At 70.2% G+C, this 57186-nt stretch carries 50 protein-coding genes and 2 pseudogenes; 25 read left to right on the top strand and 27 right to left on the bottom strand.

Features of this window, described 5'->3' with window-relative positions:
* A pseudogene (locus O3Q52_RS03170) lies at positions 1-305 on the bottom strand (amidohydrolase); the annotation flags it as partial.
* Between the two features lie 238 nt (positions 306-543).
* Between O3Q52_RS03170 and O3Q52_RS03165 the strand changes: the two are divergent.
* The gene (locus O3Q52_RS03165) at positions 544-1548 is read left to right on the top strand and encodes a LacI family DNA-binding transcriptional regulator (protein WP_269647219.1); all 1005 of its coding nucleotides are present in this window, start codon (positions 544-546) and stop codon (positions 1546-1548) included.
* 120 nt (positions 1549-1668) lie between these two features.
* Here the strand turns inward: O3Q52_RS03165 and O3Q52_RS03160 are convergent, their stop codons facing one another.
* Positions 1669-2229 (bottom strand): TetR/AcrR family transcriptional regulator, encoded by a 561-nt coding sequence (locus O3Q52_RS03160; RefSeq protein ID WP_269647218.1) that lies wholly within the window; start codon positions 2227-2229, stop codon positions 1669-1671.
* Positions 2230-2324: 95 nt separating this feature from the next.
* On the opposite strand from O3Q52_RS03160, the gene O3Q52_RS03155 reads away from it, so the two are divergent.
* Together O3Q52_RS03155 and O3Q52_RS03150 are read left to right on the top strand one after the other, a co-directional pair.
* Positions 2325-3065: an SDR family oxidoreductase gene (locus O3Q52_RS03155; RefSeq protein ID WP_269647217.1), complete on the top strand. Its 741-nt coding sequence runs from the start codon at positions 2325-2327 to the stop codon at positions 3063-3065.
* A 285-nt stretch (positions 3066-3350) separates the two neighbouring features.
* On the top strand, positions 3351-4598 hold the full coding sequence (locus O3Q52_RS03150; protein WP_269647216.1) for a MalY/PatB family protein: 1248 nt from the start codon (positions 3351-3353) through the stop codon (positions 4596-4598).
* A 54-nt stretch (positions 4599-4652) separates the two neighbouring features.
* Here O3Q52_RS03150 and O3Q52_RS03145 read toward each other — a convergent pair whose 3' ends face one another.
* Together O3Q52_RS03145 and O3Q52_RS03140 are read right to left on the bottom strand one after the other, a co-directional pair.
* The gene (locus O3Q52_RS03145; RefSeq protein ID WP_269647215.1) at positions 4653-6053 is read right to left on the bottom strand and encodes a cytochrome P450; all 1401 of its coding nucleotides are present in this window, start codon (positions 6051-6053) and stop codon (positions 4653-4655) included.
* 151 nt (positions 6054-6204) lie between these two features.
* Positions 6205-7311: an NAD(P)/FAD-dependent oxidoreductase gene (locus tag O3Q52_RS03140; protein ID WP_269647214.1), complete on the bottom strand. Its 1107-nt coding sequence runs from the start codon at positions 7309-7311 to the stop codon at positions 6205-6207.
* Between the two features lie 314 nt (positions 7312-7625).
* On the opposite strand from O3Q52_RS03140, the gene O3Q52_RS03135 reads away from it, so the two are divergent.
* Positions 7626-8441: an SAM-dependent methyltransferase gene (locus tag O3Q52_RS03135; protein ID WP_269647213.1), complete on the top strand. Its 816-nt coding sequence runs from the start codon at positions 7626-7628 to the stop codon at positions 8439-8441.
* A gap of 105 nt (positions 8442-8546) precedes the next feature.
* On the opposite strand, the gene O3Q52_RS03130 is transcribed toward O3Q52_RS03135, so the two are convergent.
* The 3 genes from O3Q52_RS03130 to O3Q52_RS03120 all read right to left on the bottom strand — a co-directional run bounded on the left by O3Q52_RS03130 (position 8547) and on the right by O3Q52_RS03120 (position 10935).
* Positions 8547-9452 carry a helix-turn-helix transcriptional regulator gene (locus tag O3Q52_RS03130; protein WP_269647212.1) on the bottom strand — a complete coding sequence of 302 codons (906 nt, stop codon included), beginning with the start codon at positions 9450-9452 and terminating at the stop codon, positions 8547-8549.
* 23 nt (positions 9453-9475) lie between these two features.
* Positions 9476-10324, bottom strand: a complete 849-nt coding sequence (locus O3Q52_RS03125) for a hypothetical protein (protein ID WP_332112846.1) — start codon at positions 10322-10324, stop codon at positions 9476-9478.
* A 185-nt stretch (positions 10325-10509) separates the two neighbouring features.
* On the bottom strand, positions 10510-10935 hold the full coding sequence (locus O3Q52_RS03120) for a hypothetical protein (protein ID WP_269647211.1): 426 nt from the start codon (positions 10933-10935) through the stop codon (positions 10510-10512).
* Between the two features lie 90 nt (positions 10936-11025).
* Here O3Q52_RS03120 and O3Q52_RS03115 point away from each other — a divergent pair, with 90 nt between their 5' ends.
* Together O3Q52_RS03115 and O3Q52_RS03110 are read left to right on the top strand one after the other, a co-directional pair.
* Positions 11026-11526: a hypothetical protein gene (locus tag O3Q52_RS03115; protein ID WP_269647210.1), complete on the top strand. Its 501-nt coding sequence runs from the start codon at positions 11026-11028 to the stop codon at positions 11524-11526.
* On the top strand, positions 11507-12604 hold the full coding sequence (locus tag O3Q52_RS03110; RefSeq protein ID WP_269647209.1) for a M1 family metallopeptidase: 1098 nt from the start codon (positions 11507-11509) through the stop codon (positions 12602-12604). The genes O3Q52_RS03115 and O3Q52_RS03110 overlap by 20 nt, the downstream gene beginning before the upstream one ends.
* Before the next feature lie 40 nt (positions 12605-12644).
* Here O3Q52_RS03110 and O3Q52_RS03105 read toward each other — a convergent pair whose 3' ends face one another.
* Positions 12645-14378, bottom strand: coding sequence for a serine/threonine-protein kinase (locus tag O3Q52_RS03105; protein ID WP_269647208.1), 1734 nt, complete (start codon positions 14376-14378; stop codon positions 12645-12647).
* 180 nt (positions 14379-14558) lie between these two features.
* Here O3Q52_RS03105 and O3Q52_RS03100 point away from each other — a divergent pair, with 180 nt between their 5' ends.
* The gene (locus tag O3Q52_RS03100) at positions 14559-14696 is read left to right on the top strand and encodes a hypothetical protein (RefSeq protein ID WP_169801986.1); all 138 of its coding nucleotides are present in this window, start codon (positions 14559-14561) and stop codon (positions 14694-14696) included.
* Between the two features lie 105 nt (positions 14697-14801).
* On the opposite strand, the gene O3Q52_RS03095 is transcribed toward O3Q52_RS03100, so the two are convergent.
* Entirely contained in the window at positions 14802-15383 is a 582-nt protein-coding gene (locus O3Q52_RS03095; RefSeq protein ID WP_269647207.1) for a snapalysin family zinc-dependent metalloprotease, read from the bottom strand.
* Between the two features lie 265 nt (positions 15384-15648).
* Here O3Q52_RS03095 and mgrA point away from each other — a divergent pair, with 265 nt between their 5' ends.
* Entirely contained in the window at positions 15649-16689 is a 1041-nt protein-coding gene (gene mgrA, locus O3Q52_RS03090) for an L-glyceraldehyde 3-phosphate reductase (RefSeq protein WP_269647206.1), read from the top strand.
* A 170-nt stretch (positions 16690-16859) separates the two neighbouring features.
* Here the strand turns inward: mgrA and ykgO are convergent, their stop codons facing one another.
* The 8 genes and pseudogenes from ykgO to O3Q52_RS03050 all read right to left on the bottom strand — a co-directional run bounded on the left by ykgO (position 16860) and on the right by O3Q52_RS03050 (position 22184).
* Positions 16860-16982, bottom strand: a complete 123-nt coding sequence (gene ykgO, locus O3Q52_RS03085; protein ID WP_055617363.1) for a type B 50S ribosomal protein L36 — start codon at positions 16980-16982, stop codon at positions 16860-16862.
* 60 nt (positions 16983-17042) lie between these two features.
* Positions 17043-17303, bottom strand: a complete 261-nt coding sequence (locus O3Q52_RS03080) for a type B 50S ribosomal protein L31 (RefSeq protein ID WP_269647205.1) — start codon at positions 17301-17303, stop codon at positions 17043-17045.
* Between the two features lie 141 nt (positions 17304-17444).
* Positions 17445-17873 (bottom strand): VOC family protein, encoded by a 429-nt coding sequence (locus O3Q52_RS03075; protein WP_269647204.1) that lies wholly within the window; start codon positions 17871-17873, stop codon positions 17445-17447.
* 124 nt (positions 17874-17997) lie between these two features.
* Positions 17998-18501: pseudogene (locus O3Q52_RS03070) on the bottom strand (M4 family peptidase); the annotation flags it as partial.
* Positions 18502-18534: 33 nt separating this feature from the next.
* A complete protein-coding gene (locus O3Q52_RS03065; protein WP_269647203.1) occupies positions 18535-19317 on the bottom strand; it encodes a hypothetical protein in 783 nt (260 codons plus the stop codon).
* A 245-nt stretch (positions 19318-19562) separates the two neighbouring features.
* The gene (locus O3Q52_RS03060; protein ID WP_269647202.1) at positions 19563-20321 is read right to left on the bottom strand and encodes an SDR family NAD(P)-dependent oxidoreductase; all 759 of its coding nucleotides are present in this window, start codon (positions 20319-20321) and stop codon (positions 19563-19565) included.
* A gap of 166 nt (positions 20322-20487) precedes the next feature.
* Positions 20488-21393 (bottom strand): AraC family transcriptional regulator, encoded by a 906-nt coding sequence (locus tag O3Q52_RS03055; protein WP_269647201.1) that lies wholly within the window; start codon positions 21391-21393, stop codon positions 20488-20490.
* Between the two features lie 134 nt (positions 21394-21527).
* The gene (locus tag O3Q52_RS03050) at positions 21528-22184 is read right to left on the bottom strand and encodes a maleylpyruvate isomerase N-terminal domain-containing protein (protein WP_269647200.1); all 657 of its coding nucleotides are present in this window, start codon (positions 22182-22184) and stop codon (positions 21528-21530) included.
* Between the two features lie 120 nt (positions 22185-22304).
* Here O3Q52_RS03050 and O3Q52_RS03045 point away from each other — a divergent pair, with 120 nt between their 5' ends.
* Together O3Q52_RS03045 and O3Q52_RS03040 are read left to right on the top strand one after the other, a co-directional pair.
* The gene (locus O3Q52_RS03045; RefSeq protein WP_269647199.1) at positions 22305-22847 is read left to right on the top strand and encodes an AAA family ATPase; all 543 of its coding nucleotides are present in this window, start codon (positions 22305-22307) and stop codon (positions 22845-22847) included.
* Between the two features lie 419 nt (positions 22848-23266).
* Positions 23267-23842, top strand: a complete 576-nt coding sequence (locus tag O3Q52_RS03040; RefSeq protein ID WP_269647198.1) for a hypothetical protein — start codon at positions 23267-23269, stop codon at positions 23840-23842.
* 71 nt (positions 23843-23913) lie between these two features.
* On the opposite strand, the gene O3Q52_RS03035 is transcribed toward O3Q52_RS03040, so the two are convergent.
* Positions 23914-25476, bottom strand: coding sequence for a long-chain fatty acid--CoA ligase (locus tag O3Q52_RS03035; protein ID WP_269647197.1), 1563 nt, complete (start codon positions 25474-25476; stop codon positions 23914-23916).
* A gap of 177 nt (positions 25477-25653) precedes the next feature.
* On the opposite strand from O3Q52_RS03035, the gene hemA reads away from it, so the two are divergent.
* A complete protein-coding gene (hemA, locus tag O3Q52_RS03030) occupies positions 25654-26874 on the top strand; it encodes a 5-aminolevulinate synthase (protein WP_269647196.1) in 1221 nt (406 codons plus the stop codon).
* An 84-nt stretch (positions 26875-26958) separates the two neighbouring features.
* Here the strand turns inward: hemA and O3Q52_RS03025 are convergent, their stop codons facing one another.
* Positions 26959-28683 (bottom strand): ABC transporter ATP-binding protein, encoded by a 1725-nt coding sequence (locus O3Q52_RS03025; RefSeq protein WP_269647195.1) that lies wholly within the window; start codon positions 28681-28683, stop codon positions 26959-26961.
* Between the two features lie 12 nt (positions 28684-28695).
* The gene (locus O3Q52_RS03020; RefSeq protein ID WP_269647194.1) at positions 28696-30423 is read right to left on the bottom strand and encodes an ABC transporter ATP-binding protein; all 1728 of its coding nucleotides are present in this window, start codon (positions 30421-30423) and stop codon (positions 28696-28698) included.
* 409 nt (positions 30424-30832) lie between these two features.
* Here O3Q52_RS03020 and O3Q52_RS03015 point away from each other — a divergent pair, with 409 nt between their 5' ends.
* From O3Q52_RS03015 to O3Q52_RS02985, 7 genes are read left to right on the top strand one after another with little or no spacing between them, the layout of a single operon-like run.
* A complete protein-coding gene (locus O3Q52_RS03015) occupies positions 30833-31855 on the top strand; it encodes an NAD(P)-dependent oxidoreductase (RefSeq protein WP_269647193.1) in 1023 nt (340 codons plus the stop codon).
* A 17-nt stretch (positions 31856-31872) separates the two neighbouring features.
* Positions 31873-33813 carry an asparagine synthase (glutamine-hydrolyzing) gene (gene asnB / locus O3Q52_RS03010; protein ID WP_269647192.1) on the top strand — a complete coding sequence of 647 codons (1941 nt, stop codon included), beginning with the start codon at positions 31873-31875 and terminating at the stop codon, positions 33811-33813.
* Entirely contained in the window at positions 33803-35014 is a 1212-nt protein-coding gene (locus O3Q52_RS03005) for a Moenomycin biosynthesis protein MoeGT1 (RefSeq protein WP_269647191.1), read from the top strand. The genes asnB and O3Q52_RS03005 overlap by 11 nt, the downstream gene beginning before the upstream one ends.
* Positions 35011-36519, top strand: a complete 1509-nt coding sequence (locus O3Q52_RS03000; protein ID WP_269647190.1) for an asparagine synthetase B family protein — start codon at positions 35011-35013, stop codon at positions 36517-36519. Before O3Q52_RS03005 ends, O3Q52_RS03000 begins: the two co-directional genes overlap by 4 nt.
* Before the next feature lie 47 nt (positions 36520-36566).
* Complete coding sequence (locus O3Q52_RS02995; RefSeq protein WP_269647189.1) at positions 36567-38084, top strand: radical SAM protein; 1518 nt, start codon at positions 36567-36569, stop codon at positions 38082-38084.
* Positions 38074-39339, top strand: coding sequence for a hypothetical protein (locus O3Q52_RS02990; protein ID WP_269647188.1), 1266 nt, complete (start codon positions 38074-38076; stop codon positions 39337-39339). The genes O3Q52_RS02995 and O3Q52_RS02990 overlap by 11 nt, the downstream gene beginning before the upstream one ends.
* Positions 39339-40931, top strand: a complete 1593-nt coding sequence (locus O3Q52_RS02985) for a carbamoyltransferase C-terminal domain-containing protein (protein WP_269647187.1) — start codon at positions 39339-39341, stop codon at positions 40929-40931. The genes O3Q52_RS02990 and O3Q52_RS02985 overlap by 1 nt, the downstream gene beginning before the upstream one ends.
* 15 nt (positions 40932-40946) lie before the next feature.
* Here the strand turns inward: O3Q52_RS02985 and O3Q52_RS02980 are convergent, their stop codons facing one another.
* The 5 genes from O3Q52_RS02980 to O3Q52_RS02960 all read right to left on the bottom strand — a co-directional run bounded on the left by O3Q52_RS02980 (position 40947) and on the right by O3Q52_RS02960 (position 45207).
* Positions 40947-41765, bottom strand: a complete 819-nt coding sequence (locus O3Q52_RS02980; protein ID WP_269647186.1) for a class 1 isoprenoid biosynthesis enzyme — start codon at positions 41763-41765, stop codon at positions 40947-40949.
* Positions 41762-42577: a geranylgeranylglyceryl/heptaprenylglyceryl phosphate synthase gene (locus tag O3Q52_RS02975; RefSeq protein WP_269647185.1), complete on the bottom strand. Its 816-nt coding sequence runs from the start codon at positions 42575-42577 to the stop codon at positions 41762-41764. Before O3Q52_RS02975 ends, O3Q52_RS02980 begins: the two co-directional genes overlap by 4 nt.
* A gap of 43 nt (positions 42578-42620) precedes the next feature.
* Positions 42621-43502 carry a hypothetical protein gene (locus tag O3Q52_RS02970; protein WP_269647184.1) on the bottom strand — a complete coding sequence of 294 codons (882 nt, stop codon included), beginning with the start codon at positions 43500-43502 and terminating at the stop codon, positions 42621-42623.
* A gap of 353 nt (positions 43503-43855) precedes the next feature.
* Positions 43856-44536, bottom strand: a complete 681-nt coding sequence (locus tag O3Q52_RS02965) for a hypothetical protein (RefSeq protein WP_269647183.1) — start codon at positions 44534-44536, stop codon at positions 43856-43858.
* Positions 44533-45207: an ABC transporter ATP-binding protein gene (locus O3Q52_RS02960; protein ID WP_269647182.1), complete on the bottom strand. Its 675-nt coding sequence runs from the start codon at positions 45205-45207 to the stop codon at positions 44533-44535. Before O3Q52_RS02960 ends, O3Q52_RS02965 begins: the two co-directional genes overlap by 4 nt.
* A 461-nt stretch (positions 45208-45668) precedes the next feature.
* On the opposite strand from O3Q52_RS02960, the gene O3Q52_RS02955 reads away from it, so the two are divergent.
* From O3Q52_RS02955 to O3Q52_RS02930, 6 genes are all read left to right on the top strand, one after another.
* Positions 45669-46823: a glycosyltransferase family 2 protein gene (locus O3Q52_RS02955; protein ID WP_269647181.1), complete on the top strand. Its 1155-nt coding sequence runs from the start codon at positions 45669-45671 to the stop codon at positions 46821-46823.
* An 83-nt stretch (positions 46824-46906) separates the two neighbouring features.
* Entirely contained in the window at positions 46907-47725 is an 819-nt protein-coding gene (locus O3Q52_RS02950; RefSeq protein ID WP_269647180.1) for a glycosyltransferase family 2 protein, read from the top strand.
* Between the two features lie 12 nt (positions 47726-47737).
* Positions 47738-49198, top strand: a complete 1461-nt coding sequence (locus O3Q52_RS02945) for a glycosyltransferase family 2 protein (RefSeq protein ID WP_269647179.1) — start codon at positions 47738-47740, stop codon at positions 49196-49198.
* A gap of 153 nt (positions 49199-49351) precedes the next feature.
* Entirely contained in the window at positions 49352-50806 is a 1455-nt protein-coding gene (argG, locus tag O3Q52_RS02940) for an argininosuccinate synthase (RefSeq protein WP_269647178.1), read from the top strand.
* Between the two features lie 332 nt (positions 50807-51138).
* Positions 51139-51762 (top strand): BlaI/MecI/CopY family transcriptional regulator, encoded by a 624-nt coding sequence (locus O3Q52_RS02935; RefSeq protein WP_269647177.1) that lies wholly within the window; start codon positions 51139-51141, stop codon positions 51760-51762.
* 498 nt (positions 51763-52260) lie between these two features.
* Positions 52261-53202, top strand: coding sequence for a TauD/TfdA family dioxygenase (locus O3Q52_RS02930; protein WP_269647176.1), 942 nt, complete (start codon positions 52261-52263; stop codon positions 53200-53202).
* Between the two features lie 97 nt (positions 53203-53299).
* On the opposite strand, the gene O3Q52_RS02925 is transcribed toward O3Q52_RS02930, so the two are convergent.
* Together O3Q52_RS02925 and O3Q52_RS02920 are read right to left on the bottom strand one after the other, a co-directional pair.
* The gene (locus O3Q52_RS02925; protein WP_269647175.1) at positions 53300-55363 is read right to left on the bottom strand and encodes an NAD(+) synthase; all 2064 of its coding nucleotides are present in this window, start codon (positions 55361-55363) and stop codon (positions 53300-53302) included.
* A 78-nt stretch (positions 55364-55441) separates the two neighbouring features.
* Positions 55442-55879, bottom strand: coding sequence for an Lrp/AsnC family transcriptional regulator (locus O3Q52_RS02920; protein WP_269647220.1), 438 nt, complete (start codon positions 55877-55879; stop codon positions 55442-55444).
* 97 nt (positions 55880-55976) lie between these two features.
* On the opposite strand from O3Q52_RS02920, the gene O3Q52_RS02915 reads away from it, so the two are divergent.
* A complete protein-coding gene (locus O3Q52_RS02915) occupies positions 55977-56894 on the top strand; it encodes an SMP-30/gluconolactonase/LRE family protein (RefSeq protein ID WP_269647174.1) in 918 nt (305 codons plus the stop codon).
* Positions 56895-57186: the final 292 nt, after the last annotated feature.

Raw genomic sequence — 57186 nt, 5'->3', positions numbered from 1 at the left:
ACGCCGAAGGGGGCGGGGAGTACGAGGGCGCCGACGTGGAACGCCGACAGTAGTGGGGTGGCCTCGGCGGGCGGCAGGTACTCGATGCCGAGGGGGCTGGAGAGGGACACCAGGGCGAGGCCGAGCCCGTCGGCGGCGGCAAGACGCGTACGGGCCGCGATGTCGTGGTCGGCCGGGTCGACCTCGTAGGGCGGTTCGCCGTCCGCGTGCAGGGTCCAGCCGTCGAGGTACGGCGGTGTGGTGCGGGAGCGCAGCAACTCGATGAAGTCGGGTGGCCAGATGTGCTGGTGGACGTCGGTGGGCACGCGGCGGTCCTCGGGCTGGCAAGGATAAGAGGAAAGGACAAATCAGGCGGTCAACCGAGGTTAAGCGTTTCACTTACGCGGTTAACTTAAGCGATTAACAAGCGGGCCTGTCAAGCATGCGTTGGCGGCGGCGACCGGGCCCGTGCTCAAGAGCGGCACCCGAGTACGGACGGGACCACGGCGGTGCCCGGCGGGCCGGGTGCCCACAATGCGGACGCGTCCCGGTAGGCTTCCCGGCATGGCCAGGCCCAGCAAGCGCACCACCCTTCGGGAGGTGGCCGAGGCCACGGGCCTCTCCACCGCCGCCGTCTCGTACGCCCTGCGCGGCAAACACGTCTCCAAGGAGACCGAGGAGCGGGTGCGCCAGGCCGCGGCCGAACTCGGCTACGAGGCCGATCCCATCGCCCGTGCACTGGTCAGCGGCCGCACCAGCATGGTCGGCGTCCTCGCGGGCGACCTCCAGGACCTGTGGCAGCAGCAGTTGATGGCGGCCATCGGCCGGGAACTGCTGGCCGGCGACCGCTACGCGCTGATCCTCGACGCGGGTGGCGACCCCGACCGTGAACTGGCCCTCGCCAAGCAGCTTCGCGACCAGCGGGTCGACGCGCTGCTGGTGTCTCCCGTGAACCCGTCCGCGAAGGGCTGGGCCGCGATCGCCGACTCGCTGCCGGTGGTCGCCGTCGGCGATTCGCTGAGCCGGGCCCGCACGGCAGGCCAGGTCATCTTCGACAACCGCGCCGGCATCGACGCCGTACTGGAGTATCTGCACGGCCTGGGCCACCGCCACGTGACCGTTCTGACCCCTACCCGCCCGAGCACCCCGGACCGGCCCGCCGACGTGTATGTCCGCGAGGCGGCCGACCGCCTCGGCCTACAGGCCGAACTGGTCCCCTGCCCGCAGGAGTTGGGCGAGGCGACGGCGGTGGCGCGCGGCGTTCTGGACGGGGCCCGCCCCGCGACAGCCGTGTTCTGCTTCTCGGACTCACTGGCGTACGGGGTGTACGCGGCCGCGGCCGACGCCTCACTTGAGGTGGGCCGGGACGTCTCCGTGGTCGGCTTCGACAACCATCCGGTGTCTCGGGTGCTCACCCCGCCGCTGACCACCGTGGACTGGGGGCTGACCCAGATCGCGGCGGAGGCGGCACGGCTGACGGTCGCGGCGATCGAGGGCAAGCGCGTATGGAAGAAGCGGGTGCTGTGCGCACCGCAGATGAGCGAACGCGGGTCCGCCGTGCGGGTGTGAGACCCCGGCGAGCGCCTGGCCGAGTACGTCGCCGACCGGCCTCGGCGGGAACCGGAACCCGCCTCTCCCGATCCACGGCGCTCACCCCTCCCACTCCCCGCCCTCACCCCTCCCCCGCCCTCACCGGCCCGCGTCCCGCCAGCGGAGGCCGTCGAGGATGACGTTCATCAGCGGCCGCGCCTTCGACTCCCATTCGGCCCGGTTCAGGCGGCCGAGGTAGGCGATGAGCAGGAGGACTCCGGGCGCGTCCACGTCCGTGCGGATGGAACCGGCCGCTTTCCCGGCGTCCAGCAGGTGGCCGAGGGCGCCTTCGATGGGGTTCTGACTGTGGGCGACGAGGTCCTGCCACGCGGCCGGCTCCAGCGCCGCCAGGACGCCGTGCTTGATCTCGGCGTAGTCGATCACTCGGTCGAGCCAGCGACGCAGGGCTTCCACGGGCTCGTGGTCCACCAGCAGGGCGGAGGAGGCGGTCACGAGTTCTTCGACGTCGCGCCGGTAGACCTCGGCGAGGAGCGCCTCGCGGTTGGGAAAGTTCCGGTAGAGCGTCCCCTGTCCCACGCCGGCGCGCTTGGCGATCTCGTTGAGGTGGACGTGGCTCGACTCGGCAAGGGCCGCACGGGCGGCCTCCACGATGCGGGTCCGGTTCCGCTCCGCGTCCGGACGGCGTGCGGGCGTACTCATGGGCCTCTCCTGATGTTCCGCCTCCGACAAGTGGACACGTGTCCGGTAGGCTGAAACACACAGCGGACACGTGTCCACTTTACTTGGAGGCAGTAGTGCTATCTCTTGACGGCAAGATCGTCGCCATCACCGGGGCGAGTGGCGGTATCGGCGAAGCCACGGCCCGGCTGCTCGCGCGGCGCGGCGCCGCGGTCGTCCTCTCGGCACGGCGCAGCGAGCGCATCGACGCCATAGCGCAGGACATCCGGGAGCAGGGCGGCCGCGCCACCGCGTGCGTCGTCGACGTCACCAAGGCCGAGGACCTGCGGCGCCTGGTCTCCACCGCCATCGACGAGTACGGCCGTATCGACGTACTGGTGAACAACGCGGGCATCGCCCCGATCAGCCCGCTGGCCGACCTCGACACCGAAGGCTGGTCGGCCATGATCGATGTCAACCTTCGCGGCACGCTCAACGGCATCGCCGCCGCGCTGCCCGCCTTCCGCGAGCAGGGGTCCGGCCACCTGGTGAGCATCGTCTCCGTGGCCGGACTGACCGTGTCCCCCTCGATGGCTGTCTACGCCGCGACCAAGAACGCGGTGCGCACCGTCCACGAGGGGCTGCGCAAGGAGTCCACCGACGGGGTGGTGCGCACGACGGCCATCTCGCCGGGATACATCCGCACCGATCTCGCCGACTCCATGGCGGACCCGCACGTCCGCGACCAGACACGCAAGAACATGGACGCGATGGGCATCCCTCCGGCGGCAGTCGCCCGCGCGGTGGCCTTCGCCATCGAGCAGCCCGCCGACGTCGAGATCGGCGAGATCAACGTTCGACCCACCGTCCAGGCGTGACACGCGACCGGCAGCCATACGAGTGTGCCGACGGTCGCGGCGGGTCTTCGTCACGCCGCCTTCGCTACCCGGCGGCCCCGGGCAGCGTGTGCTTGGCCAGGCGGCCTTCCTGCATGACCAGCACCACGTTCGCCGCTGACGGCCATGCGTGGGGCGGGGTCCCAAAACAGTCGAGCTGGCCGCATCATCGTTCTGTCCGTCCACAGACCGCCAGCCGATCGAAGCCGCCGTACTCGCGGCCGCCACCACCTACAGGCCCGCATCGCCCGGACGTTGGAGGACAGCGTGACCGAGACCACGAAGCAGGCAGTGTCCGAGGACGCCGAGAGCAGAAGGACCGATCCCCTTGTGCAGGTGTCCCTGCAGCAGTTGCGAAGGCGTACCAGCATGAAGTGGCGCGCCCATCCCGAGGACGTACTGCCCCTGTGGGTGGCGGAGATGGATGTCCCGCTGGCTCGCTGCGTCGCCGACGCGCTGCACAGGGCCATCGGCCTCGGCGACACCGGGTACGCCCACGGAACCGCCTACGCCGAGGCCCTGGCCGCCTTCGCCACCGACCGCTGGCAGTGGGACGGCCTTCTCGTCGGGAACACGGCCATCGTGCCCGACGTCATGATGGGCATCGTCGAGGTCCTCCGCCTGATCACCGACCCCGGCGACGCCGTCGTCGTGTGCTCGCCCGTCTACCCGCCGTTCTACGCCTTCGTGGGCCATGACGCCCGCGAGGTGATCGAGTCTCCCCTGGGCCCCGACCTGCGTATCGACCTCGATGCCCTGGAGGACGCCTTGGTACGGGCGCGGCGGCACGGCCGATGTCCGGCATTTCTGCTGTGCAACCCGCACAACCCGAGCGGTGTCGTGCACACCCGCCAGGAACTGGAAGCCATCGCGGCACTCGCCCGTCGGCACGGCGTCCGCGTCGTCTCCGACGAGATCCACGCCCCGCTCGTACTGCCGGGCGCCACGTTCACGCCGTTCCTCAGCGTGCCCGGCTCCGAGAACGGCTTCGCCCTGATGTCCGCCTCCAAGGCGTGGAACCTCGCGGGACTCAAAGCCGCCCTGGCCATCGCGGGCGAGGAGGCTGCCACCGACCTCCGCCGGATGCCCGAGGAGGTCGGTCACGGGCCCAGCCACCTGGGGATCCTCGCCCACACGGCCGCGCTCCAGGAGGGCGGGGACTGGCTCGATGAACTGCTGGGCGGGCTCGACGCGAACCGGACCCTGCTGGGGCAGCTCATCGAGGAACACCTCCCCGGCATCCGGTACCTGCCGCCCCAGGGCACCTACTTGGCGTGGCTGGACTGCACGCGGCTGGGACTGCACGACGAACACCAGGCCAACGGCCCGGGCGTCGTGGCCGACCTCGCCGGTCCGGCGCAGATGTTCCTCGACGAAGCCCGCGTCGCCCTCAGCTCCGGCCACGTCTTCGGCACCGGCGGCGCGGGGTGCGTACGCCTCAACTTCGCCACCTCACCGGCCGTCCTGCGCCAGGCGCTCGACAGAATGGGGCGCGCGGTGCGGAAGTTGAGGTGAGGCCGGCACGCGGGTGCCGGCCTCACCTCGGGTCCCGCACCGCGCGTGGCAGCGTCAGCGGCCGGCTCGGATCAGGCTCGTCAGATAGCGCCACAGTGACGAGCGCTGTCGGGCGGACGGGTCCGGCAGCGCCGTCTCGGCCGGTTCCGCCGCCGGGTCGTGCGCCGGCGGCTGATCGGGCACCGAGGCGAGTTCGTACCGCACGGGCAGCGAGCGCAGGCCCCGCATGAAGGGCGAGGAGCGCCACGGGAGTTGGTCGACGGGGAGCGCGAGGTCGAGACGCGAGAACCGCTCGAACAGGCGGCTCACGCCCACCGCCGCGACCGTGGACGCGAGTTCGCGAGCCGGGCACTGACGGCGGCCCGCACCCCAGGACAGGTGCGCCCGGGTGCTGACGGTGGTGCTCTTCGCCGCGCTGTCGGCGAAGAGCGGGTCGGCGTGCGCCGCCGCCGAGGAGACCCAGACCGGGTCGCCCGCGCGGATCGTGTACTTCCCGAGCGTGGCGTCCTTGGTGGCGAAGCGCGGCACGAAGTTCACCAGCGGCGGCTTGCGCATGACCACCCGGTTCATGGTCTCCCTGACCATCCCGGCGGACAGGCTGGCACGCGCGCCGCCGTCGCCCGAGAGGACCTCGACCACCGTGTTGGAGATGAGGATGCCGACGTGGTCGGACGTCATGCCCAGCAGCATGAACAGCTCACGGGCCAGCTCGTCGAGCGAGAGGTCCGGGTGTGCGGCCAGCAGGTGCGAGGGGAAGTCGTCCCCCGGTGTCTTGAGCTTCATCGCCGCCAGTTCGGCCAGCGTCGCCAACAGGCGCTCCAGGGCGGGCTCCGCGTCCGGCCCCGCGTCCAGGACCCGCCACATGTCCATCAGCGCGTCGTCGCCCTGTGAACCGGGGAAGCCGAGCAGGTGACTTGCCACCATCAGCGGCAGGGGCCGGGAGAACTGGGCGGACAGGTCAGCGAGGCCCGTTCCGCCTGCCTGGCCCACCAGGGTGATCAGTTCGTCGGCGTAGGCGGTGACGGCCGTCTTGAGTTTCTTCGCCTGGGGATGGCGCGGGTCCTGGAACGGTCTGAGAGCCGTGTCCCACGCCGTACGCAACTGCGGGTATCCGGGACCGCCCTGGATCAGAACATGGTTGACCTCAAGGGACGGCCCGAGTGGCCAGTCGGCGGGGACGCGGCCCTCCGAGCGGGCCCGCCAGTTCTCCAGGCCCTTCGGCCAACCGTCGTCGTCCTGGAGTACCTCGAGTGACTCCCGGTAGCCGAGGACCAACCAGGCGGGTACGCCCAGGAGATCGACCGGCGCGACCGGGCCGTGACGCTGCCTCAGCCGCTCGTACACCAGCGAGGGGCGTGTCTCGTAGTCCCGGGTGAGCAGCGGTTCGGGAGTCATCGCCTCCAACGGTGTGTCGTCCAGATCCACGGATCCGCCGTCGCCCAACTGGGATTCCATCGTCTTGCCGCCCCTTCCGCACTCCCCGTACCGGCTCGCCTTCAGTCGGTAGTTGGAAACGTGGGGACCTTACCCCAGGGGGCATACCTGGGCGAACGACGGGTGCCTCCGTGGCGTCGTCGTTCGTGTGCGGGAAGCCGCGCGTCGTGTGTCAGGCCGCGGTGTACCCCAGTTGGCGCCTCATGTAGGGGGTCATCAGGGTCTTTGCCTTGGCCAGGGTGGTGGTTCGGCCGCCGAGCACCGCGGTCTCACCGCCCAGTACGGGCAGCATGGTCACTCCGTCCGCCTGGCCGAACGGCACGATGAGCGGGGTGCGGTGGATGGGCCGGTACGAGCGGGACTGTGTGCGGTGTTTGCCCGAACTGCCCAGGTAGGCGCGGATGTTGTGGGCGGCGAGGTCCGCCTGGGCGAGCGCGGCGGGGGTGATCTTGAGCTCGCTCGCGTCGTTCACGTCGCCGACCGCGAATACATCCAATCGGCCCTCGGCACGGAGCATTCGGTCGACCTTCACATGCCCGCTCGCGTTCAGCCAGTCGCCGTGTCCACCCAGGCGCAGCCAGAGCGTGTTGGGGGTGGTGCCCGTCGCCCAGAAGGAGCGGTCGGCCTCCACCACGTTCCCGCGCGCGTCGCGGTACGTGCCGAAGTCGTGGCCCGGGGACATGAACGAGTCGAGCCGCACCTCCACGTCGTGGGACTCCAGCCAGGCGCGGGCCTTGCGCCCGGCCCGCTCACTGCCCGTGGAGTGGAGCAGGGCAGGGCCGGAGTGGGCGAGCGTGACCCGGGCGTCCGGCCGGGCCAGACGGATCTCGGCGGCCAGCTCGACACCGGAAGGGCCACCGCCGACAACCAGTACATGATCCGCGGTGGCGACGCTCTGCTGGTGTCCGGCGAACGACTTGGCAGCCTCCTCGGCGGTGGTGCCGGAGAAACGGGCCGGTTCCGGATAGTCGGCGCCGGTGGCGATCACCACCACGTCGTACGGGAGGCGCTCGCCCGTGGCCAGCACCACCTCCCGCTCGGCGGTGTCGACACGGACCGCCTTGCCCACGGCCACCCGGCCGTTGCCGAGCAGCCGGTCGTACGGGATGAACGGAGCCATCGTCCATTCCGGACGCACTCCGGCACGCAGGGAGGCGATGCGATGGAAGAAGACCTCTTTGCGATCGACCAGCGTGACCCGCGCCGTCCCGTCCAGCCGTTTCGCCAGCCGGACGCCCGCGTAGCCGCCGCCTATCACCACTACGTCGCCGTCACGCACGCCGAATCTCCTGCACCTCTGGGGGGGGCGAGGGCCGCGGCGGGTGGGGCGCCGACATCGACCACTCGACTGCCGGAGAGCGTAACGCTTGAAACCTAAAGGGCTCATGAACTTCTGTGTGCGTTCTGTGAAGTGACGGCGCCGAAGTCGACTTTCGGTCCGCCCGGAGAACACAAACAAGTCATTGGCCGGCGAACCACGGACAGGTTGGGCCGGCGGATTTACATGATCCAAACCCGGGCAATAACGTGGCTCTCCATGACTGGTGCTCGACAGTTCCGCGGTTCTCACACTACGTACACACAGGAGTGTCCATGACTGATGCACGAGAGAACTCCGACCAGGAGGCACTCTCCAAGATCGACACCACCGTGCCTCAATCGGCCCGGATCTGGAACTACTGGCTGGGCGGCAAGGACAACTACGAAGTCGACCGCATAGCCGGTGACGCGTTCCGTGACATTTTCCCGGGGATCGAGACCGGAGCGCGCGCCGCCCGCTACTTCCTCGCCCGCGCCGTCCGTCATCTCGCCGCCGAGGAGGGAATCCGGCAGTTCCTGGACATCGGCACCGGGCTGCCGAACGTGGACAACACCCATGAGATCGCCCAGCGGGTGGCCCCGGAATGCCGGATCGTCTACGTGGACAACGACCCCTTGGTGCTCGCACATGCCCGCGCGCTGCTGGTCAGCAGCTCGGTGGGGGTCACCAACTACGTCGACGCCGATCTGCGCGACCCGACCACGATCCTGCGGGAAGCGGCGAAGACGCTGGACTTCGACCAGCCTGTCGCCCTCATGCTCATGGGCATCCTCGGCCACATCGAGGACCACGACGAAGCACGTTCGATCGTGCGGCAGTTGGTGGACGGTCTGCCGGCCGGCAGCTTCCTCGTGCAGTACGACAGCACCGACACCAGCGATGCCTATGTCGATGCCATCCGGCAGTACAACGAGGGCGGCTCGATCCCGTACATCCTTCGCAGCCCCGAGCAGATCGAGCGCTACTTCGACGGTCTGGAACTGCTCGAACCCGGCGTGGCCTCGTGCTCCCGCTGGCGTCCCGACACCGAGGCCTGGGGCCTCCCGGCGGAAGTGCACCAGTACGGAGGCGTCGCCCTCAAGCGCTGAAGTCCGCCTACGGGCAGCCCACTTGGCGTACGCCGCCGCGACGACCGCCGGGCGCGACGACCGGTGCTCACTCCGTCGACCACCGCGAGTCCTGATCCGTTCGGGTCAGGTCTCCTGGAGGATGCGATGGAGGATCGTGCACGTCGCGTCCGGCGAATCGGCCTGGACGACCACGCGGTTCATGACACCCCAGTAGTACTCGATCTCGCTCGGCTTGTCGGGATAGACGGCACTGGCGAGCTGTTCCAGGTACACCATGTCGGGCAGCAGACCGCCGGGCAGCCGCACGATGGTGACCGGACCACCGGCCGCGGCGTGACCACCGGCGAGGAACGGCACGATCTGTACGGTGATCTGCGGGAGTCGGCAGATCTCGATGAGGTGCTGGAGCTGGGCGCGCATCGTTCCGGTGCCGCCCACCGGGCGACGCAGTGCCGCCTCGTCGATCACGGCCCAGAACTGAGCCGCTCGCTGCCGGTGCAGGATCTGCCGGCGTCGCATGCGCAGGGCGACCCTCCGGTCGATCTCCTCCGCGGAAGCCTCCGGGCAGGTGAGCCGGACGGCGGCGCGAGCGTAGTCAGGAATCTGCAGCAGGTCCGGAACGACCTGGGGCTGGAAGCAGCGGATGAGGCTCGCCGCCTGTTCGGCCCCGAGGTAGGCCTGCATCCAGGCGGGCACCACGTCGTTGTACGGCTGCCACCAGCCGGGGGTGTTGGCCTGTCTGGCCAGAGCCATCAAGGTGGCGCGCTCGGCCTCGTCCGTGACCCCGTAGAGCGTGAGCAGGTCGGACACGTCACGCATCTTGAACCCGTGGCGGCCCCACTCCATTCTGCTGATCTTGGACTGGGAGGCGCGGATGGCCTCGCCCGCCTCCTCACGGGAGAAGTGCAGCTCCTCCCGCAGTCGACGCAGTCGTGCCCCCAGCACCAGACGTGGCACCGTCGGCCCCGCGGTCCGGGCGTCCAGCTCGGAGCCCGCCTCAGGTGTGCCTACGGTCTCTGTGGCGCCCATGGATGTTCTCCCTGGCGTTGAACTCAACTACCCGCGCATACAAGCGCGTTGGCCGTCATTCTAGATGACTGGGTCCATGGGCCCTGCCGTCGGCGCCTCCAGGGGCGTACGGCAGGTGGCCGTGGATCACACGGATCCACGGCCACCTGCGGGTGCCGGACGTTCGATGTCAGGCGGTCTTCTTCTGTCGCCGCTCCAGCGCGGTGGCGGCTCTGCGCCGCTTGGTGTCGGCCACGTCCACCTGGGTGCCCGGGCCGGCTCCGGGCTCGTCGGCCCAGGTCCGCTTTGGCCACGAGTTCCGTCAGCCGCTTGTCACCGGGCGGTACGTCGATGGAGAACAGCGCCTCGTACGGGCGGTCGTCGTCCCCGCCCCACCGCACGACACCGTCGCACTCGGCGAGGATGTCGCGGATCACCATGAGTTGGAGCGGGAAGAACCCTCCCTCGGCTTCTGGCGGGTTGTAGGAGCCGGGCCTGATCGCGACGGCGGTGCCGGACGCCTGGTTGCCCTCCGCCCGCTTCGGCTTCACCCGGGCCGGTGCGCGCCAGCCGGCCAGGTCTCCCTTGCGGAGTTCGTCGATCTCGTAGTGGAAGCGCCGGACGACGTGCACGAGGACCGTCTCCACGTCTCCGATGCGTACGTCCACGTCGAGGCCGGTGCCCGGTACGGGGCGGGTCCACACCGTGGAGACGTCGTTGGCCTTCTCCTCCAGCTCCCAGCCGTTGGGCGATGTCGGCCGCTCGGGCGCGTCGTCGGGCCCGGGTCTCCCGGCGGCCACCGCCGCGGCGGGCAGGGCCAGCACGGAGCCACCGCCCACCAGGGTGACGGTGCCGAGGACCGCGGTGTGCCTGACGACGTCGCGTCGCGTCATGCCTGTCATGCCGGTTGTCACGCTGTTCGTACCCTTCACCTCAGCCATTACGGGAGAGCCGGTAGTACTTTTCCAACACCCGGTACAGGACGACGAGTTCACGGCCGTACTGCAGGGCGGGAAGGTTCGGTTCCCCGTCATTCGTCGCGGGGGGACCGTTGTAACGGCTGAGGATTCTCTCGGAGTCACCCTCGCTCGTGTTCAGCCCCGGCCTCGGCAGGTTGATCTGGTGGGCGTTGAAGATCGTCAGGTAGGCAGCCGACTTGATGTTGTAGATCGGGTCCCTCGTTCAGCTGGGTCCACACCGACGGCTTGTCCCTGGGGGCGTCCAGGATCGAACCGTTGATGATGCCCTGCTCGACGCAGTGGTTCCTCGCGTCGATGGCCACCCAGGCGAAGATCTGGGCCCAGCCGGTGCTGCAGTCGTCGTCCACGCCGGTCTTGACCGCCGTGTCGGCGACGACGTCCAGTGGGTTGAACTTGCGCAGTTCCCACAGCACCGGAGCCTGGATCAGGGCCTTGCGCACCCTGAGTTGCCGGGCCAGCGAGGTGAACAGCCAGTCCACGGAGAGGACCAGGTCGAACGCGTTGGTGTTGGAGATGCCTCCCACCGGGTCGAGGCCGGCTCGACCGCGCCCGCCACGGTCTTCCCCACCGACTCCTCGGACCCCGAGTCCTCGGAGCCCGGGTTCCTGGCGTTCATGGAACTCCTCCTCTCCATCACCGAACCCTGCCTGATGTACGAGCCGACCGAGGAGCCTCCCACGGAACCGCCGGAGGAACCGGATCCCACGGAGCCGCCCCTCACGCCCCTCACTCCCCTGCCCGAACCGTTACCGCCGGAGGCAACGCCGCCCCCGGTGGAGCCCAGAGACCCTGCTGACGCCAGGAAAGAGGTGGAGTTGAGCCCCGTCGAGAAATGCGATGCCCGTATCCACTCCCGCCGCATCGCGAAAGCCCTCAAGGACACGCCCGACCCGACACCGGAACAGGTCAAGGACGTCCTGCGCGGCCTCGGTTACGTCGACCTGCGGATCCACGGCCCACAACGCTCCGGCGAGAGCGTGGAGTTCACCCTCGACCTGCGGCTGCTGGGCGGTGAGCTGTGCCTCTCCGGCAAGGTCACCGGCACGAAAACCGTCACCGATCCGTACGGCGGTTCGCCCGAGGTCGGCTGCCCGGATGTCCGACGCCTGCGCTGAACGGCGGTTGCCGGCCACGGAACTCCATGCCCGGCAACCGACGCCCGGGATCTGCACGGCGTTGCGCATCAGCCTGCCGAAGCCGCTCGCGCGCGGTGAGCGGACGGCCGTCGCCTTCGACGTGTCCATCACCGTGCCCGAGCGCAACGCCCGCTTCGGCCGTGAGGGCGCGTTCCGCTTCCTGGGCAACGCCCTGCCCGTGCTCGCCGTGCACGACGCCAAGGGCCGGCACCTCGATCCGTACGTGGCGACCGGTGAGAGCTTCTACGCCCTGGCGAGCGACTTCCGGGCACGCATCGACCACCCCGAAGCCCTCAAGGTCCCGGCGACCGGCCGCACTTGGACCAGCCCCGGCAAGCGCGGACGTACGGTCACGCACAGCGTCGCGCACCGGGCCCGGGACTTCGCGTGGGCGGCGGGCCCGTTCCGCACGGCGACCGAGACCTCTCCCGGGGGCGTGCGCGTGAAGTCGTACTGGGCGCCGAACACACCCGCCGCGGGTGTACGCCTCAACCGCAAGGACGGCGTCGCCGCCATCGACCGGTTCGGCAAGGAGTTCGGCCGCTATCCGTACGGCGAGATCGACCTCGTGATGACCAAGGAGTTCGGCGGCGGCATGGAGTACCCCGGCCTGGTCCTCCTCGGCACCACCGAAGAGGGCAGCGCCGTTGTCCACGAGGTGGCCCACCAGTGGTGGTACGGCATCGTGGGCAACGACGAGTACGGCGCGCCCTGGCTCGACGAGAGCTTCGCCCAGTACGCCAACGCCCGCTTCTACGGCTGGGACACCAGCGACTGCTGGTCCGACGACTGGCCGAGCGAGAGCACCGCGCTCACCAACTCGATGGCCTACTGGGCCAAGCACCGCGACGAGTACCACCTGATCTACACGGCCGGCCCCTGCGCCCTGGCGCGCCTGGAGGACACGCTCGGAGCCGAGCCCATGGCACGCCTCCTCAAGCGGTACGCCCGCGACCACTGGTACGGCCTCTCCACCACCGCCGACTTCAAGAAGGCCGCGCAGTCCGTGACGGACAAGGATCTGGGCCCCTTCTGGGAGAGGTACCGCATTCGCTGAGATCGCGCGGAAGCGTAGGGACGAGGTGATGGCCCCGGGATCAGCTGTCGGCGGCCATCACTTTGGTCACCTTGCCCTGGGTGTCGGCCTCCAGATAGCCGCCCTCGCCGTACTCGTTGCTGAGGTACACAGCCATGGCGGCGGGGGTGTCGCGCAGCTCATTCGGCTGTCTCACCAGCAGGTAGCGGCTCGTGGGGCTGTCTACGTTCAACTTCTTCCGAGCCTCGGCAAGCAAGGCGGGAACAGCGTTCCAGTCGAATTCGTCCAGGCTGTACGGCTGGTTTCCGCCGGACAGCGAGCCCTTGATGATTCCCTTCTCCAGGCCCCGGTCGACACGGTAGGTGTACATCTCGTACTGGGTCCGGCTTCCCTTGACCATCACGTAGGCAGAGATGTGCTCTGGGTACACCGAGAAATCGCCGAACTGATCGCTGCCCGTCTCCTTCTTGAACGCCTTGATCGCGGTGCGGATGCCGTCGGGCGTCAGCAGATCGGTGGTGCTGACCTTTTTCGTCTGCCCGGGCGTGGGCGTCGAGGCATCCACGGACGATTCGGTCGTCGACGTACTGCTGCTCGACGGTGTCGCTCTCGCGCCGCTCCCCGCACCCCCGGAGGACGAGGAGTCGGACTTCTCCCCGTCCGGCACCAGGGCCCACACGAGGACGCCGACGAGCGCTGTCGCCGCGGCGGACAGGACGACCCTGGACCAGCGCCTGTGCCGAGACGGCCGGCCCGGCGTCGGCGCACCGGCAGGTGCCACTGGGTACGACGTGGGAGGGCCAGGCGGCCCGGGAACCGCGTCCTGAGGTGTCGGGTACCCGGTCGGTGGGCCGAACTCGCCCGACCCGGAAGGAAACGGCGGGGCGGGTGAGGCAGCCGACGGAGGCGTCAGCCGGTAGGAAGTGGTGCCCTCGGCCACGGCGGCGGCCACTCCGTCCTCGACCACTGAAGCCAGCATCCGGTCGAGGGTCTCGGCATCGGGCCGCGCGGCGAGGTCCCGCACCAGCACACGCATCAGTACGCCCGCCATAGGCCGGGCCTTCACCGGTGGCGGGACCTCCTCGTAGAGGACGGCCGCGAGGGTGGCCAGCGTCGTGCCCCGGCGCAGGGGGTGTCGGCCCTCGACGGCGGCGTACAACATCATCGCCAAAGACCAGAGGTCCGAAGCCGCTCCGCCGTCGTTGCCCGAGACTCTCTCCGGCGCCATGTAGTCGGCCGTGCCGATGATCGACCCGGTGGCGGTCAGAGCCGTCGATTCGCGGATCGCCGCGATCCCGAAGTCCGTGAGCACGGGGCGGCCGTCGGGACGCAGCAGCACATTGGCGGGCTTGACGTCCCGGTGCTGGATGCCCGCGTCGTGCGCGGCGCGCAGTGCGGCCAGCACCTCGCGTCCGAGCCGGGCCGTCCCGGTCGTGTCCATCGGTCCACGGCCCAGGCGGTCGGCCAGCGATCCGCCGCCGACCAGTTCCATGACGATCCACGGGTAGGTGCCCTCGCCGCCGTCGACGATGTGATGGATCGTCACGACGTTCGGGTGGTCGATCCTGGCCAGCGCCCTGGCCTCGCGGAGCACCCGCTCCCGCAGCATCCGCGCGCCGTCCGGGTCGTACTCGGCCAGCCCCGCGTCCGGCGGCCGTACCTCCTTGACGGCCACGTTCCGGTGCAGCACGAGGTCCGTGGCCCGCCAGACCGTTCCCATCCCACCGCCGCCGAGCCGCGACTCAAGCTGGAACCGCCCGTCGATGACGCGTCTGTCGCTGTCCCCCTCGCTCATGCGCGGGAGCTTAGAGGACACGTCCGACAGTGCTTTCCCCGGGCGGGGCAGTAGACGGCACGGGTCAGGTGCTGATCCCGTGAGCGGGGCCCGTCAGGCGCTTACTTCCCGGTGACGGGGTATACAGGGCGTGCAGGCATCAGTGTCACCGGCCTCGCCCTAGGAGGAGTTGTGCCCGGGATGATCGAAAAGATCAAACGGTTCGCCAGGAGCCCTCAGGGGCGGCGGACCATCGAACAGGTACGCCGCGCCTCCGCCGATCCGCGGCGACGGGCCCAGGCCAAGGGGTTCCTGAGCAAGCTGCGTCGGCGGGGCTGACGCCGGAGAGGTTTCAGAGGTCGCTCGGACGGTCGCCGTGTGCGGGTGTGGGCGGACGCCGCGATGTCCCGGCGTCCGCCCAACACCCGCGCCCGGCGCCGTGCGTCAGTCCACGATCACGACACCGCTCCGCGCCGCTCCGCCCGTCCGGGCCAGCGCGCTGCTGAAGTTGTCCTCGACCTCCGCCTTCTCCACCGTGTCCGGGTAGGGGTTCGTGCAGGCGGTTCCGGCGGTGGAGCCGGACATCAGGCTTGAGCACGGGCCGGGCTTGCGGTCCGGCAGGCCGAGGATGTGGCCCAGTTCGTGGGCCGAGATGCGGATCGTGTTGTAGCCCTGGTCGACGGCCTGGCGTCCGATGTAGACGGTTCCGTTGCCCAGTGTGGTGGGCAGAGCCCGGGGCCAGCCGTTGTCCGCGAGGACCCGGATGTTGGCGCGTTGCCCGGTCGCGACCGGGCGCAGTTCGACGGCGTCGACACTCTCGTTCCAGATCGCCGCACCGCGGTCGACGGCGGACCTGAACTCCGCGGAACCGCTCGCGTCGTAGGTGACGACACGGGCGGCGACGGCGCTGTCCGCGACCTCGGAGGGAGCGGTCGTGGACGGGGTGGCCACGGCCTGGCCGCCCATCAGCGAAAAGGTCACCGTCAGGACGGCAGCGAGTCCGATCGTCGGCTTACGGACGTGCATGGTCGACCTCCTTGTGGGGGAAAGGTAGTCGTGCTCATGACATTCCATGGCTCCCTGCCCAGCGAGGCCGGACGCCAATCCGTCAATCCGGCCCCGAGGCAACACCCTTACCGATTCAGAAGCGGCACCGCTGAATCCCATGGCAGGGAGCTGTTGGACTTCGGGATCAGGCAGGGGCAGTGTGGGCAGGCGGATCCCCGCGACCCCGATGGGTCCGATGTGCCTGATGGGTCCGTCCCGTACCGCACCACCCGGAGACCACTCGATGAGCCACGTCATGAATCCTGACCGCTACGACGGCACCATGCGCTACCGGCGCACCGGGCGTTCGGGGCTCGACCTGCCCGTCCTGTCCCTGGGCTACTGGCACAACTTCGGGGACGACCGGTCCTTCGAGAGCCAGCGTGCGATCGCTCTGCGCGCCTTCGACCTCGGCATCACCCATCACGACCTCGCGAACAACTACGGTCCGCCGTACGGCGCCGCGGAGACCAACTTCGGGCGGCTGATGAAGCAGGACCTCGCGCCGTACCGGGATGAGCTGGTGATCTCCACCAAGGCCGGCTGGGACATGTGGCCCGGCCCCTACGGCCAGGGCGGCGGCTCCCGCAAGTACATGCTGGCCTCGCTCGACCAGTCGCTGCGTCGCACGGGGCTGGAGTACGTGGACATCTTCTACTCCCACCGGCTCGACGCCGACACTCCCCTCGAGGAGACGATGGGGGCGCTCGACACCGCCGTCCGCCAGGGCAAGGCCCTGTACGTCGGCATCTCCTCCTACGACGCCGAGCGCAGCCGCGAGGCGGCCGCCATCCTCCGGGACCTGGGCACGCCCCTCCTCATTCACCAGCCGTCGTACAGCATGCTCAACCGCTGGGTCGAGACCGACGGCCTGCTCGACACCGCGGAGCAGGAGGGCTTCGGGGTCATCGGCTTCACGGCGCTCGCCCAGGGGCTGCTGACCGGGCGCTACCTCGACGGGGTCCCGCAGGACTCGCGGGCGGCGCAAGGGACCTCGTTCGACACCACGTGGCTGTCGGACGACATGCTGCGCAGGCTGCGCGCCCTCAACGACATCGCGGCCCGGCGCGGTCAGAGCCTGGCCCAGATGGCACTCGCCTGGGCCCTGCGGGACGAACGTGTCACCTCGCTCGTCATCGGTGCGTCGCGCCCCGAGCAACTGGAGCAGAACGTCGCCGCGCTGGAGAACCCCGACTTCAGCAGCGAGGAGCTGGCCGAGATCGACAAGTACGCCAGCGACGGCGGCGTCGACCTGTGGCGGGACGCCCGCCTGGGCAACCTGTGACGACCGGTACTCCCGCACCCCGTTCACCTGCACCGGCCTCTTGCCGGACGGCTTCGGCCGGCGCCTTTGGCGGGTGAGGACCACAGCAGGCCGGGCCCGGCTTCCTCTCAGGAAGCCGGGCCCGGCGGCCCACACGCTGGACGCGCTCTACGCGCGAGACGCGCTGTATGTCAGCCCTGGCGGGCCTTGAAGCGCGGGTTCTTCTTGTTGATCACGAACACCGTGCCCCGTCGGCGCACGACCTGCGCCCCGGGCATGGACTTCAGTGAGCGCAACGACTTGCGCACCTTCATGGCTCTGCTCTCCTCCTGCTCGGACGCCGGCGCCCCTCCTGCCCGGATGTCGGCCACGCGTCACCGGGTCAGTGACGCCGCCCGTCCGTAGCGCCGCTCGAACCGCTCCACGCGGCCCGCGCTGTCCATGACCCGCGCGTTCCCCGTGTAGAACGGGTGGCTGGCCGACGACACCTCCACGTCGATCACCGGGTACGTGTTGCCGTCCTCCCATTCGATCGTCCTCGTCGAGTCCGCGGTCGAACGGGTGAGGAACGCGACGTCCGCGGCACGGTCTCGGTAGACGACCGGGCGGGAAACGGGGCGAATGCCGACCCTCATGGGCTTTCCTTCCTCACAGCCGTCCACAGAAAGGCGACGGCACCCTCCGCCTCCTCGATTTGACGGAGGCATGTCATTCTGTGCTGTACAACAGAGAACCCTGCAGCCGTATTCCCGGCAGAGACGGGCCCCGTACGCCCCCTACGCGTCGCGCCCGGCCTCGGCCTGGCCGCCGAGTTCCGTGAAGAGCGTCAGCTGAAGATCGCCCGGTGCCTCGAGCCGGGAGTTCAGCGAGTTCCAGGGAGTACGTGTCGGCTCGGCGATCACCTGGGCCCCGGCGGCGGCCAGCTTCGACGTGGTGGCCACGGAGTCGTCGACCTCGAAGGCGACCCGAAGGTGCCCGGCCACGCGCCGGCCGACCTCGACCTCGTCGATGAAGGCGGCGTGGTTGGGATCGGCGATCTCCAAGGTGGCGCGGCCGGCATCGAGGATGGTGACCCGTCCGTCGGCGGAGGCGAACGCGCCTTGCTCGGCCAGACCGAGGACATCGCGGTAGAAGTGCAGCGCCGCGTCGTAGTCGGCCGCCGTGACCACCAGGCGGAGTCCGCGGACAGCGGGTTCGTCGGACATGTCGGCTCCCTGAAGATCTCGGCTACTGAGACGTCAACCCGGTGATCGACCGGACGATTCCCTGTCCGTACGGGTCCGGCGCGGGGGCGGCCATGGCCGAGCGGGCGGTGGCCTGCCAGGTGAGTCACCCTGCAGGCCACCGCCCGCTGTCAGTCGCGCCGTGCGTCATCTCGTGGCCGACGACGTCCACGCTCGCGGAGAGCGGGCGGTACTCGGCGTCGCCGGTTCCGTACACCGTCTTCTGTCCGTCCCAGAAGGCGTTGACGTACGGCTGCCCGTAATCGGTGATGCCCACCAGGGAGTTGATGGTCATGCCACGGCCGTCGAGGCTGTTCCGGCCGTGCTTGTTCTTGAAGTGGTCGTAGACCTGCCGGGCCGCCCAGTGCGCGTCGACGGCTCCCGATTCGGTGGCCTCGGTGCCGAACGCGGGGGTCGGCGAGCCGAACTCCTGGATGCCGTCGGGCCATTGCCCGCTCCCGTCACTGGTCCACTTGCCGCGCGCGTCCCAGGTGGACAGGACGTTGTCGGTGAAGTCGTCGCCGGGTATTCGGGTGCGGTCGCGCAGCACGTACTCGCCGCGCGCCTCGTCGAGTTCCACGTCGAGGGCGACGGTCGTGCCGTCGAGGCGGACGCCGGATCCCTTCTCCGCGGGGCGCGCCCGCTACGGCGCGGTGCCCGCCGCCGGCTTCCCGGCGGCCGGGCCGGGGGTGCCGAACGTCTTGATACCGCTGTACTGGAGGACCGGGTATCCGGCGCGGGCGTCGATGTAGACCTCGCGCTGTACGGGTTCACCGCTCGCCGGGTCGGTGCCGCGCACGGTGACCCGATGAGTGAGGACGCCTGCTCCGGTGGGCAGCACGACGAGCCCGCGGGCGGTACCGGTGAGCGGGGACTCGTCCTCGTCCCCCTCACTCGGCAGCTTCGCGGCGAAGTGCTGTTCGTGGAGCTCGGCGAGGACGGCTTCGACGGCACGCTCGACGGCGAGTTCCTCGCCGACCTCGGGCGTCGTGCCGGTGCGCAGTTCGGTGAAGTACATGCCCGAAGTGCCGGTGACGACCCGCTCCCCGTCCTTCTTCTCCATGCGGACGACGTACTGACCGCCCGGGACGGGCACGCCCCGGTGCTTCTGCTGGAGCCGAACCGTCTCCTGGCCGTTGGCTGTTGTAGTCCCGGCGGGTACGAGATCGCGCTGCGCGTCCGGGATGCGGTACCGGCTCTGCTTGTCGTCCAGATAGGTGCGGGCCGCGCCCGCCGCGCTGCCGGTCGACGGTGCCTGCTCCCGGATGTCCCGTACGAGCGCCGGTGTCCGCGTCTCCTGGCCCGGTATCACCTCCCCCGGGCTCGGCGGCCGCGGTGCCCCCGCTGTCGCCGCGTCGGCAGGAACCGCCGAGACGACGAGCGCGGCGACACCGAACAGCGCCGCCGCACCCGACAACCCGCGCAACCGCGCTCTGGAACCGCCTATGCGGCCTCTGACCCTTCTGGAGTGCTGCACGGCTCCCCAACCCCACTCGCCCGCCATGCCGGTGGCCGAGCGCCGCCCGGCAAAGGGCCATCGAAGCCGCGATACGCCACCCCATCAACGGGGCAGGCGTGTCCACAGGTGACTTCCGGCCGGTGGTCGACGCTGGGTGCCGAGGAGCATCCGCGGGAAGGGCCTGCGCCGGTGAACTCCGGCCGGAGCTTCCACTAGAGGTTGAAGCCTCCGGACGCCTCGATGTTCTGCGCGGTGATCCAACGGCTCTCCTCGGAGAGCAGGGAGGCGATCACCGGGCCGATGTCGTCGGGCTCGCCGACCCTGCCGAATGCCGTCTTCGCCGCGAGGGCCGGAATCACCTCGGGGAACCGGTCAAAGGCGTCGTCGGAGATCCGGGTGCGGGTGGCACCCGGTGCGACCGCGTTGACGCGGATCGCCCGCACGCTGAACTCCTTGGCCATGTAGCGGGTCAGGACGATCAGGCCGCCCTTCATCGACGCGTACGCCGAGTAGCCGGGCTCCAGACCGGAGGCCATCCCGGCGTTGCTGGTCGTGTTGACGACGGCCCCGCCGTCGGCCATCAACGGCAGCAGCGTCTGGGTCAGGAAGTACGGGCCCTTCAGCAGGACCCGCATGAGCCGGTCGAAGAGTTCCTCGGTGGTGTCCTCGAACATCGCCATCTGCCCGAAGCCGGCGTTGTTTACGAGGCAGTCGAAGCTGTCGCGCCCCCAGGTGTCGCGCAGCACGTCGACCACGGCGGTGCGGAAGGCCGGGAAGCTGCCGCTCTCACCGACGTCCAGCGGCAGCGCGACAGCCGTACCGCCCTCCTTCTCGATCGCCGCCACGGTGTCCAGGCCCCCTTGCCTGTTGCCGCTGAAGGTCAGGATCACTCCGACCCCCCGCTTGGCGATCTGTATTGCCGCGCTCCGACCGATACCGGAACTGGCACCGGTGACAATGGCGACCTTCATGACGTGCCTCCTGCACATGAGCGGATCTGCATTTCCTCACCGGGGAATCCGACAGGGAATTCCATGGGGAAATCCGACTCATTCATGGAAGCACTCCGAAACGGGAGGAAAGAAGAACAATTCTCCCGCCTCCTTGCACAATCCTCTTCTGTTGGGTTGCGACCTGTCAGGGGAGGGCGGCCGCGGGGGTTCGTACGGAGCGGCGCAGGCCGGCGGCGTCCTGGCTGGGTGGTGCGCCGAACTGGCGGCGGTACTCCCGGCTGAACTGTGACGGGTTGTCGTAGCCGACGCGCTGGCCGACCCCGGTGATGTCGTTGGGGTGGGTGGCCAGCAGCAGTCGGGCCTCCTGCAGCCGGATCTGCTTCTGGAACTGGATCGGGCTCATCGCTGTCACCGTCTGGAAGTTGCGGTAGAACGCGGAGACGCTCATGCCGGACAGTTGCGCCACGTCCTCGACCCTGAACGGCTGCGCGTAGTGCTCGCGGATCCATCGCACCGCCCGCGCGATGTGGCTGAGGCTGCTGTCGGCCAGGCCCAGCTGGCGCACGATGCCGCCCTGTTCGCCGGTGATCAGGCGCCACAGGATCTCGCGTTTGACCAGCGGGGCGAGCACCGCCCGGTCGCGTGGCTCGTCGAGCAGGCGCAACAGCCTGATCACGGCGTCGAGCAGCGCATCGGGAGCGTCGCTGACAGCGATGCCCGGCGGCGCGCTGCCGCCCGAGCGGGGGATGTCTCCCGCCCCCGCCTGCAACAGCAGCTCGGCGACGGCGGACGGCTCCAGCATGAGCCCGAACCCCAGCGCCGGGTGCTCCGGAGTGGCCTCGGTGAAGTGCCCGGTGACCGGCAGATCGACGGAGGTGACGAGGTACTGCCCGGCGCCGTACTCGTACACCCGCTCCCCCAGCGCGAGGCGTTTCGCGCCCTGGGCGATGACTGCCAGCACCGTGCCGGACATCGACAGCGACGGCGGATCCGAGCGGTCGACCTTCGAGATCAGTACGCCGTCGATGGCGGTGGTCCAGTCCGGCCGCGCGTGCCGGACGAGCAGGTCGCGGAGCTCGTCGAGGTACATACCTCAATTGCAGCACACGGAAGGTCCTCCTGCTCCCAGGTGGAAGAGAATTGTGCAAGTGGCCGCGAGGATCGCTCTGTCGTTTTCGCGGGTCACGACGATTGAATGGAATTAACGGATCTCGTGGCACACGATCAGCCGAGGATGAGCGGGAGTTTCACGCCCAGTTCGCCCAGTGCTGTGTTCCCCGCGTCGGTCGGGGCACGCCGTCCGGTGCCGACCAGCAGTGCGTCCTTGTCGGAGAACGACGCGGGGAACGCGGACCCCGCGATCTTCTCCAGCATCTCCCGGGACCGGGCGAGCCCCTCCGCGGGCGGTTCCGCCGCGTCCTGGAGGTGTGCGCCCAGGTCGAGGTGGTGCAGCGTCCACTCAAGGACGTACGCGGAGAGGTAGTCGCCCGTGGTGAGGACCTGGTCGCGGGTGCCCACCCGGAGCCCCGGGTCGGCGAGTTCGGCGGCGCGGCCGGCGGCCGAACCGACGTCGTCCAGGTGGAACATGAGCAGCCATGGCTCCCCGTACGCGGCGGCCAGCCGGACGGTCAGCGCGTCGAGCGGGTCGTCGCCGGTCGGTGGCGTTTCGGCGATGTCCCAGTAGGTCACCGCATCGCGGGTCGGTTCCCCTTCGGCGGGAGTCACGAGGGTGATCAGGACGTCCTGAGCGTCGATGACCAGGTGGCACACCAGGTCCCGCACAAGCCACCCGGTACAGCCGGACGGCCGGGCGAAGTCCTCGTCCGACAGCTCGGCGACCGCCGCGCGCAACGCCGTCCAGGAGCGTGAGAAGAGATCCACCTCGGCAAGGTAGTGCGCTGCCGCGACGACGGACAAGCGCATTTGGACGGTCGGCCGGCTCGTGCTCCGAGCGGAGACGTGATGCCGGTGAGCGAGGTCGATATCGGTAGGGTGCTCCCGATGACGACGGTCTCCTCCCCCACGCGACTGGTGGTGTTGCGCGGCAACAGCGCGAGCGGCAAGAGTTCGGTGGCCGCCGGGTTGCGCGAACGATATGGGCGGGGTCTCGCCGTGGTGAGCCAGGACACCCTCCGCCGTGATGTGCTGCGTGAGCGCGACATCCCCGGCGGCGCGAACATCGGCCTGATCGATCTGACCGTCCGGCACGCCCTCGAACACGGCTTCCACACCGTGCTGGAAGGCATCCTGTACGTCGCGCACTACGGCGAGATGCTGGCCCGGCTCCTGGCCGACCACCCGAACCGCGCCCACTGCTTCTACCTGGACGTCCCCTTCGAGGAGACCCTCGCCCGGCACGCCACCAAACCGATCGCCCATACGGTCGGCGAGAGCGAACTGCGCGACTGGTACCGGCCGCTGGACCTCCTGCCGGGCGACATCGAGACCGTGATTCCCGCAGGGAACTCGCTCACGGAAACCGTGGATCAGGTCATGCTCCGGTCCGGACTGGCCTCAGTGACGAGAGCGCAGGGCACGGCCTGAGCGCCCGGGCGGACGCGCCGTCGGTAAGGCGCGCGCCGACCTCGGCGCGCCCTTGAGTGCCCCAACTCACAAGGCGTCCGGCCTCCCTCACGGAACAACCGGGGACAGCCGGCCGTTCATCTGTATGTGGCTGCGGAGGGGACAGTGTCCCCGGGCCTCACCTCAAGCCCATGGGGATGATCGTTCGGCTGAAGCCCCATGGAGCACCCCGCCGAGAGGCGACCGCCCTCCGCACGCCACGACCTACGGCCCCGGCTGGTCTCCCCCGTCCAGTCGGGGCTTTCCCCTGCGCACGGGGCGCCTGCCGCACGGCACGCACGCGGCGACTCCGGCAGCCCTGTCCAAGGCCGCTGGCGGCGGAGCGGCTGCCGTGACAGGGTCGGCGTGCTCGTGAACAGGTCGTTGGTAAGGGGAAGTTCGTGGACAAGCAGATCTGGGACACGCTGGTCGAGTCGATGAAGAACGCGTACACCGCGGGTCTCAGCGAAGGGGTGGTGCCCCGCCCGGTGATCATGCCGCTGGTGCGCGGCGAACTCGTCGGTCTGATCCGGGTACGCCCCACCAGCGCCGGCCGGGACGCGCAGACCGGTATCGCCCAGCTCTCGAACATCGCCGCGGCGGCAGGCGCCGACGAAGTCGTCCTCGTCTGGGAGACCCACGACGTCGCCACCGCCTGCCAGTTGCCGGTCACGGGTCCGGCGCCCTGTCTGAACATGGTGCACGCCACGAAGGACGGCGGCCACGTGCTCCACCAGCTCCCGTACACCGAACAGGCTGCGCCCCACTCCCCCGAGGGCGAGGCGTCGGCCGCGCCCCACTGGCTTCCCGCGCCCGAGCCTCAGCCGGGCGGCGAACTGGTCCCGCCGATCCGGGCCGCCGTCGACTTCTCCTTCACCCCGCTGGAGATGGACCACCCCTCGCCCTTCGGGGTCACCGTCGTCCTGATGGAAGAGGACGGCTACGACATCCGCCTCACGGACACGTTCACTCCCTGACAACTCGATGACGTACGTTCCGGGACCGTCCGCCTCGACGAGCCCCGGCGGCGAGTCACCGTCTCCCGTAGCTACATGTCGCCCGTTCCCGCTCCGAGCAGAGCGACGAGTTCGCGTTTGAGCACCTTCCCGCTCGGGCCCAGGGGGAGAGTGGCGGCGAACTCCACGCGGCGCGGGTACTTGTAGGAGGCTATGCGCCCACGGGTCCAGGCGATGATGTCCTCCGCGAGAGACTCGACCGTGGGGGCGCCGGGGCGAGGGACGATCACCGCGCAGATCTCCTGGCCGTAGCGCGCGTCCGGGAGGCCGATCACTGCGGCCTGGGCCACGGACGGGTGGCGGGACAGGATCTCCTCGACCTCGCGCGGGTACACGTTGTACCCACCCCGCACGATCATGTCCTTCTTGCGGTCGACGATCGTCAGATAGCCCTCGGCGTCCTTGACTCCGAGGTCACCCGAGCGGAACCAGCCGTCCACGAGCGCGGCCTCGGTGGCCGCGGGATCGTCGAGGTAACCGCTCATGACGTTGTGTCCGCGGACCACGATCTCGCCGACCTCGCCCGGCGGGAGCAGCACGATCCTGTCCTCGGTACCAGCCCTGGCTATCTCGGCCTCCACTCCCCGGATCGGCTTGCCCACGGTGCCCGGCCGACGGGGCCAGGCACTCTGGTTGTAGGCGACGCACGGGGAGGTCTCGGTCAGGCCATAGCCTTCGTAGACGGGGCAGCCGAAGGTCGTCTCGAAGTCCTGGAGCACCCGGACCGGCAGCGCCGAGCCCCCGGAGTACGCCCGGGCGAGCGGCGGACGGCGGGTGTCCCGGGCGGCGGCCTCCAGCAGCGTGATGTACATCGTCGGCACGCCCATGAGGACCGTGCAGCGCTCGCGCACCATCAGGTCAAGGGCCCCGTCCGGTGTGAAGCGGGGCATCAGGACGAGGGTCGCGCCGGCGCGGAAGCACGTCCCCATGCCGCAGACCTGGCCGAAGGTGTGGAACAGGGGCAGGCAGCCCAACAGGACGTCGTCGGGGCGCATGGCGAAGGGCGAGAGCATCGTCGTGTCGATGTTCAGGACCAGATTGAGGTGGCTGAGCATGACGCCCTTGGGGCGGCCAGTGGTACCCGAGGTGTAGAGGATCAGCGCGATGTCGTCCGGCGCGCAGGGCACCGGGGCCTCGACCGGCACGGCCCGAGCCGCGAGCCTGTCCAGCGCCGTCCCGCTGCCGTCGTCGTCCGTCTCCACCGTCAGCAGCGGCACCTCCGCGCGCTTCGCCGCCCGCTCCCCCTCCCCGAGGAGCGATCCTGCGCACAGCAGGGCCCGGACCTCCGAGTGCCGGAGGATGTACTCGATCTCCTCCGTCTTCAGCAGCGCGTTCACCGGTACGACGGTCGCGCCGGCAGCGAGAACGCCGAAGTACGCCGCCGGGAAGGCCGGCGTGTTGGACAGCAGCAGCGCGACCCGGTCGCCGGGGCCGATGCCCCGTTCGCGCAGCACCGCCGCGTATCGGCGTGCGGTCAGCCAGAGGTCGCCGTACGAGATGCGCCGGCGGCCGGCCACCACCGCCGTGTGGTCGGGGCAGCGCGTCGCGGAGTCCGCAAGCACATCCGCCGCGGAGAGCGTGGCACCGCCCCTCATCGGTGCGGTCCGCGCATTCCGGAACGGCCGGAAGAATCCTTGTGAATCCGCGGGAGGGAGATTTCACATTCGGTCATTGATACTCCGCTTTCACGCGAAGGCGCACTTTGCAGGGACCGCACGGCATCCTACGATGAGGCGCGCCGGAGGGAAAGCGACAGAGAGCGAGTATGAGACATGTCCGAGTACATGGATTTCTTCGCACGCCTTGGGCAGGAGACATCCGAGCGGAAAAGGGAGTTTCTGGAGCTCGGCCGTATCGCGGGGCGCTTCCCGGCGGCCGATACGGCACACCATGGCGAGATATCGATCTGGTGCAGCAACGACTACTTAGGTATGGGACAGCACCCGGACGTTCTGGCGGCGATGAAGTTCGCCGTCGACGAATGCGGGGCCGGCTCCGGCGGTTCGCGCAACATAGGCGGGACGAACCACTATCACGTCGCATTGGAGGCAGAACTCGCCGCGCTGCACGGAAAGCAGGACGCGGTGTTGTTCACCTCCGGGTATTCAGCCAACGAGGGCGCGCTCCCCGTGCTCGCCGGCCGCATCCACGACTGTGCCGTGTTCTCCGACCAGTTGAACCACGCGTCGATCATCGACGGTTTGCGGCACAGCGGAGCCCAGAAGTTCATCTACCGGCACAACGACTGCGCGCATCTCGAGAAACTGCTGTCCGGTGTGGATCCGCAGCGGCCAAAACTCGTCGTTACGGAGTCAGTGCACTCGATGCGCGGCGATATCGCGCCACTCGCGGAGATCGCCGACATCGCCAAGCGGTACGGGGCGGTGACGTTCGTGGACGAGGTGCACGCCGTCGGCATGTACGGCCCCGAGGGTGCCGGCATCGCTGCGCAGGAGGGCCTCGCCCCCGCGTTCACCGTGGTCATGGGGACGCTGGCCAAGGGCTTCGGGATGACCGGCGGCTATGTCGCCGGGCCCGCCGTCCTGATGGACGCGGTCCGGGCCTTCGCCCGCTCGTTCATCTTCACCACGGCGCTGCCGCCCGCGGTGGCGGCCGGCGCGCTCGCCGCCGTACGGCATCTGCGCGGCTCCGAGCGGGAACGCGAGCGGCTCACGGCCAACGCCACTCTGATGCATGGCCTGTTGCGGGACAGGGGCATCCCCTTCCTGTCCGATCAGACGCACATCGTGTCGGTCCTGGTCGGCGAGGACCGTCTCTGCAAGACGATGTCCGCGCTGCTGCTGGAGCGGCACGGCGCCTATGTGCAGGCCATCAACGCGCCGAGCGTGCCGATGGGCGAGGAGATCCTCCGGGTCGCGCCCTCCGCCGTTCACGAGGCGGCCGACGTCCGCCGGTTCGTCGACGCGCTGGACGGGATCTGGACCGAACTCGGCGCGTCGCGCGGAGACGCCGCGGTGGCGGCGGCGCCCTAGGTGTGCCGGACGCCGCGACGCCCGCGTGATCCGCGGGACCGGACCAGGTGTGCTGTCCGGGGACGTTGGTGACGGTCGGCACGCCTAGTCCGCCTGCGACGAGATGCGCCGCATCTCCGCGGACTCGGCCAGCACCTCCTCCCAGGTCCCCGCCGCGTCCACGCGCCCGTCCTTCAGGACCACCACGCGGGCCGCGGCGCGCAGCAGCGCGGGCCGGTGCGACACAGCGAGGACGGTGACCGAGCCGTCCAGCAGCCGGCTCCACAGGAGTTGCTCGGTCGCGGGGTCCAGGGCGCTGGAGACGTCGTCGAGGACCAGGAGTTCAGGGCGTCGGGCCAGCATCCGCGCGATCGCCGTCCGCTGGAGCTGGCCGCCGGACAGCCTGAGGCCCCGCGGGCCCACGACGGTGTCGGCACCGTTCTGCATGGCCGCCACGTCGGGGGCCAGGACCGCGGTGTGCGCGATGTCCTCGAAGATCCTCCCGTCGTCGTCGCCGAGGCCCAGCAGGACGTTGTCCCGCAGCGATCCGCTGAACAGGCGCGGGTCCTGGGGGGTGTAGCCGCAGCGCGGAGGCACCAGGAAGTCCGCGGGATCGAGGATCGGTTCCCCGTTCCACAGGACGGCGCCCCGCTCGTGCGGCAGCAGGCCCAGGACGGCCCGTATCAACGTCGATTTGCCCGAGCCCACACCGCCGGTGACCACGGTGACGGAATGGCGTACGACGGTCAGGTCGACGTCCTCGACACCGCGCTCCGAGCCCGGGTGCCGTGCGGTCAGCCCGCGGACCGTCAATTCCCGGAGCGCGGGCACCCGTTCGGGCAAGGGCGCCGGTTCCTCGGCCGGCGTCCGGGACCGTCCTCCGAGGAAGTCCACGATCCGGCCCAGCGCCACGGAGACCCGCTGCAGTCGCACCGAGAGGATCCCGATCGAGGCCAGCGCCTCGGCGAGGATCTGCAGATAGAAGGTGAACAGGGCCAGGTCCCCGACACTGAACGTCCCGCTGTGTGCCCGGCCCGCCGTCAGCAGCAGTACGACGCCGATACCGAGTGGGGCCGCGTTGCCGATCACGGTCCGCTGCACGCCCGCGAACAGTTCCTCGCGCACCGCCGCCTTCGCCCGCGTGTCGTTCAGCCGGTCGATGTGCGCCGCCACCTGGTCCTCGGCTGCCGCCGCCTGCACCGCTTTCACGGCCCCGACCGCCTCTCGCAGGGCGCCCGCGACCTCGGCCGAGGCGCTGCGGGTGTCGCGCCGGTAGCGGAGGAAGCGGCCGTGGATCGCCGCCGTGACCACGGCGACCAGGACCAGCAGCGCCAGCAGCGCACTCGTGACGATCGCGTCGATCCGCATCATGACGGTGACGGAGGCGGCGACGAACAGCCAGTGCGCAAGGTTGGTGGGCGCCCAGGCCACGAAGAAGCCCGTCTCGTCGACGTCCTCACCCACCACCCGCAGCCCCTCCCCCGGGGTGGTCCGGCCCGCGGCTCCCCGGCCGCGCAGGGCGGAACTCAGCAGTTCCCGCCGCATCCGCATCGTCGTTCCGTACTGGACCCGCGGCTCCAGCCGGTTGATCATCACGCCGAACTGCAGGCACAGCCGCGCCCCCTCGATCGCGGCCACCCAGGCGATGAGCAGCCAGACCCCGCCGCCGGCGCCGATCTCGTCGAACAGCCGCTGGAACAGCAGCCCCACCGCCAGGGTCCCGGCCCTCAGCAGGACCCACAGCCCGGTCAGCGTCCAGTACGCGCCCGCCGATCCGCGCAGCACTGCCCCGAGCCGCCGGAACGTGCCCCGTCCGTCGATGTCGGCCACCCTCCCGCCCCGTCAGCCGGCGCGCAGCAGTTCGTGGAAACGCGAGGTCGGGTCGGCGGCGAGCACAGTCTGTTCCCCGTGCTCGACCACCGTCCCCGCGTCGAGGACGAGGATGCGGTCCACGTGGCGCAGCGCGTGCGGCCGGTGCTGGACGACGACGGCGGTCCGCCCCTCGAGCAGCCGCTCCATCGCGGGCATGAGCAGCCGTTCGGTGTGCGGGTCCAGCCGGGCCGTCGGCTCGTCCATCAGGACCACGGCCGGATCCCGCAGAAACACCCGGGCCAGCGCTAGAAGTTGCTCCTCCCCCGCGGACATCCCGCGGGCTCCTGTGCCCAGCACGGTGTCCAGACCGTCGGGCAGTTCGCGCCACCAGTCCGTGAGCCCGGCCTCGTGCAGCGCGTCGCACACCCGGCGATCGTCGACGGAGTGGTCGAAGAACGTGAGGTTGTCGCGGAGCGTGGCGTGGAAGACCTGCACCTCCTGGGTGACCAGGGCGACCCGGCTGCGCAGCGCCCGGGTGTCGAGTCCGGCCACGTCCTGGCCGCCGACGCTGACGCCGCCGCTCACCGGGTGGTGCAGTCCGAACAGCAGCCGTACGACGGTCGACTTGCCGCTTCCGGTACGGCCGACGATGCCGAGCCGTTCCCCGGGGCGCAGTCGGAACGAGACGTCACGCAGCACGGGTTCGCCGGGGTCGTACCAGAAGGACACGCGGTCGAGCCGGGCGCCCAAGGGCCCTGCGGGCAGGTGGCGGGTGCCGGTGCGCCCGGCGTCGTCGTCCTGGCGCAGCAGTTCCTGCAGGCGCTGCACGCTGACCGCGGCGCCTTCCAGATCGTGGAAGCGGGTGGTGACGGCCAGCAGCGGGCGGCGCAGCAGCATGGCGTACGACAGGGAGGCGAAGGCCGTGCCGGTGGAGAGCTGTCCGCGGCCGTGCAGCCATACGCTGACGCCCAGGGCGAGGACCACGCTGGCGGTGGACAGACCCTGGACCGTGGCGGGCCAGCGCACGGAGACCCGTGCCGCGAGGCGTGCCCGCCGGTACAGGTCGGCCTGCCGGGTCTCCAGGGCTCGCAGGGTGTGGGCGGAGGCTCCGTTGGTTCTCAGGTCCTCGGCGCCGGCGAGACGTTCCTCCAGGAAGCCCAGGAGTTCCGCGGACGCGGTCTGCCGGGCGGCGACGAAGGGCATGGCCTTCCCCACGAGTCGGCGCAGCAGCAGAAGGGTTCCCACGGCGAACGGCGCGAAGACCAGGGCCAGTCGCCAGTCGAGCTGGAAGAGCGCGCCGAGGATTCCGACGACCAGCAGCATCTGGGCGAGGACTTCCAGGAGCAGCGCGGACATCACCGCGGCGAGTCTGGTGACGTCGCCGTCGACGCGGTCGACGAGTTCGCCCGGCGGGTACCGCTGGTAGAAGCGGGAGGGCCGGCGCAGACAGTGGGCCACCAGGTCGGCGCGCAGCCGGTTGGTGGTGCGCCAGGCGAGCCGCGCGGCCACGGCGTCGCAGCCGATCGTCACCACGAGCAGCCCGAGCGCCGCCGCCAGGTACCAGGCGGCGACCGCGAGCAGCAGGTCCGAGGGGCTCAGGGACAGCGTGTGGTCGATGAACCGGCGCAGCATCTGGGGTGCCACCAGCTGGAGCCCGATGCCCAGCGGAACGAGCACCGCGAGGAGGAGGACGGACGGCCGTTCCCCGCGCAGATAGCGGAACAGCACGGAGAGCTGCCGTAACGGACTGCCTGCCAACGCGTTCCTCCCCGAGCGCCGGGCGGCGGAAGGCCTCAGCATAAAGTCCGCTCCGGGCGTTGGGAATGACGCGTACACCGGTGAACTCGCCATAGGGAGACCCTGCGGCGAGGCCGGGAATGGGCCGCCTGCATGCGGAATGTGATCCGCCGTTTAATGTCGGGTTAACGCCGTCCAGGACGCCGTTGCCGCCGATTCATCGCGCTGTTAGACTCCACGGGTCTTCTGGGCAATTCGCCTTGCACGCCGTTGTGCGTACTGACCATTCTCGGCCATGTTTCGCCGGCACCCGCGTACGTCCGGGTCGGCCGAGTTCGCACACCCGCATTGGATCGACGCCCGGAGACAGCACCAGCACGGAGCACCGCCTTGAACGACCGGATGCCAACGGAACCAAGGGGGATACTCAATGTCGGCTGACGCGCTCAACGGGGTCAGAACCGCGGGAAAAGCAGTGGTCACCGGTGCCGCGGGTTTCATCGGATCCCATCTCGTCGAGGCATTGCGGCGCAGCGGAACAAACGTGGTGGCCATCGACAGGAAATCGAGCTGGGCCACCGGTGAAATCCCGCCGACCGCCGAGCTGGGATCCCTCCACAGGATCCGCGCCGACCTCGTATCGGCGGATCTGTCGGCCTGTCTGGATAATGCCGCAACGGTCTTCCACTTAGCCGCATTGCCGGGTGTGCGCCCGTCCTGGACGCAATTCCCGGACTATCTCCACTGCAACGTATTGGCCACCCAACGCCTTATGGACGCCTGTGTCCGGGCCGGAGTGCCCCGCGTGGTCATGGCCTCGTCCTCGAGCGTGTACGGCGGCGCGGAGGGCACGATGAGCGAGGACGACCTCCCTCGCCCGCTGTCCCCCTACGGGGTCACCAAACTCGCCGCGGAACGACTCGCCCTCGCCTTCGCCGCCCGCCGCGACGCCGCTCTGTCGGTGAGCGCCCTGCGGTTCTTCACCGTCTACGGCCCCGGTCAGCGCCCGGACATGTTCATCGGCCGGGTCATCCGCGCCACCCTGGAGAACAAGCCGATCGAGGTCTACGGCGACGGTACCCAGATCCGCGACTTCGTCCACGTGTCGGACATCGTGCACGCGCTGACGCTCGCCGCGACGACACCCGACAAGGGCAGCAGCGTCCTGAACATCGGCACGGGACGTTTCGCGTCGATGAACGAAGTCCTGGCCCTGACCGGCGAGTTGACCGGCAGGACGCCCGACGCGCGGTACGGTCCGGCGCGCATCGGCGACGTACGGGCCACGACGGCCGATGTCGGGCGGGCGCGGAAGCGTCTGGGATTCACCGCGCGGACGGATCTGCGCGCCGGGCTGGCCACACAGATCGAGTGGGCCAGGCAGTCGCTCGCCCGGACCCCACCGCACGAAACCGCCTCACCGGCCCAGATGGCGCCCACCCACCGGTCGTAGCCGGTATGTGCGGCTTCGTGGGATTCAGCGACATCAGCGGTGGCCAGGAGGCCGCCCGCGCCACGGCCGAACGGATGCTGGCCGCAGTGGCGCACCGCGGCCCCGACGGCAGCAACTGGTGCCACCACCGGGGCATGACCTTCGCGCACTGTGCCCTGACCTTCGTCGATCCGGACCGGGGCCGGCAGCCGATCGTCTCCGCGAGCGGTGCCACCGCGCTCGTCCTCAACGGGGAGATCTACAACCACGAGGAGCTTCGCCGCGAACTGCGGGCCGCAGGAGTCCGGTTGCGTACGGCCGGTGACACCGAAGTGCTCGTGGAGCTGTACGAGCTGCACGGCATGAAGGTGCTGGAGCGGGTGCGCGGCATGTACGCCTTCGTGCTGCACGACGCGCGCACCGCGACGACGGTGCTGGCCCGCGACCCGATGGGCAAGAAGCCGCTCTACTACACGCGTGTCCCCGGCGGGATCGCCTTCGCCTCCGAACTCACCGCGCTGCTGCGCCATCCCGACGCACCACGCACCCCGGACGTCCGGGCCCTCGCCGGCTATCTGACGCTCCAGGCGTTCTGTGCGCCCGGGTCGGCCGTGACCGACGTGCACAAGGTCCGCCCCGGCAGCTACCTGGAGCACTCCGGTGGCCGGCTGCGCGAAGTGGAGTTCTGGCGGCCCCGGTTGGCGACGGACGCGCGGACACCGGGCGTGCGGGAGGCCGCCGCACGCTTCGAGAAGCTGTTCCGGGCCGCGGTCGCCCGCCGGGTCACGAGCACGGACCGCCGGCTCGGTGTGCTGCTGAGCGGGGGCCTGGACTCCAGCGCAGTGGCCGCCGTCGCCCAGCAGCTCTCCCCGCAACGGCCCGTGTTGACCTTCAGCGCGGGGTTCGAACAGCACGACTTCGACGAGAGCGCCCACGCCCGCTCGGTGGCCCGGCATCTAGGCACCGAGCACCACGTCGTCCGTATCGGCGGACGCCAACTCGCCGACGTGGTGGAGTCGGAGTACGCCCGGGCCGACGAACCCCTGGCCGATCCCTCCCTGCTGCCCACCCGCATCGTCTGCCGGACGGCACGGCAACACGTCCGCGGCGTGCTCACCGGGGACGGCGCCGACGAACTGCTCCTCGGCTACCGGTACTTCCAGGCCGAGCGGGCGATCGAGATGCTGCTGCGGCTGATGCCGGCTCCCCGGCTGGAAGCCCTGGTGCGAACCCTCGTACACAGGCTGCCCGCGCGGTCCGGGAATCTGCCTGTCGCCGCAGCCCTCGGGCTGCTGGCGCGCGGGCTGCGCGCGGCACCCGAGCACCGCTTCTACCTGTCCACTGCCCCCTTCGGCCCGGCCGAACTGCCCGGCCTGCTGCGCCCGGACGCCCATGCGGCCCTGGCCGGGCACGACCCCTTCGCCGAGGTCTCCAGGCTCCTGGACGGCCAGCCCGGCCTGACGGGCGTGCAGCGCAGCCAACTCGCCGTCGTCGCCCACTTCCTGCGCGATGTGATCCTCACCAAGACCGACCGCGGCGGCATGCGCAGCGCCCTCGAACTACGCTCTCCCTTCCTCGACCTGGACCTCGTCGAGTACGGCAACGCGCTCCCCACCTCGCTGAAACTGCGCCGCTTCACCGGCAAGTACCTGTTGCGCCGGGTCGCCGCCGACTGGCTGCCGACCGACATCGTGCGGCGCACCAAGCTCGGGTTCCGCGCCCCGCTGGCCGCCCTGCTGCGCCGCGAGTTGCGCCCGCTGCTGCTGGACACGCTCTCCTCGTCCGCGCTGGACCGCGACGGGCTGTTCGACGCCCGTGCCGTGCGGCTGCTGACCGACGACCACCTCAGCGGCCGCCGCGACACCTCACGCAAGCTGTGGGCACTCCTGACGTACCAGCTCTGGTACCAGGCGCTCCCCACGCACACCCCGTCCCCTGCATGCCTCGATCTCACCGAGGAGCCCCACCGTGCGCCCTGACCGTCCGCACATACAGGTGCTGTCCCCCCGGACCTGGGGGGAGTTCGGCAACTACCTCGCCGCCACCCGGTTCTCCCGGGTGCTGCGCGGCGCCGTCGACGCGGAAGTGACACTGCTGGAAGCGGAACCGATCCTGCACTGGCTGGGCGAGGCCGGTGCCGCGATCCGCACGATCTCACTGGAGAGCCCGGACGCGACCGTCCGCACCCAGCGCTACATGGCCCTGATGGCCTCTCTCCAGGAACGTTTCCCCACCGGATTCGAGACCGACCCAACCCCGGAGCAGATCACCGAACTCGCTCCACTCACCGAGCACTTGCGCTCCACCGCCCCGGACATCGTGGTCGGCACGAAGGGCTTCGTGGCACGGCTGTGCGTGGCAGCGGTACGGCTGGCGGGACTGCGCACCCGGGTGGTCAGCCATGTCACCAACCCGGGACTCCTCCAGCTGCCACTGCACCGCAGCCCGCATCCCGACCTGACGCTGGTGGGTTTCGCCTGGGCGAAGGACCACCTCCTCGCACAGACCGGCGGCGATCCGGACCGGGTGCAGGTGGTGGGACCGCTGGTCGCCCAGCACGATCTACGAGACTTCATGACCAGCGAGTCGGCCGCTCCGTCGGCCGGCCCCTGGGGCGGGGACACCGACTCCGGCCGCCCCCGGCTGATCGTCTTCTGCAACCGCGGCGGAGACGTGTACCTGGAGCTGGTGCACCACATCGCCGCACACCATCCGGACACCGACCTGGTGTTCGTCGGCTACGACGACCCCGACCTCGCGCGCCGCGCCGCCGCCGGCGCCGAACGGCTCAAGCACTGGCGCTTCCACAGCCGACTCACCCAGGCCGAGTACTTCGACTACATCGACCGCGCGTCCAGATCGCCGTACGGACTGCTCGTCTCGAAGGCGGGCCCCAACACCACGCTCGAAGCGGCCTACTTCGGGATCCCGGTGCTCATGCTGGAGTCGGGGCTGCCGATGGAGCGGTGGGTGCCGGGGCTGATCCACGAACACCGGCTCGGCCGGGCCTGCGCCGCGCCCGACGACCTGTTCCACACCGTCGACGACTGGCTGACCCACCCGTCGGCGATCGAGGACCACAAGAAGGCCGCGATCGGCTTCGCCGAGTCCGTGCTCGACCAGGAGGCGGTGGCCCGCCGGATCGGGGCCGCCGTGCGACCCCTGCTGGACGCCCGGTGAAGCCCCGGATCCGGCTCGTCGCCACGCCCGACGGGGTCCGGGCCGAGGGCGACAAGGAGGCACGGCTCGGGCACGCCCTCGGCGGGGACCCCCTTGCCGAGGGTGCGCCTCCCGAGGGCGTCTTCGCCGCCTGGAAGTGGGACGGCGAACGCCTCCTCGCCCGCAACGACCGGTACGGCATGCACCCGCTCCACTACCGCGCCGACGCCGACTCCTTGACTCTCTCCCCCGATCCGCTCGCCCTGCTCCTGCCCGGCGAGAGCGCCGAACTCGACGACGACGCGCTGGCCGTCTTCATCCGGCTGGGCTTCTTCCTCGCCGAGGACACCGCCTTCACCGCGATCCGTGCGCTGCCCCCCGCCGCCACACTGACCTGGACCCGCGACGGGCCCCTGATCCGTTCGCCCGCACTCCCCGTGCCGGGTCCCGCGGCCCTCACACAGGCCGACGCCGTGGACGGCTTCGTCGAGTTGTTCCGCGCCGCCGTGGCCCGTCGGCTGCCCACGGAACCGTACGTCCTGCCACTCAGCGGTGGCCGGGACTCCCGGCACATCCTGCTGGAACTCTGCCGCCAGGGCGCCACGCCGCGGCTGTGCGTCAGCGGCGCGAAGTTCCCGCCCGACCCGGGTGCCGACGCCCGCGTCGCCGCCCGGCTCGCCGAACGCCTCGGCCTGCCCCACCGCACCGTCGCCCGGCCGCGCTCGCAGTTCCGCGCCGAACACACCGCCAACCCGGCACAGGGCATGGGCACCCTGGACGGCGCCTGGACGCTGTCCCTGCTGGCCTTCCTGCGCCGCCACAGCGGCCTCTGGTACGACGGGATCGGCGGTGGCGAGCTCGCGCAGAACCCCAGCATCACGCTGATCAGGAAGAACCCGTACGACGTGACGGACCTGCCGGGGCTCGCGGACCGCCTGCTGGCCGCCGGCCGCACCGGAGCGCACGTCGAGCACCTCCTCGGACCCCGGACCCGCGTGCTGTGGAGCCGGGAACGGGCCCGCGACCGGCTCGTGCGGGAACTGGCCCGGCACGCCGACGCCGCCTTCCCGCTCGGCTCGTTCTTCTTCTGGAACCGGACCCGGCGGTCCATCTCCCTCGCCCCTTTCACGCTGGGCGACGACCACGCGGTGATCCACACCCCCTACCTCGACCACGCGCTCGTCGACCACCTCGCCTCGGTGCCGCACCGCTTCCAGATCGACGGCACCTTCCACGACCAGGCGCTGCACAGGGCGTTCCCGGAACACGCCGGACTGGGCTTCGCCTCGGCCGTTCCGCAGCGGCACGGGCTCGTCCTGGTCCGGCACCGGCTGGCGTACCTCACCCGGCTGCTCGGCCACACCCTGCACAGCGAACGGGACTGGTGGCGCAGCCGCGACCGGATCCTGCAACGGCTCCTGGCCGCGGGCCGCGGCCCGGGGGCACCACAGCGGGTCAGCCGACTCCAGCCGCTGGCCCTCTACCTGCTCCAGCTGGAGTCCCTCGCGGCCGGAAGAGCCGCCTGAGTCCGGACGACAAAACCGCCCGAACGACCCCAGAAGGAGGGGACATCATGCGGAAGACACTGCCCGTCATCAGTACCGGTGCGGCGTCGGGGATCGCGTCGGGCGGCTGCTCGACGGCCGTCACCAATGCACCGGCCCGCCCCGGCCTGCCGCGCTGGCGCAAGCGGAACCTGCGGATCGCGCTGGTCCGCCACCACGACCTGTGCCTCAACACCCGTCAGATCACCCAGATCCAGAAGCGGGCCGGCGTCCTGCCGCACCTCGGACTGGGCTATATCCACACCGCTCTGAAGTCGGCCGGCTTCCACAACGTCATCCAGGTCGACACCCCCGCCCTCGGCCTGGACAGCGAGGGTCTGCGCAAGCTGCTCGCCGACTTCGAACCGGACCTGGTCGGCGTCAGCACCACCACGCCCGGCCTGCCCGGCGCCGTCGAGGCCTGCCAGGCGGCCAAGAGCACCGGCGCCAAGGTCATCCTCGGCGGCCCGCACAGCGAGGTCTACGCGCGCGAGAACCTCTTCCACGACTGCATCGACTACGTCGGCGTCGGCGAAGGCATCACGATCATGCCGGAGCTGGCCGAGGCGATGGAGCAGGGCGACAAACCGGAGGGCATCCGCGGCCTGGTCACCCGCGAACACGACGGCGGCGCCGCCCCGATGGTGAACCTGGAGGAGGTCGGCTGGCCCTCCCGCGATGGCCTGCCCATGAACAGCTACTACTCGATCATGGCTCCCCGGCCGTTCGCGACGATGATCTCCAGCCGCGGCTGCCCCTTCAAGTGCAGCTTCTGCTTCAAACAGGCCGTCGACAAGAAGTCGATGTACCGCTCCCCCGAGGACGTCGTCGGTGAAATGACGGAACTCAAGAACCGGTGGGGGGTGAAGGAGATCATGTTCTACGACGACGTGTTCACCCTGCACCGCGGCCGGGTCCGGGAGATCTGCGCGCTGATCGGCGAACAGGGCCTGAAGGTGCGCTGGGAGGCGCCGACCCGCGTGGACCTGGTGCCGGAACCGCTGCTGAAGGCGATGGCCGGGGCGGGCTGTGTGCGGCTGCGGTTCGGCATCGAGCACGGCGACTCGGAGATCCTCAAGCGGATGCGCAAGGAGAGCGACATCGAGAAGATCGAACGGGCCGTCACCTCCGCCCACGAGGCGGGCATCAAGGGCTTCGGCTACTTCATCGTCGGCTGGCTCGGCGAGACCCGGGAGCAGTTCCGCGCCACCGTCGACCTCGCCTGCCGCATCCCGCTGGACTACGCGAGCTTCTACACCGCGACCCCGCTGCCGGGCACCCCGCTGCACACCGAGTCCGTGGAGGCGGGGCAGATACCCGCCGACTACTGGGACCGGTTCGTGCAGGGTGAGTTCGACGCGCGGATCGGCTATCTGGTGCCCGACGCCCAGCGCCGCGCCCAGGCCGCCTACCGCGCGTTCTTCCTGCGCCGCTCCATGGCGAAGCCGCTGCTGTCCCACATGGCCTCGACCGGCCAGTGGCGCAACACGCTGGACGGTCTGCGCAGCCTGGCCCGGTCGACCTCCAACACCGACCGTGACTTCTGAGACCACCCGCCCGGCCGCGTCCGTGCGACCGGGCCCTCCCGTCCGTCTCAACGCGCCGCTGCCGGCCCACGGCCGGCAGCGGCGCGGCGAACCGTTCCTCACCCACCACATCCGCAGGACCATGGCCCGCGGCTTCCGCCCGCCGCCGTCCTGGTCGGTGCCGGTGCGGTACTTCGTGCCCGACGGTCCGTCGGGCGAAGCGAGCCCGCTCTCCGGTGCCCGGTCCGCCGCCGACGCCCTGCGTACCGGCTCCCCCGCCCTCGCCCTGATCGCCCCGACCTACGTCTCCCGCGGCACCCTCGCCGACCAGACGGAACGTCTCGACGCCCTGCTCGACCGAGTCGCCGAACTGAACGAGGACCATCCGGACATGCCAGCTGTGCTGTTCGTGGGCATGCAGTGGTCCTCGGACACGGAGCAGGACGAGTCCGTACGGCGGCTGCGGGCGCTGCTGCTCCGGGCCCGCACCCGGCTGCCGCACGTGGCCGTGTGCGGCCTCTCCCTGCCCGGTCCCGGCAAGCCCCGCACCCTCAACGCCGCGATCGAGGTGGCCGAACTGCTCGGCTGCACGGGCGTCGGCTGGGTCGACGACGACGTGACCCTGGACCCGGGCTGTCTGTCGCGACTGGTGCGGGACTTCCTGGCGGCCGGCTGCCGGGGCGCGGTGGGCGCCACGAAGATCCCGCACACCAAGGAGTTCGCCACCTCGCGACTGCTGGCCCGTGCCAAGGCGATCGCGGCGCCCGCGACCAACTACCCGCACGGCTGCTGCATCCTGGTGGCCACCGACGTCCTGTCCGGCGGCATGCCCGGCCGCTACGTCTCCGACGACGGCTACGTCTGCTTCCGGCTCCTCGATCCCGCCCTGCCGGATCCACTCGCACGGCTGCGCCTCGTACCGGACGCCCGCTGCCACTACTACGTCGCCGGTCCCGCGGGCGAGACCCGCCGCAGGATCCGCAGGCTCCTCCTCAACCACCTCGTCGATCTCGCCGACTGGCCGCTGCCCGTGGTCCGGCACTACTTCCGCCACATCCTGTTCGCCGGTCTGTGGCCACTGACCGGCTTCGACGGCACCGGCGGACGGCGGCGCGGCATCCAGAACGCGCTGATCAAGTGGCTCTACTTCACCTGGTTCGCGGGGGTGGGGACGGAGCTGTACCTCCGCGGGCTGACCGGCCGGCCGCTGCGTGCCGTCGAGTGGGCCCCGTATTCGGCCGTACACCCCCTCACACCCGCTGACCAGGAGCGTTGATGAAGGTACTTTCTCTCCATTCCGCCGGTCACGACACCGGCGTCGGCTACTTCGAGGACGGCCGGCTGCTCTTCGGCATCGAGACCGAACGGCTCACCCGCGTCAAGCACGACCACCGTTCCGACATCGCGCTGCAGCACGTGCTGTCCCAGGAGTGCGTGGACACCGACGGGATCGACCTGGTGGCGGTCAGCACCCCGGTCCGCAGTGCCCTGCTGCGGATCCCGGACCTGGACCACGCGATGGAACGGATCAACGCCGGCGCGCCCCACCACCGGACCACCTGCGACCTGCTCGGCCGGCGTGTCGACTGCGTGGTCGTCACGCACGAGCTCTCGCACGCCGCGCTCGCCGCCCACTACGCGGGCCACGAGACCGGCACGCTCGTGCTGGTCAACGAGGGCCGCGGACAGCTCACCCGCAGTTCCCTGTTCCGGGTCGAGGAGGACCGCCTGAAGTGGATCGCGAAGGATCCGCTGCCCTGGTACGGCAACGGCTTCGGCTGGACCGCGATCGGCCACCTCCTGGGCTTCGGCAAGAGCCCCAGCGTCGCCGGCAAGGTGATGGCGCTCGGCGGCTACGGGCAGCCGGACGCCCGCATACGCGAGCAGTTGCAAGGGGTCGATCCCCGCGTGATGCACGACCTGGAACTGGCCGAGCGGGTACGCTCCGAACTCGCCGAACGCCCCGAGTTCCACCCCGAGTTCGAGACGGCGGCACACGTCGTCGCCACCTTCCAGGAACTGTTCACCGAAACCGTGCACGACGTGCTCGACCGACACGTCACCCGCACCGCCACGGGGGTGGGGCCCATCGCCCTCGGCGGCGGCTGCGCACTGAACATCGTCGCCAACTCGTCGCTGCGCGAGGCCTTCGGCCGCGACATCGCCGTCCCGCCGGCCTGCGGCGACGCGGGGCACCTGGCGGGCGCCGGCATCTACGCCCTCACCTACGTGCTGGGCCAGCCGCCCGAACCTCTCAGCGTGTACGGCAACGGCACCGGCGAGCCCCGCGCCGACGTCCTGGCCGCCCTGGACACCTCGGGACTGAAGGCCGTTCCGTACGACACCCAGGCGGTCGCCCGGCTGCTCGCGGACGGCGGTGTGGTGGCCCTGACGGAGGGAGCGGCCGAACTCGGGCCGCGAGCGCTCGGACATCGCTCGCTGCTGGGCAGCCCGGCCGCCTCCGGGATGCGCAAGCGGATGAGCGAGAAGCTCAAGCAGCGGGAGTGGTACCGACCGCTGGGAGCGGTGATGCGCGACGAGCGTTTCGCCGAGCTCTACCCGAGCGGCCGGCCGTCCCCGTACATGCTCTTCGAGTACCAGCTGCCGGAAGGCACAGCGCCGGAGGCCCGGCACATCAACGGGACCTGCCGGATCCAGACCCTGGGTGCCGACCAGCCGCGGCTGCACGGGCTGCTCACCTCCTTCGAGGCGCAGACCGGTGTCCCGGCCCTGATCAACACCTCGCTCAACGGCCCCGGCCGGGCCATCGCGCACACCGCCCGGCACGTGCTGGACGACTTCGCGCACAGCGACGTCGACCTGTTCGTCTTCGACGACGTGATGGCCTACCGGAGCGAGCCCCGGTAGGCCGTCGGCCGACGGTCAGTGCACGAGGTGCCGCGGCAGCAGCCGGTCCAGAACGTCGTCGGTGTACAGGCCGACGACGGGGACCAGCCCCGAGGAGGCCGGCTGCTCCCGGACCGCGTCGAGCGCCTGGGCGCGCAGCCGCTCCAGCAGCGCCTCGACGTCCTGTGCGGGCACGGCCCCGGTGCGCATCAGATGACCGAGGTTTCCCTCCCGCTCGCCATTGCGGTCGTAGTCCGTCAGGTCGTCGGCGATCGTGATGATCGTGCCGAACGCCTCGGCGAACCTCCTCGCGGGGTCGACGGACCTCTCCTCCCGACCGCAGATCGCGGAGAGCGAGCCGTAGCAGCCGAGGAAGGTGGCGCCGTAGGTGCTGGCGTTGGCGCACCACTCGTCGAGGTTCTCCGCTCGATGGCTCTTGGTGCGGATCTGGCCGGTGCAGACCGCGGTGAAGTCGTGTTCGAGCACATCGGTCACGGCGCGGGCGTCCGCGGCGAGGACGCACATCTCGCGCAGCGCCGTCAGGTGCAGGTGCAGGCACAGACAGGCGAGTTCGACGCGGTTGAGCCCGGTGTCGTCGTCCATGAGGTCGTCGAGCAGCTTCATGGCCACGATGTCCATGGCCAGCGCCCGGGCCACCGCGGTGCGCCGCTCCGGTTCGGTGACCCACTCGGTGAGGAAGTGCGGCACCCTCAGGTACAGGCGCAACGCCGCGGTGTGGGCCACGAGTTCGGGCGAGCCGCCGTTGCGGGCGACAAAGTCGGTGACATGGTCGCGGTTTGCGGCCTCGGTGACCAGCATGGACGTGGTGTAGGCCTCGGGCAGCACCGCGGTCACGGCCGGTCCGCCGTGATCTCGGCGAGCGTCGATCGCCAGTCGCCGTGTTCCAGCGCCCCGGCGAAGCCCACGTAGTCGGCGCCCGCCTCCAGGTACACGGTGACGTGCTCCCGTCGGCGGACGTTGCCGCTGACGAACAGGATCTGGTCGGGATGGAGCTGCCGCCGGAAGTGGCGGACCACGTCGGTGGGGACCTGCGCGTAGCGGGAGTACAGGTACACCATGTGGAAGCCGAAGCTGCGGGTGACCGCGATGTACCGGTCGATCTGTTCGGGGCTCGTGGTGGCCACCGGCACCGTGCCGAGCAGGTCGCCCGTCTTGTGGTCCTCGCCGAAGGTGAGGGCGACGGTGAGCAGGAGTTCCGGCCAGTCCTCGCGGTCGGCCCGGCCGGGCAGGTTGATCAGGGTCTCCAGGTAGCTCTTCCACACGTAGTAGTCGTCGCGTGAGCCGAGCAGCGCGGGCAGGATGACGGCGTCGGCGCCCCGGGCCAGCGGAAAGCCGAAACCCTTCCGCGGCGGGAAGTGCAGCAGCACCGGCAGCGAACTGACCTCTTTGATCGCCGCGACGTACGGGTCCATGCGGGACTCGAACGACTCGTAGTCGGTACTGGCGAGGATGAGGGCGGGACAGCCGAGGTCGTCCAGGATCTTCGCCTTCTCCACGGCCTCGGCCTGCGGCACCTTGAACGGGTCGATGATGTGGACGGGCCCGCGCTCGTGACCTCGCAGCCGCCCGAGGACCGCTCCTGGGCCCAGCAGGGGTGGTACGGCCGGGACTTCCGTGCGCTGGACCAACTGCGGTGACGTGTTCACCGGCGTTCCCCCTCGTTGTCCGGTCGTGGCGCGCTGCGCGCCGTCATGCAAGGTCCGCGCTCGGCTCGGCAGCCGCCGAAGTCACCGTCACGGTGCTCGCCCTGGCCAGTGCCGCTACGACGGACGCGGTGGTGTAGAGCGCTTTCGTGTCCAGGACGACGGAGCCCAGCGCGGCCTTGCCGCGCCGCCCGCGTTCCCAGTGCTCACGTGCGTCGGGGTCGAACTCCATCGGGCCGGGCACCCGGCACCATGCGGACGGCCGCCAACTGCCCTCCTTCTCCTGCGAGTCGGTCAGGTAGGAGACCGCCCGGCGGACGGCATCACGGCCCTCCGGCAACTCGCCGGCCAGCACGGCACGCAGGGCGAATGCGGTGGCGAAGGCGGAGCCCTCCGGCTCCCACTCGGTACGCACGGCACCGTCCGCACCGATCTTGGCGGCGGCCCAGCGGGCGGCTGCCCGTGCCTCGGGGCGGTCCCCGGCCGGTCGGGCGGCGGCGAGCGCCTCGGCCGCCAGCGCGGTGGGGTACTCGCGATCCGGCCACCAGTAGGCGGGCCACGATCCGTCCGGCCGCTGGATCTCCCGGAGTCTGCTCAACAGCCGCTCATGCACGGGCAGTTGCAGCAGCCCGGCGGCGGCCGAGGTCACACACACATGACTGGCGTACCAGGCGTCCCAACGGGGAGCCACCCGGTCCAGGAAGGGTGCGGCGTTCTGCGGCAGATAGCTGGAGATGCCGCCGTCCTGCTGAAGGTGCGCCGCGACGAAGCGGTATCCCTCGTCCGCGCGGAGGTCGTCCTCCGCTCCCAGCGCCTCGGCCAGTCGCAGGACCCAGGAAGTGATGTCGGCGTCACCGGGAACCTGGGGGCAGTAGCCCCAGCCGTCCGACGGGCCGCGGGCCTGTCTCAGCAGCTCCCAGGCGGACACCGCCGCCAATCGCCCGGGGCCTTCGGGTAATTCCGCGAGTGAGGCACCGACAAAGGCAGTGGCCCAGAACTGGCCTGGGCCACGGACTTCGTAGTCGTTCCACCAACCGTCCGCATCACGTGCGGTCCAGAGGAATTCCGTTGCCCTCGAAAGGGCTTGTTCGGCTGATTCGCCGAGGGGTAATCGCTGTGCACCGTTCACGAATCTCTCCTTTCTGGGGAGAGGCGACGAGCCGGGCCACCGTACCGACGCGTGGACACGCACCGGCAGGACGATTCCCCAACCCTACACGCGTTCGTATCGGCGAGACAGAGTCACTTTCCTCCGGCCCTCCGCACGGACTCGCGGCGGATTCACACGAATTGCATGTGGGTACGCCTCCGCAATCGCACCGACATGACGCCACCGCTCGCCAGGACCAGCAGCGCGGTCACGACGACGGCATGCGTCGCGCCCGAGACGAGGGAACCGCTGCCGGCGCCGTCGACGGCGTACGTGATGATCTCCCGGGTCGACCAGAAAGGCAGCACCTTGGCCACATCCTTGGCCGGGTCGATCACCATCTGGGCGCCGATCACGGAGATCAGCAGCAGGGTGCCCTCCAGGTCCCGGGGCACGGCCAGGCCGAGCAGCAGCCCGAGCGGGACCGCCACCAGGGAGGTCAGCGCCAGTTCCACCGCGACCGCCTGCGGGTTCGCCACGTCCTGGTCCACGATCACGACCACGGCGTACAGCGCGGAGATCAGGAGCCCGGCCGTGAGGAGGGCGAGCATGCGACCCAGGTACAGATGGCGGGGCCGGAAGCCGGACAGGGTGAGCCGGGGCTCGATCTCCCGGCCGCCGACGGCCGAGAAGAGGGCTGCGGTACTCACCGCGAACCCGACGCCCAGGCTGGCGAACCGGATGGCCTGGCCGGGCTGGTCGTGCCGACCGAGATAGAACACCAGCGGCACGAGGAGGAGCAGGCCCAGCACTCCACGCCGGCGCAGCAGTTCACGCAGTGTCATCTCGGCCATGCGCAGGGTCCGGTTCATCGGCCCGCCTCCTGCTTCCTCGGGCTGAGGTCCAGCACATGGTCGACCTGGTCGAGCTGGTTGAGCATGTGGGTCACGACGACGATCGCCTTGCCCTGGTCGCGCCAGCCCCAGACGTTCTGCCAGAAGTCCACGTAGGACCCCCGGTCGAAGCCCTGGTAGGGCTCGTCGAGCAGCAGGACATCCGGGTCGCCGAGGGATGAGAGGACGACGTTCAGCTTCTGCCGGGTACCGCCCGACAGGTCCTTGGCCAGGGTGCCCCGGGCGACCTGCCAGTCGAGCTTGGAGGCGAGTTCGCGCCCCCGGCGGTCGGCGTCCCGGCCCCCCATGCCCCGGCCCGTGCCGAACAGCGTGAAGTGCTCGCGCGGCGTGAGGAAGCCCATGACACCGGCGTTCTGGGGGCAGTAGCCGAGGCGTCCGGAGATGGTCACCCGGCCCTCGTCCGGGGCGAGCAGCCCGGCACAGATCTTGAGCATGCTGGACTTGCCGGCTCCGTTGCTGCCCACGATCGCCGCGACCTCGCCCGCGCGCACGACGAGGTCGATGCCGTCGAGGACGCGGCGGCGGCCATAGCTCTTCACGATCCCGTGCGCGTTCAGCAGGACGTCCCGCCCGGACGACGGCCCGGACGTCCCGCCCAACTGCTGTTCCGCACGTGCGGAATACCTCATGTGTGACACCTTCTTCCTTCCGCCGCCCGCGACGAATGGCGCGGAATGCTGTGCCGTTAGCCTGCCACAGAGCGGCGAGCGGGCCGCACACACCGCCGACACACAGGGTGGGGGCGGAAATATCCGGCCGACTATTTTCGGCCGTTTCCCTGATGCCGTCCGAGAAGAACTCCGCGCGACGGCAGCGGAATTCGGCCAGGCCACCATCCGATTCCCGCACGTCCGCCCTGACGATTCACCGAACCGGTGCAACCGGAACGCAGGTATTTCGGCCATCGACCCGGAACAGGACGGCTGTCTTGTGATCACTTCAAGGCGCCGGTTAGAGTACGCCCCGTCGAAATCAGCACACTCCGCACATTGTGCTGCACGCACGTCGACAGTGAATTCCCCTTCGTCCGCCGATATCTGACGAAGGGCCGGAACGGGTGGTGCACGGGTCGGCCGGCGAAGGGATGCGGATGCTCGGGGGCACCGGAAGCGGGCGCACATGGTGGCAACGCACCGTGGCCCGCGGCTTCGACCCCCTGCCCCCACCGGACGCCCCGGTGACACTGGTCAGGCTGGGAGATGTCCAGCAGGAACCGGCGGACCTGGAGACGGGACTGCCCTCCGGTGGACTCGGGGTGCTGCTGCCCACGTACGTGGCGCGCTGCGATCTGACGGCCCACGAGACCGCGCTGCGTCATCTCCTCCACGCTCTCGACGACGTACGGGAGACCCGTCCCGGACTGCCCCTGACGATCTGGCTTGGCATGCAGTACGGCCCCGGCGAGCAGGCGGAGGCCGTCGAACGGCTTCGCAGGCTGACCAGGGCCGCCCCCGTACCCGTCATCGGGTTCGCACTGCCGGGCCGGGGGAAACTCCGGACGGTCAACACGGCGCTCAGGCTGTCCGAGCGGCTCGGTCACACCGGCTGGCTGTGGACCGACGACGACGTCGAGTTCGGCCCCGGCTGTCTCGCCCGGCTCGTCGACCGCTTCCACGAACGCGACTGCGCCGGCGCGGTCGGCGCCCACCTCGTGGCCCTGCCGCGTGCGTCGGCCGCGTCGCGGACCATGGACCGTATTTCCGGCGTCACCGTGCCGCCGGGCTCCTACCCCGCGGCGGCCTGCATGCTCGTCGCGGCCGACGTCGTGGCCGACGGCATCCCGGCCCGCCGGCTCGCCGACGACGGCTATGTACTCTTCGAACTCCTCGACCCCGACGCGGCCGACCCGCTGCACGACCTGGAAGTACTGCCCGACGCCCGGGGCAGCTTCTACCGGGTCACCCGGACCCACGACACGCTGCGCCGGCTGCGTCGGTCCCTCTACAGCCATGTGACGTGCACGGCCGACTACCCGTGGGCGACCGCGCGGACCTACCTCACCGGCACCCTGTTCCACGGCTTGTGGCCGCTCGCCGCCTGGGACGGCAGCGGCGGCCCCGTACGGGGACTGAAGCGCTGGACCGTCAAGGCCGTACACCTGACCTGGTTCTGTTCGGTCGCCGCGAGCCTCGCCGTACGGGGCGCGGCGGGCCGCCCTCTGCGGCATGTGCCGTGGGGCGACGACGGCGACTTCATGAGCCCGGCCGCCGAGGGACGGCCCGCGGCGGCACGCACCGGACCCTGACGCGGGACGGCCGCCCGGCACGGCGGCCGTCCGCACGCCACCACAGGCGGCTGCCCGCTGCGGCGGCCCGGAATGGAGACGCCGTGCGGACATCGGCACACAAGGAGGCGGCGGTCACCGTCGTCCTGCCTCACTACGACTGCGCCGACTACCTGGGCACGGCGGCGGCCTCGGTCCTCGCCCAGGACCGGACCGACCTCCGCCTGATCGTGGTCGACGACCGCTCCCCCGACGAGACATGGACGGCCGCCCTGCGTCCGTACGCCGACGACCCTCGTCTGACCGTGCTGCGCACCTCCGAGAACGTCGGCCATCTGCGCATCAAGAACAAGGTCCTGGAACGCGTGGACACCCCGTACGTCGCCTTCCAGGACGCCGACGACATCAGCCTGCCGGGCCGGCTGCGCCATCAACTCGCCGTACTGGAACGGGACAAGGCCGATCTGGTGGGCTGCGCCTACGAGTACATCGACGCCACGGGCCAGAGCACGGGCCGCCGCCGGATGCCGCGCAACGGCAACCTGTGGATGCGCCTCGGACGTTCGACTGTGGTGCTGCACCCGTCGTCGGTCGTGCGCCGCGAGGTGCTGGAGCGGCTCGGCGGCTTCGACGGCACGGTCCGGCTGGGCGCGGACACCGACTTCCACCTCCGGGCGGCCCGGCTGTACCGGTTGCGCAGTGTGCGCCACGTCCTTTACCGCTACCGGATCTGGCCCCAGTCGCTGACCCAGGCGCCGGAGACGGGCTTCGGGTCCGCGGAACGCAGCTCCTACACACGGGCCATGAACGCCCAGGAGCGCCGCCGCCGTGAGGCGACGACCCGCGAGGAGCTGCTGCCCCTACTGGTCGCGCCGCCCAACGACATCGACTTCACGCTGGACCCGGTCGCAGTGGGCGGGTGACGGGTGACCGGCGTGGAACCGACCCTGCCCGAGATCGGCGTGGTCGTCGCGGCACCCGGGGGCGAGTGGGAACCCGCGGTGCACAGCCTGCTGCGTCAGTCCCTGCCGCCCGCCGCGGTCACGGTGGTCACTCCGGCGGACCCGCCGCCGGACCAACTGCCGTACCCACGGCTGCACTTCGCGCGCTGCACGTCCGAAACCGCCGCCGAGGTCTGCGTCGAGGCCGCGCGTGCCACCCGGACTCCCTACGTCGCCTTCCTCCACGGCCGCGACGAGGCGCTCCCGGACTGGCTGCACCACCTGGCCGGGGCGGCCCGCGACGATGCGGGCCTCGTCCAGTGCGGCACGCTCCGGCTGCGGGCGGACGCGTTGGTCGAGGGCATCACCCTGACGCCCGGCCTCGACGGTGCCGCGTACGCCGTGCGCCGCGATCTGCTGCGCACGTCGGGCCGTCGGGCGGCGCGGGTCATGGTGCCGCGACTTCTGGTGCGACGCCGCACCGACGACACCGCCGCCACCGTGTCCGCCGCCCGGGCCACGGGGGCCCGCCTCGTACAGGACACCCACCTGTCCTCTTCCACCCACGCGCCCTCCGTGGACGTGTCCGGACGCGGGCGGACCCCGGACCTCGTCTCCGTCGTGATCCCCGTCCGCGACGGCGCGCTCACGCTCCCGGCACAGCTGCGTGCGCTCGCGTCCCAGACCTACACCGCCCCCTGGGAGGTCCTCGTCGTCGACAACGGCTCGACCGACGCGACGCGCGAGGTGGCGGAGAAGGCCCGCCCCGACCTGCCCGGCCTGCGGATCGTCGACGCCCACGAGCGCCTCGGCGAGGGCTACGCCCGCAACCGCGGAACCGCCGCCGCCAGCGGTGACTTCATCGCCTTCTGCGACGCGGACGACGTCGCCGACCCCGGCTGGCTCGCCGGGCTGGCCGCGGCCGCCCCGGACGCCGACCTCATCGGCGGCAGCCTGGACAGCAGTGTGCTCAGCCCCACGTACGCCGACGAGCAGCCGATGCCGATGACCGAGCAGACGGACTTCCTGCCCTTCGCGCGAGGCGCCAACTGCGCCGTCTGGAAAGACGTGTTGACGACGATCGGCGGCTGGGACGAGAACTACCGGGGCGGCGGCGAGGACATGGACCTGTCCTGGCGGGCCCACCTGTGCGGCTTCCGGGTCGACTACGCGCACGATGCCCGCATGCACTACCGGCTGCGCGCCGAACTCTCCACCCTGGCCCGGCAGAAGTGGAACTACGGCAGGTCCGGCGCCCGCCTGTACGCCGCCTACCGCCACGCCGGCTTCGAGCGCCGCAACAACCGGACCGTCCTCATGAACTGGTCCTGGCTCCTCCTGCACACCTCCGACCTCGCCCACTCCCCGGGCCTGCGCCGCCGGTGGATCCGCTACGGTGCCCGCCTCTCCGGCTTCCTGGCCGGCAGCGCGGAACAGGGCGTCAGATACCTCTGACGCCCGCGTGCCACCGTGCTTCCCGCCCGGCCACGACAACTGCGACCGCGCCCAGGACGAGGCGGGTCTCCTTCCGGGCGTCGAGACGGGCCGTCCTCAGGGCCGCCCCAGCCGGACTTTGCATGATCATGCGTTCTCATGCATACTCTTCCCATGTCTAAGGTCCTCACCTCCCTGCCCACCGGCGAGCGCGTCGGCATCGCCTTCTCGGGCGGACTCGACACCTCGGTCGCCGTCGCCTGGATGCGCGACAAGGGCGCCGTCCCGTGCACGTACACCGCCGACATCGGCCAGTACGACGAGCCCGACATCGCCTCGGTGCCCGGCCGCGCGCAGACCTACGGTGCGGAGGTCGCGCGCCTGGTCGACTGCCGGGCCGCGCTGGTCGAGGAGGGCCTGGCCGCGCTCACCTGTGGCGCGTTCCACATCCGCTCGGGCGGGCGCGCGTACTTCAACACGACCCCCCTCGGCCGCGCCGTCACCGGCACGCTGCTGGTGCGGGCGATGCTGGAGGACGACGTACAGATCTGGGGCGACGGCTCCACCTTCAAGGGCAACGACATCGAGCGGTTCTACCGCTACGGCCTGCTCGCCAACCCGCACCTGCGGATCTACAAGCCCTGGCTCGACGCGGACTTCGTGACCGAGCTCGGCGGCCGCAGGGAAATGTCGGAGTGGCTGCTCGCCCACGGCCTGCCCTACCGGGACAGCACGGAGAAGGCGTACTCCACCGACGCCAACATCTGGGGTGCCACCCACGAGGCCAAGACGCTGGAGCACCTGGACACGGGTGTGGAAACTGTCGAGCCGATCATGGGCGTGCGGTTCTGGGACCCCGAGGTCGAGATCCTCACCGAGGACGTGACGATCGGCTTCGACCAGGGTCGCCCGGTGACGATCAACGGCAAGGAGTTCGACTCCGCCGTCGACCTGGTCCTGGAGGCCAACGCCATCGGCGGCCGGCACGGCCTCGGCATGTCCGACCAGATCGAGAACCGCATCATCGAGGCCAAGAGCCGCGGCATCTACGAGGCCCCCGGCATGGCTCTCCTGCACGCCGCGTACGAGCGTCTCGTCAACGCGATCCACAACGAGGACACCCTCGCCCAGTACTACAACGAGGGCCGGCGCCTCGGCCGGCTGATGTACGAGGGCCGCTGGCTGGACCCGCAGGCGCTGATGGTGCGCGAGTCACTGCAGCGCTGGGTCGGCGCGGCCGTCACCGGTGAGGTGACACTGCGGCTGCGGCGCGGTGAGGACTATTCGCTCCTCGACACCACGGGCCCGGCGTTCAGCTACCACCCGGACAAGCTGTCCATGGAGCGCACCGAGGACTCGGCGTTCGGCCCGGTGGACCGGATCGGCCAGCTCACCATGCGCAACCTCGACATCGCCGACTCCCGCGCCAAGCTGGAGCAGTACGTCGGCCTCGGCCTGATCGGCACCGGCAGCCCCGCGATCGGCGCCTCCCAGGCCGCCGCGACCGGCCTCATCGGCACCATGCCGGAGATGCCCGAGGGCGGCGCCGAGGCCATCGCCTCCCGCGGCGAGGTCTCCGAGGAGGACGCGCTGCTGGACCGCGCCGCCATGGAGTCCGGCACGGACTGACCATCCATGGAGGTGCACCGAACCACCGCAAAAGGGGCGGCTCGACGCCAACAGCGTCGAGCCGGCCCTTTGCGTTCCACACATGGCAGACCAACTCGGCATGAGTGTCGGGCGGCTTCGCGTTCACCTTGAAGGTTGAAATTGAGACAGCACGTGAGGGAGGTGCTGACGCCACCTGAGTGCACTCTCCCCCAGGCATATGCAGCCCAATGCAGTTGCGTCCGGGTCATGGATCTGCCGGACAAGCCTGGTCAGAGTGAGGATCATGGCGTGGATGATGCGAGTACCATCCGGCGTCAGCACCACACAATGCAGGAGGAGAGGTAGCTGCCATGTCCGAAGTCGAGTCAGCGACCACGGAACTCAAGACGCAGTACGCCGCTCAGGTGGCTGCGGACCTTGAGCGCAACACCAAGGAACAGGAACGTATCGGCGCCGAAGTGGCCGCGTTTCAGGAGCAGTTGAGTGCTCTGCAGCACGACCAGGCCCTGCTGGTGAACCTGCAGCGGACGCTGGGTGCCGAGAGCCTCGAAGCCGGTTCGAGCGAGGAGGAGAGTGTCACGGCAGCCAAGCCTTCGCTGCCGCGACAGGCCTCGGCCGAGACCAAGTCGGGCAGGCGCAAGAAGGCGACTGCCGCCAAGCCGAAGAAGGCAGCAGCCAAAACCGCCGAGCCGAAGGCGTCCGCACCTGCGGCGAAGCTGCCCACCCTCGTGGAGCTGATCCACAACCACCTCGGCCGGCAGTCCGAACCGCGGTCCTCCGCGGAGATCAGCACCGCGCTCGCCCAGGCCCACCCCGACCGCGACATCAAGCCCAAGGTCGTGCGCACCACGGTGGAGGGGCTCGTCGCCAAGGGCCATGTCCAGCGCACCAAGCAGGGCTCGTCCGTCTTCTACACGGCGGCCGAGACTCCTGCCGCTGACAACTCCGCGGAGCAGGAGCCGGTCACCGCCTGACCACTGCCTTGTCGGGGTGACACGGTCGGGGTGACACGTCTCACCCCACCGTGGAGTGCAGGCAGGTGGCACAGCGGCGGCCGGACGCGGCCGCCGCCCGGCCAGCACAACGCCCCCAGGCACCACACCATGGCGGACAACAGGCCGCCGCGCGATGCCATGTTGACAGTACCCAGCGGAACTCACACACTCACCCGTATGACCGGACACTGGTTCGACACGACGGGGCCGCTGCGCGTCCCGGATCGGACCGGGTGCGAGCGCTCAGGCCGCTAGCGGGGCAGCTGTCGAGCCGTCGCTCGCCTCGCCCCCGCCCTGACAGTGCCGGTCTTCCTTCCTCACGGTCCGGATCGACTCCCACTTCCTCATGGCCCGGACGAATCCCGGTGCATGGTCGCACCGCGCCGCTGAACTCCTCCGTTCGCGGCAGGCGAGGGCACGTCTCCTGAGCAACCTGCCGTCTGCCACCGGAAGTACACGCTTGAGGAGTTGGAAGCCATGACTGTCATGAGCGCCGGACCACAGCCCGCACTGCGCGAGGCCCGCGTACCCGAGGGCGGGATGTACGAGGGCGCGCGTGTCCTGCGCCGCCTGCCCGAGGGATGGGAGGAGCGCCCGTACGAACACTTCGAATTGGTGCCCCAAGGGCGCACGATCGGGGCGGAGATACGGGGCCTCAGTCTCGCGCGGCCGTTGGGAGACGCGCTGCGCGAGGAGGTGAACCGGGCGCTGCTGGAGTGGAAGGTGCTGTTCTTCCGCGGTCAGCGGCTGACATCCGCGCAGCAGGGTGACTTCGCCCGGCAGTGGGGGGAGTTGGAGACCAACCCGCTGCTCGCCCAGGGGTCCAGCGAGGATGTCGTGCGCTTCGACAAGGGCAGTGGTTCCGCGCCCACCTTCGAGAACGTCTGGCACGCCGATGTGACCTTCCGGGAGCGGCCCGCGCTCGGTGCCGTGCTTCAGCTGCACGAGGTTCCGCCGCTCGGCGGGGACACCATGTGGGCCGACATGGCCGCCGCCTACGACAATCTGCCGCAGGAGGTGAAGGACCGCGTCGACGGGGCCACCGCCGTGCACGACTTCATCCCCGGCTTCGCCCGCTTCTACCCGCCCGAGCGGCTCGTACCGCTCCAGGACGTCTTTCCGCCCGTGGAGCATCCGGTGGTGCGCACCCACCCGGAGACGGGACGGCGGCTGCTCTTCGTCAACACCTCGTTCACGACCCGGATCACCGGCATGGACCGGGAGGAGAGCGACCGGCTGCTGCGCTGCCTCACGCAGCAGGCCCATGTGCCGGAGTACCAGGTGCGGTTCCAGTGGCAGCCGGGCGATGTCGCCTTCTGGGACAACCGCGCGACCCAGCACTACGCGGTGAACGACTACGCGCCGCACCCCCGGGTGGCGGAGCGGGTCGCCATCGCGGGCGACCGGCCGTACGCATAGCCCCGCCGGTGCCGTGGGCCGATGGTCCATGGGCCATGGCCGCCCATGGACCATCGGCGTCGCCCCTGTCAGCTCTCGCCGCGGTTCCGAGGTTCGTCTACGACCCTTCCTCTTCCCGTCCCTCTTCCCGCGGCACGTCCCAGCGGGCGAGGTCCCTGAGCCAGACCGCCGCCGTGCTGTCCGACGGGGCGCGCCAGTCGCCGCGAGGTGACAGGGAACCACCGGCCAGGACCTTCGGCCCGTTCGGCATGGCCGAGCGCTTGAACTGCGCGAACCCGAAGAAGCGGCGGCAGAAGGTCTCCAGCCAGTGCCGGATCTCCTGCAGGTCGTACGCCGTCCGCTTGGCCTCGGGGAATCCCGGCGGCCACACACCGGCGCCCTGGTCGTGCCAGGCGTGCCAGGCCAGGAAGCCGATCTTCGACGGCCGGAAGCCGTGACGCAGGATGTGGAACAGGGTGAAGTCGTGCAGCGCGTACGGGCCGATCTTGGACTCCGTGGACTGCAGTTCCTCTCCCGGCACGAGCTCCGGGCTGATCTCCGTGTCGAGGATCGCGGCCAGCGTCTCGTTGGTCTCCTGCTCGAACTGGCCGCTGCTGATGACCCATCGGATGAGGTGCTGGATCAGTGTCTTCGGGACACCGGAGTTGACGTTGTAGTGGCTCATCTGGTCGCCGACGCCATAGGTGCACCAGCCGAGCGCCAGCTCGGACAGGTCACCGGTGCCGAGCACGATGCCCCCGCGCTGGTTGGCCAGCCGGAACAGGTAGTCGGTGCGCAGCCCGGCCTGCACGTTCTCGAAGGTCACGTCGTACACCGGCTCACCGGAGGAGAACGGGTGCTCGATCTCCTGGAGCATGAGCCGGGCCGTCGGCGTGATGTCCAGTTCGGCGGCGGTGACGCCGAGCGAGCGCATCAGCTTGTGCGCGTTGCTCTTGGTGCCCTCGCTGGTCGCGAAACCGGGCAGGGTGAAGGCCAGGATGTCGCTGCGCGGGCGGCCCGCGCGGTCCATGGCCCGGGCGGCGACGATCAGCGCGTGCGTGGAGTCGAGGCCGCCCGACACCCCGATGACGACCTTCGGGCCGCCGATCGCCGCCAGTCGCTGCTGCAGACCGGTGACCTGGATGTTGTACGCCTCGTAGCAGTCCTGGGCGAGGCGGCTGGGGTCGGCCGGCACGAACGGGAATCGCTCGACCCTGCGACGCAGCCCGAGGTCGGTCGCGGGCGGGTCGAGCCGGAACGACACGGACCGGAAGCCGCTGGTGCGCGCGGCGTGGGTGCGGCGGTTGTCGTCGAACGTGCCCATCCGGTGGCGGGCCTGGCGCAGCAGGTCGAGGTCGACATCGGCCACCGCGTACTGGTCGTCGAGCGGGAACCGGTCGGTCTCGGCCAGCAGTTCACCGTTCTCGTAGATCATGGTCTGGCCGTCCCAGGACAGGTCGGTGGACGACTCTCCCAGTCCGGCCGCCGCGTAGACGTAGGCGGCGAGGCAACGGGCGGACGCGGCGCGGCACAACAGCCGCCGGTCCTCGGCCCGGCCGACCGTGATGGGGCTGCCCGAGAGGTTGAGGAGGACGGTGGCTCCGGCCAGCGCCGCCTCCGCGCTCGGGGGCACCGGCACCCACATGTCCTCGCAGATCTCCGCGTGCAGCACCAGGCCGGGTACGTCCTCGGCCGCGAAGAGCAGGTCCGTGCCGAACGGCACGGTCGCGCCGCCGACCTGGATCGTTCCGCCCCGCTCGTCGTCGCCCGCGGCGATCTGCCGCCGCTCGTAGAACTCGCGGTAGTTGGGCAGGTAGGACTTGGGCGCGACACCGAGGATCCGCCCGCGGTGCACCATCACCGCGCAGTTGTAGATGCGGTGGCGATGCCGCAGCGGGGCGCCGACGACGAGCACCGTCAGCAGATCCGCCGACCCGGCGACCACGGTCCGGAGCGCCTCCTCGACCTCGTCGAGCAAGGCGTCCTGCAGCAGCAGGTCCTCGATCGAGTAGCCGGACAGGCAGAGTTCGGGGAACACGGCGACGGCGACCCCCTCCTGCGCACATCGGCGGCCCTGTCGCAGGACCGCCTCCGCGTTGGCGGGCGGGTCGGCGATGGCCGCATGGCCGGTGCACGCGGCGATCCGCGCGAAGCCGTGCTGGTAGATCGACCAAAGATTCACGATTTCGAAGTGCCCTTTCCAGCAAGCAGTTTCACGATGGGTGCCTCCCGGCACCCGACAAGCATCGGCCCACCGCCGTCAGTCGGCACGGACCGGCCGTTCGAAGAACGTCTCCAGCACGACCGTCGCATGCGTCCCGCTCACGCCCTCGATCTCGTAGAGCCGCCGCAGGACGTCCTGCAACTGCTCCGTGGTGGCCGTGCGCACCTTCACGAGGACGGAGGCCGTACCCGCGATGACGTGGGCCTCCTGGATCTCGGGGATGGCGGCGAACGATTCGGTCGCCTCCCCCATCCAGGCCGACGAGTCGACCATGACGAAGGCGAGCACGCCCCGCCCGAGGGCGGCCGGGTCGACCTCCACGGTCGTGCGGCGGATCACGCCGCGTTCACGGAGCTTACGTACGCGATCGTGGGCCGCACCGGCCGACAGGCCGACCGCCCTGCCGAGCAGCGCGTAAGCCTGCCCGGCGTCGCGCTGCAGCTCCGCGATCAGCGCCCTGTCGACGTCGTCCACGATCCCGTTGACCATCCCCATACCCCAACCATATCCGGTTCGGTCATATTAGGATCACGGCGAATGACGTTCAGATCCGCGTGGAGAGAGGTTGGCCATGTCCGGCGAGATTCTCAACAATCTGTACGAGGTCCTGGATGAGCGCTTTCGCACCGGGCGGTGCGCGAACGGCGACGCGCGTCTGGAGCAGTTGTACTCCGACTGCCGCTGGGCCGAGGGGCCGCTCTATCTGCCGGCCTGGCGGCAGCTGATCTGGAGCGACATTCCCAACGACCGCCTGCTGCGCTGGGACGAGGCGACGGGCGCTATCGGGGTCTTCCGCTCCCCCGCCGGACACGTCAACGGCAACACGCTCGACCGCGAGGGCCGGCTGGTGAGCTGCGAGCAGGGCAATCGCCGGGTCACCCGCACCGAGCACGACGGCCGCGTCACCGTGCTCGCCGACCGCTTCGAGGGCAAGCGGTTCAACAGCCCGAACGACGCGGTCGTACGCTCCGACGGCTCCGTCTGGTTCACGGACCCGGACTTCGGGATCACCAGCGACTACGAGGGGTTCCGCGCCGAGAGCGAGATCGGGACCTGCGACGTCTATCGGATCGATCCCGTCACCGGCGGGATCGCCCGGGTCGCGGACGGTTTCGGCGGACCGAACGGCCTGGTCTTCTCGGCGGACGAGAGGCAGTTGTACGTCGCCGACACGAGGGCCGGACAGATCCGCGTCTTCGACGTGCACGAGGACCGCACCCTCTCGGACGGCAAGGTCTTCGCCCAGCACACCGAGGGCGGCTTCGACAACATCCGCTTCGACGACGAAGGGCGGCTGTGGGCCGCCGCGTTCGACGAGGGCGTGCACTGCTACGACCCCGACGGCACCCTCATCGGACGACTGCGCGTGCCCGAGCCGGTCTCCAACATCGCCTTCGGCGGCCCGAAGAACAACCGCCTCTTCATCACGGCCACGACCTCGCTGTACTCACTCATGATGTCCGTGACGGGCCTGCCCCGGGTGCGGTGAGGGCCGTACGACTTCCCGGTACACCCGCTCCTGGGCGTCGGCCGGGATGTTTCGGCCGACGCCCGACGGGCCGCGAGATGCTCACTTCCGTGCATTGACCTCTTCGGCGTACTGCCCAACGGTGGATCCTCCCTAATCGGCACAGGAAGGGAAGTTCCCGTGCGAAGACGGCACTTCGTCAGCGGATTGATCGGCACCGCGGCAGGGTTCGGGCTGACCGCGGCGGCCGGGCCGTTCGCTGCCGCCCGCAGCGCCGCCGCCACCGCGTTCCCCCCGGGCTGGCAGCCCGAGA

This window comes from Streptomyces sp. ActVer (assembly GCF_027270795.1).
Lineage (GTDB): Bacteria > Actinomycetota > Actinomycetes > Streptomycetales > Streptomycetaceae > Streptomyces > Streptomyces umbrinus_A.
This window is presented reverse-complemented; position numbering and strand designations above follow the sequence as displayed.

What these genes read in the sequence shown, in the direction of transcription:
- O3Q52_RS03165 (WP_269647219.1), top strand. Translation starts at nt 544, where the DNA reads ATGGCCAGGCCCAGCAAGCGCACCACCCTTCGGGAGGTGGCCGAGGCC.
- O3Q52_RS03160 (WP_269647218.1), bottom strand. Translation starts at nt 2,229, where the DNA reads ATGAGTACGCCCGCACGCCGTCCGGACGCGGAGCGGAACCGGACCCGC.
- O3Q52_RS03145 (WP_269647215.1), bottom strand. Translation starts at nt 6,053, where the DNA reads ATGGAATCCCAGTTGGGCGACGGCGGATCCGTGGATCTGGACGACACA.
- O3Q52_RS03135 (WP_269647213.1), top strand. Translation starts at nt 7,626, where the DNA reads ATGACTGATGCACGAGAGAACTCCGACCAGGAGGCACTCTCCAAGATC.
- O3Q52_RS03130 (WP_269647212.1), bottom strand. Translation starts at nt 9,452, where the DNA reads ATGGGCGCCACAGAGACCGTAGGCACACCTGAGGCGGGCTCCGAGCTG.
- O3Q52_RS03125 (WP_332112846.1), bottom strand. Translation starts at nt 10,324, where the DNA reads ATGACGCGACGCGACGTCGTCAGGCACACCGCGGTCCTCGGCACCGTC.
- O3Q52_RS03115 (WP_269647210.1), top strand. Translation starts at nt 11,026, where the DNA reads ATGGAACTCCTCCTCTCCATCACCGAACCCTGCCTGATGTACGAGCCG.
- O3Q52_RS03110 (WP_269647209.1), top strand. Translation starts at nt 11,507, where the DNA reads ATGTCCGACGCCTGCGCTGAACGGCGGTTGCCGGCCACGGAACTCCAT.
- O3Q52_RS03105 (WP_269647208.1), bottom strand. Translation starts at nt 14,378, where the DNA reads ATGAGCGAGGGGGACAGCGACAGACGCGTCATCGACGGGCGGTTCCAG.
- O3Q52_RS03100 (WP_169801986.1), top strand. Translation starts at nt 14,559, where the DNA reads ATGATCGAAAAGATCAAACGGTTCGCCAGGAGCCCTCAGGGGCGGCGG.
- O3Q52_RS03095 (WP_269647207.1), bottom strand. Translation starts at nt 15,383, where the DNA reads ATGCACGTCCGTAAGCCGACGATCGGACTCGCTGCCGTCCTGACGGTG.
- mgrA (WP_269647206.1), top strand. Translation starts at nt 15,649, where the DNA reads ATGAGCCACGTCATGAATCCTGACCGCTACGACGGCACCATGCGCTAC.
- ykgO (WP_055617363.1), bottom strand. Translation starts at nt 16,982, where the DNA reads ATGAAGGTGCGCAAGTCGTTGCGCTCACTGAAGTCCATGCCCGGGGCG.
- O3Q52_RS03080 (WP_269647205.1), bottom strand. Translation starts at nt 17,303, where the DNA reads ATGAGGGTCGGCATTCGCCCCGTTTCCCGCCCGGTCGTCTACCGAGAC.
- O3Q52_RS03075 (WP_269647204.1), bottom strand. Translation starts at nt 17,873, where the DNA reads ATGTCCGACGAACCCGCTGTCCGCGGACTCCGCCTGGTGGTCACGGCG.
- O3Q52_RS03060 (WP_269647202.1), bottom strand. Translation starts at nt 20,321, where the DNA reads ATGAAGGTCGCCATTGTCACCGGTGCCAGTTCCGGTATCGGTCGGAGC.
- O3Q52_RS03055 (WP_269647201.1), bottom strand. Translation starts at nt 21,393, where the DNA reads ATGTACCTCGACGAGCTCCGCGACCTGCTCGTCCGGCACGCGCGGCCG.
- O3Q52_RS03045 (WP_269647199.1), top strand. Translation starts at nt 22,305, where the DNA reads ATGACGACGGTCTCCTCCCCCACGCGACTGGTGGTGTTGCGCGGCAAC.
- O3Q52_RS03035 (WP_269647197.1), bottom strand. Translation starts at nt 25,476, where the DNA reads ATGAGGGGCGGTGCCACGCTCTCCGCGGCGGATGTGCTTGCGGACTCC.
- hemA (WP_269647196.1), top strand. Translation starts at nt 25,654, where the DNA reads ATGTCCGAGTACATGGATTTCTTCGCACGCCTTGGGCAGGAGACATCC.
- O3Q52_RS03015 (WP_269647193.1), top strand. Translation starts at nt 30,833, where the DNA reads ATGTCGGCTGACGCGCTCAACGGGGTCAGAACCGCGGGAAAAGCAGTG.
- O3Q52_RS02995 (WP_269647189.1), top strand. Translation starts at nt 36,567, where the DNA reads ATGCGGAAGACACTGCCCGTCATCAGTACCGGTGCGGCGTCGGGGATC.
- O3Q52_RS02985 (WP_269647187.1), top strand. Translation starts at nt 39,339, where the DNA reads ATGAAGGTACTTTCTCTCCATTCCGCCGGTCACGACACCGGCGTCGGC.
- O3Q52_RS02965 (WP_269647183.1), bottom strand. Translation starts at nt 44,536, where the DNA reads ATGAACCGGACCCTGCGCATGGCCGAGATGACACTGCGTGAACTGCTG.
- O3Q52_RS02960 (WP_269647182.1), bottom strand. Translation starts at nt 45,207, where the DNA reads ATGAGGTATTCCGCACGTGCGGAACAGCAGTTGGGCGGGACGTCCGGG.
- O3Q52_RS02955 (WP_269647181.1), top strand. Translation starts at nt 45,669, where the DNA reads ATGCTCGGGGGCACCGGAAGCGGGCGCACATGGTGGCAACGCACCGTG.
- argG (WP_269647178.1), top strand. Translation starts at nt 49,352, where the DNA reads ATGTCTAAGGTCCTCACCTCCCTGCCCACCGGCGAGCGCGTCGGCATC.
- O3Q52_RS02935 (WP_269647177.1), top strand. Translation starts at nt 51,139, where the DNA reads ATGTCCGAAGTCGAGTCAGCGACCACGGAACTCAAGACGCAGTACGCC.
- O3Q52_RS02930 (WP_269647176.1), top strand. Translation starts at nt 52,261, where the DNA reads ATGACTGTCATGAGCGCCGGACCACAGCCCGCACTGCGCGAGGCCCGC.
- O3Q52_RS02915 (WP_269647174.1), top strand. Translation starts at nt 55,977, where the DNA reads ATGTCCGGCGAGATTCTCAACAATCTGTACGAGGTCCTGGATGAGCGC.